Origin of the sequence: Nocardia sp. CA-129566 (assembly GCF_050956075.1) — a bacterium.
Lineage (GTDB): Bacteria > Actinomycetota > Actinomycetes > Mycobacteriales > Mycobacteriaceae > Nocardia.
The window spans coordinates 4,819,373-4,876,151 of the sequence record NZ_CP192085.1 but is presented as its reverse complement, the minus strand read 5'-3'; the positions used below and the strand labels follow the sequence as shown (position 1 = coordinate 4,876,151).

Below are 56,779 nucleotides of genomic sequence, written 5' to 3'. Positions count from 1 at the left end.
CGCGATCGGGCGACGAGATCCGAGCCGACCGCCGAGCCGTCACCGATCGCGACCCAGATCTCGTGGTGCGGGATGACGATTTCTGCGATCCAGTGCACGCTCGTTATCCCCAGGCGTCTGACCTGGGGACTTTTTGCGCCTTGTTCTTGAGTGATCGTTCAAGTATGGTAGCGGCATGCCCCGCCCTCGTGAGTTCGAACCCGATGTCGTCATCGACGCGGCGATGCGGCGATTCTGGGAACGGGGATATCGCGCCACCTCGGTGGAGGAGCTGGTCAAGGCGACCGGGATCAAGCCGGGCAGCCTGTACGGAGCCTTCCCGGGCGGTAAGCACGCGCTGTTCCTGGCGTCGTTGCGGCGCTATTCGGAGCTGATCGTGCCGCAGAAGCTCGGCGCACTGGACGGTCCGGCCGCATCGCTGGCCGAGGTGCGTGGGTACTTCGACGGTCTGGTGGCGGATCTGTTGTCTCCCGAGGGACGGCAGGGATGTTTGCTGGTCAACACCGCGATCGAGAACTCGGCGACCGACGACGCGGCCGCCGCCGTGGTGCGCGGGCATCTGACCCGGCTGGAGGAGCGCTTCCGGGCCGGCCTGACCACGGCCGCGCGTCGGGGCGAACTGCGCGCCGGCGTGGATCCGGCCATGGTCGCCAAGGGGTTGGTCGCGACCTCGCAGGGGCTCATGGTGGTCGGTAAGGCCGATCCCGACGAGCAAGTGCTGCGAGCCATAGTCGACACCGCCTTCGCCGGCCTCACTTCGTGAGTCGGTGCCGGTAGGTGCCTGGCCGCCGCTGTCGGCGGCCTTCTTTCATGCCCAATATTTGAGCAAACATTCAAGAATGGAGTTCGTCATGCAGGCCATCACCATCTCGACCTACGGCGCGCCGGAAGTGCTGACGCACACCGAACTGCCCGATCCGGTACCCGCGGCGGGTGAAATCCTCATCGCCGTCGAGGCATTCGGCCTCAATCACGCCGAAACCTATATGCGAGCAGGCACCTGGGGCGATGTCGCCGCCGTACCCGGCATCGAGGCGGCCGGCACCGTCTTGTCCGATCCCGACGGCCGGATTCCAGTGGGCGCCAAGGTCATCGCGATCATGGGCGGTATGGGCCGCACCCGCAACGGTAGCTACGCCGAACTGGTCACCGTGCCGGCCGAGAATGTCGTTGCGGTGACCACCACCCTGGACTGGACCGAACTCGCCGCGGTCCCCGAGGTGTACGCAACCGCGTGGACGGCCCTCACCGGGAACCTCGGGCTGCGCTCCGGTGACGTCGTGCTGGTGCGCGGCGCCACCTCGGCGCTGGGGCAGGCGGCGGTGAACTTGGCCGCCGACCTGGGCGCGACGGTCGTCGCCACCACACGTAACCCGGCCCGCACCGCGCTGCTCACCGAGATCGGCGCCGATCATGTGCTGATCGATGACGGCGATCTGACCGCTGCGGTGGACACAGCCGGGCTGCGCGTGGACCGACTGCTCGACGTCGTCGGCAACAGTGTGCTGCGGGACTCGCTCACCGCCGTCCGTGCGGGTGGCCGAGTGTGCCAGATCGGATTCCTGGGCGGACTGGACCCGGTCGACGCTTTCGCGCCGATCGCCGACCTGCCCAGCGCTGTGCAGTTGTCCTTCTTCGGCAGCTTCATGCTCGGCACCCCGGAATTCCCGCTATCGGCGATCCCGTTCGACGACATCCTCGCGAAGGTGGCGGCCGGAACCTATCGGGCCCGCCCGGCGCGCACGTTCGGTTTCGGCGATATCGTCACGGCGCATCAGGTGATGGAGGCGGGCAGCGCCGGCGGCAAGATGAGCGTGCGCGTCGCTCAGAAATCCTGACCGACGGAACCCGGACTGCCCCGCCACATCGGCATCCAGATCTTCGAGGACGAGGCTTCGGCACGTGGGCCGTTCGGATATGGGATCGGCGTCTTGGCGTCGTGCTGATCTTTCGCGATTAGCCGACGCCCGGCGGCCAGCACTGAGACGATTGGAACGCTCGAGCAACGATGGTTCGCTTCTCACAGGAGGCCGCCATGGCTGACAATTCGACTTGCCCGCCCTACGTCCCAGGGACGAACTACAAGGGGGGCGAATTAGTGACACATAACGGACTCATCTATGAGGTCAAGCCCTTCCCGGTATCCGGATTTGCGGGTATCAGTCCTGTGCACTACGAACCCGGCAAGGGCATTCGCTGGAGAGATGCATGGATCCAGCGCTAGACCGTTGTCGGATCGGGTGCTCGTGAATGAGCGCCATGAACGCGGACGAGCCGCACTGGAAGCGAAGGACGGTTTACCAAGATCCTGACGACGGTTCAGCAGATGGTGGACCAGGCGCGCTCTCACAGCGCTGATCGGGGCAAGCCCTTCAGCGCCGTTGTCGCAGCAAGCACGATGTCGTCTCGAGGACCTCAGTGAAGCTGCGCACAACCACCGCCTCGAATTCTCTACCCTCGCACCACCCCTGTCTCGCGACACCAGGGACGAGGCCCGCTCATCCAACACTAATGGGACTCTGACCAGGATCTGCCCGGTCTGCGGCAGCAAGAACGTCGCTGGTCATGTGGCTGGTTCACTGCGGTGTACCGGGTTTGGTGCAGGTGAATTGCATGACGTCGATGCCGCCACGGCGGGCGTAGTCGGCGCATCGGGTCAAGTACCGGATGTAGGCGTTGTAGGTATCGGGTCCGGCGAGCTCGATGGCGCGGTCGTGGTGCTCGTGCAATGCATCGGCCCAATGGTCGAGGGCGGTGGCGTAGTGCGGTCCCATCGATTGCATGCCGGTTACGGTGAATCCGGCGTCTTCGGCGTATGCGGTGACACCTTTGGGGTCGCGTCCGGTTGGGGGCAGCAGCGGGCCGCCGCCGAAGATGGTTTCGGTGAGGAACCGCATGAACGCGTCATCGATGCTGGTGTGCTGAATTCCGTGGGCAGGCAGTCCGTCGCGGTTGTCGCCGACGATGGCCTGCAGCAGCAGCACTCCATCGGCGGGCAGTGTGTGGTACGCGAATTCGAAGAACTCGCCGTAGCGGTCTCGTTCGAAGGGTTCGAATGCGCCGATACAGACGATCCGGTCTGCGCGGCGGTCGAATTCCTCCCAGCCCTGCAGTCGCACCCCGCCATAGGGGCGCCCTCGGATCACTCGGTCGACCAGCAGATTCCGCACATGCCGGTACTGGTTACGGCTGGGAGTGAGCCCGATCACATTCACCCCGTAGGTGTCCATGGCGCGCAACATGGTCGAACCCCAGCCACAACCGATATCCAACAAGGTCATCCCCGGCCGCAGATCGCACTGGGCCAGAGCGAGGTCGATCTTCGCCAACTGGGCTCGTTGCAAGGTGTCGTCCGGCTGGGGCCAGAACGCGCAGCTGTTGATAAAGGTCGGGTCGAGGAACGGTGCGAAGAACTCATCCGGCAGCTCGGCGCGGGATCGGACCTCTGGAAAGGTCGGCTCCCCCGATAGGTCGGTGATTTTTCGATGGGCTTTGCTGAGGCTCTGGGGGCTCAAACGTCTTCCTTCTGGTTTTTGCTGAACGAAGCACATCTCCTTGTGCCCATGACACAGCGGAAGCGATAGAATGACGGTCTCAATCTGAGACGCGTCATCCATTGAGAAGGCCGCCACCATGGGTTGAGCAACAAGCACCGAGGTATGAGCAGATGCCGGATCCTCGAGCCGACGTCGCCGTGAGCCTAGAGAAGGCGCGCGAACAATTCCTCACCGTGGGTTCGCTCGATTTCCCGCCGGTGCGCGGCACTGTGCTCGATTCGTGGTGCCGATCGCGCGCGCTGCAGATCCATCCCGACCGTGTGGAGCTGCCTTATGTGCGGGATCCGAATCTCGACTCCCCGCTGGTGAGCGCCGCTACGCCGGTGCTGCGGCGGCTCGCGAGCGACCTGGCCGACCAAGCTGTCAGCGTCATCCTGACCTCGTCGGATGGGCTCTTGCTCGAGCGCTGCGCCGGCGATGCCACGATCATGCGCACACTCGACGGTGTGCAACTCGCTCCCGGCTACAGCTATGCCGAGGACTTCGTCGGCACCAACGGAATCGGCACCACCCTGGAAACAGCCACCCCGACGTTCATTCGCGGCGGCGAACACTATCTCGGCACCCTCGGCGGGCTCGCATGTGCAGGCTCGCCCATCCGCCATCCGCTGACGCGCTCGGTGCTGGGCGTCATCGATCTCACCTGCTGGGCCAGCCGATCCGATCCGCTGCTGCTCGCCCTCGCCAACAGTGCGAGCAGCCAGATCCAGGACCGGCTCCGCGCGCTCGCAAGCGAAAGCGAGACCGCGCTACTGGATACGTATCTGCGCCAATGCCGCCAGTATCCGCTCGGCGTGCTCGCGATCGGTGGCGACGTGGTGCTGATGAACCACTACCTGCGCCAGGCTCTCGACCCGCACGACCAAGGGGCGTTGCTGCAATATTCGACCGACCTGCTTCGTCCTGGGACCGTCGACACCCTCCTGGCCCCGCTGCCGAGCGGTCAGACCGCGAGAGTGACAGCAGTCGAACGTATTTCGATACGTGGCAGCAGCTTCAACATGGTCCTGCACGTTCAGCTGGTCATTGACCGCGCCGTGGACCACCCGATCGCACACGGCACGCTCGCATTGCCCGGCATCGCCGGTAGGAGCAGCTCGTGGCGGCGCAGCTGTCAGCAGGTCGAACGCTGCTGCCGGGATCGCGAATGGGTGGTCATCGATGGCGAAAACGGTTCCGGACGAACAAAACTCGCGAAATCTGTCGTCGCGCACGTCAGCCCCGGCAAGATGGCCCGGGTGCTGCGGACGGCCGACTTCGCCGACATCGAGGGCCTGCTGGCCGCGCTGCGCACCGAAACCAGCGACAGTAATTTCAACGTTGTCATCAAAGATATGGACCGCCTGCCGACCGAGGCGGTCGAGCCGATCGCCGACATACTCCAGACCTGCGCCGGTCGCGGATGGATCGCGGCAACAATGCATTCGGCCACGTCCTCTACGGCTGTCGATTCGCTGCTGCCACTGTTCAGCCAGACCGTCGGCGTGCCCGCACTCCGGCACCGCATCGAAGACCTCGAAGAGCTGGTTCCCTTCCTGCTGGGCGAGCTGACCAAGGGCGCCGAAGTCCGGCTTGCCCCGGACGCCATGCGCCAGCTCAACAAGCTGTCGTGGCCGGGCAACGTCGCCCAACTACGCCGGGTATTAGCCGAAACCGTTTCACAGCAGCGATCCAGTCTGATCCACATCGACGACCTGCCACCACAATGCCGATCGCTGACCCGGCGCAGACTGAGCCGGATCGAGGCACTGGAACGCGACGCGATCGTGCGCAGCCTGCAGGAGAACGGCGGCAACAAGGCCGAAGCCGCCGCGGCACTAGGGATGTCGCGGGCAACCATCTACCGCAGGATCAAGGACTTCGGCATCGAGTAGGCATAGTTGCCCCGGATCGCGCCGGCACCCGACAGCTATCAATCAGTTGAACAAGTACCCGCACTGGCCGCGCCGCAGTTCTATCGCCGTCGCAGGACGACTTCGGACGTTGTCTTCCGCCACGCTCCGGATAGTCGGGGCTCGCTCGATCATCCCCTTCGCTTCCGGATCAGCAGGTCTGCAGACGATTAACTTCGCGCCCAACGTTTCCCGAAACCCCCGGCATTGCGCGTTCAAGTCGCTGCGTCCGCACGCCAGTGGCCGATCGCTCCTTCGCAGTCCCAACCAAAACCCTTGGCACCGAACCCAATCGCGATGAACATGTGACCACCAGCTAGCGCGGAAGTGCTCTTCACCAGCCGATTCGGGGTTGGGACGGCACTTGTCGGTGCCCTCACATATCTTGTGCGCATCGTGATCGACCGGGAGGGAGAACGATGGCCTCGAATCCGAGTGCCACGCCGGATGAACCGGCATGGGAAAGCGCTTCTGTCGTGCGGGTTTTGCCCGCCGTCGCACCGCGCAAACTGAACAAGGTGCCGTTCGTGGAGCTGGCCGACGGACGCCTCCAGGGCGTGGTGTCGAGTGGTTCCGATATTTCACGCGTGTACGTGGCGTCGGTGACCGCGGGGACGCATGGGCTGAGCTGTAGCACCAATAACAACCGGCCGTGCGGCGGGTTGAATCAGGGGTGGGTCTGCAAGCATCTGGACGCACTCGTCGAAGAAGCGGTGCTCCAGTACGGGCAGGACCGGGTGGCACGGTTCCTGCGTGTCGAGGGCCCCGAGGGCACCCGACTCGCGAACTGCCTCAATGGAACTCGCGACCCGGCTCCGGCCGCCGCGGTGTTCAGCCGGTTCCTGCGGCATCTGACCTACCTGGAACTGCCGGGTACCGCGACGCCGATCCCGGAGCTGCACTGGTTCCCGGCGGGGGTGGGTCGCTGATGCAGGCTGTACAACTGGCCGCGCTGGCGGTTACGCCCGACGGCGTCGCGGCGGCCCTGGACGCGGTGGGCGGCTTCGATACCGGGCTGGTCAACGGCTTCGCCCGGGTTTCCGAACCGCAGAGCGCGGCACTGGCGGCACTGGCCGCCGCCGTGGCGGGTTCGCCACTGGCCGAGGCGGTTACGGCGGCGGTGTCGAAGGTGACCACGGGGACGATCGGCACAGACGAGCTGTCAGCGCTGGCCGCCGCCCGTGCCGCCCTGTTGGGCGCGGTGCACGACGCACTGGTCGACCAAGCCGATACGGCCATGGGCCGCAATCGCTCCGAGTGGTCGACTGAACTGGATCGAGCCACTCCGAGCCCACTCGCGACGGGTTCCCGCGCCTGGCTGGGCGAACTGGCCATCGCCGGATGGCGCGGCGTGGACCACGACCTGGTGGCGGCCGCGGATCAAACCGTAGAGTCGCTGCTGGCCGAACCTGCGCTGCGACGGCTGGCGATGCTGCTGGACGGCTTCACCGCCGAACTGGGCGCTTGCGCGCCGATCGCCACCATGGACCGGGTGCCCGCGCGACGCTGGGCCGATCTCTGGACGCGCGCCCTGCTGCTGTCCTGGCGCGGTGCGGAATCCGCAACGAGCGAGCCGGTTTCGGGTCGCCTGCTGCCGCTGGGCGTGGACGTGCACGAACACGGGACCGCGGTGCAGGCACAGGTGCACGGCGTGCTGGAGGTGGCGGGCACACCGGCCCGCCGGGTGTTGGTGTCGGTGGCGGCGGCCAAGGTGGACACCATTGTGGGACCCGCGGTTTGGCAGTTGCTGGGCGCGCATCGGCAATTGCTCACCGCGCTGGCCGAGCGGCGCGCGCTGGAGCTCACCGAGATGCCGCTGACGGCGACCGGTGACCTGCTGTGGGATGACGATCAGGCCAAGGCCGGGGATGCCGCCGACCCGTTCGTCACCGCCACCGTGCAACTGGCGCAGGCGCAGGCCCCGGCTGTCGCGCCGCTGAATCGCGATCCGGTGCACATCGCCGAACCGGTTCTGCTCGAGGGGTATCGGTTCCGCGACGGTGCGCTGGAGTTGGGTGAGCAGCGGATTCGGGTGGAACTGGACGCGCTGCCGTCCGCTGGTCCGCTCACTCCGGCCGGGGTGACCAGCTCCAGCACCATGATCGGATTGCTGCGCTGGGATGCCAGTGGCTGGTCGGTGCGACCACTGGCCGTGCGGCGCAAGGTCAAGAGCGCACTCACCGCCTTCCACAACGGTGATTGGGCGCTCGGCCCGACCGATCCGAAAGTCGCCAAGGCACAGGCCAAGTCGGGCGATGCCGTGGCGGTGTTGCGTGAACGCGCGGGACGGTTGCTGCGCAATTGACTACAGCATCGCGAAGCGATTCCATGGGGGGTGGCGGTCGGGTGACGGGTGGGCCGAATCATGAGACGCGACGCCAGATCCTGTACTGGCGTCTGCTGGCCGGCGTCTTCAATGCCGATCAGCAACCGACGTTGGAACAGGCGAGCGCGGGCATCGTCGACGATCTGGGGTTGCCGCTGGCCGTGCTCGATCCGGGCATTTCCATCGACAATGTGGTGCAACGCTATCCGGAGATGAAGGCGGAGTTCGAAAGCCTCGACTTCTCCGAGACAGCTGACTCCACAGCCGAGACCGTGGACTCCGCAGCCGAGGACGCCGGGAACGAGGCCGAAGCTGCTTCGCCCCGGCCCGTCGGCGCGGCCGATATCCGCACCGCCGCACTGGTTTCCAAGCTGCTGCTGAACGTCTTCGCCACCGGCTCAGGTCAGGTCAGCGCCACCCAGCTGGCGGGCTGGCAGTCCGATGCCACTTGGCTGCGCCGCTGCCTGGGTGAGGAGCAGGCCGGCGCCGTACAAGGCGTGCTCACCGGTCTGGAAGGCGAACTGGTGTCCCGCATGCGGCTGCGCGAAGTGCTGGCCGATCCGCACCTGGCCGCCCAGCTCACCCCGAGCATGTCGCTCATCGAACAACTGTTGCGCGACAAGCACAATCTGTCCGGCGTGGCCCTGTCCAATGCCAAACGCCTCATCCGCCGCTATATCGACGAGGTCGCCGAAGTGCTGCGCACCCAGGTGCAGCAGACCAGCGTCGGCACCGTCGACCGCTCGGTCCCGCCCAAGCGCATCCTCCGCAACCTGGACGTGGACCGGACCATCTGGAAGAACCTGCCCAACTGGAACCCCCGGGACGAGCGCCTCTACGTCGACCGGCTCTACTACCGCCAGACCGCCAAGCGCACCGTCCCCGCCCGCATGATCGTGGTGGTGGACCAGTCCGGTTCCATGGTCGACTCCATGGTGAATTGCACCATTCTGGCGTCGATCTTCGCGGGCCTGCCCAAGGTGGATGTACACCTCATCGCCTACGACACTCGCGCCCTGGATCTCACCCCGTGGGTGCACGACCCGTTCGAGGTGCTGTTACGCACCAATCTCGGCGGCGGCAACGACGGCCCGGTCGCCATGGCCATGGCCCAGCCCAAGATAACCGATCCGAAAAACACTGTGCTGGTGTGGATTTCAGACTTCTATGAGTTCGACCGCTCCCAGCCGCTGTTCGAGGCCATGGAGTCGGTGCACCGCTCCGGGGTGAAGCTCATCCCGGTCGGCTCGGTGAACAGCTCCGGCCACCAGAGCGTCAACCCGTGGTTCCGGGAGCGGTTCAAAAACCTTGGCACCCCGGTGATCTCCGGACGCATCCAGAAGCTCGTGCACGAACTCAAGAACTTTCTCGACTAGGAGACCAGCCATCATGAACGACGTTTTGCGCGCCCCCGCCGAGGTCAAGTACGCCGAGGAACTGGATTGGCTGGAGTCCATCGACGACGGCCCCAAGCCGTTCGCGTGGCGGCTGAGCCCGAAGATGGTGCGGCTGTTCATCCTCGGCTCCGAACGCGCCGACGGACTGGACCGCGAGGTGGAGCAGAAGTGGTTCGGTGACCGCAGCTTCGTCGAGCGCAGCATTGTCACCCTGGCCTCGGACCGGGGTCTGCTGCTCATCGGTGATCCGGGTACCGGCAAGAGCTGGCTCGCCGAACTGCTGGCCGCCGCCATCAGCCGCAATTCCACACTGGTGGTACAGGGCACCGCGGGCACCACCGAGGACCACATCAAGTACTCGTGGAACATCTCCATGGTCATCGCCAAGGGACAGTCGAGGGAGTCGATGATCCCGTCCCCGATCATGACCGCCATGGAGCAGGGCGTGATCGGCCGCTTCGAGGAGCTCACCCGCTCCACCAGCGACGTGCAGGACGCGCTGATCTCCATCCTGTCGGAGAAGTACGTCTCCATCCCCGAGCTCGACGACGACAATGTGGTGTTCGCGCAGCCGGGCTTTTCCATCATCGCCACCGCCAACAGCCGCGACCGCGGTGTGAACGACCTGTCCTCGGCGCTCAAGCGGCGCTTCAACTTCGTGCGCATTCCGGTGGTGTCCAACAAGAAGAGCGAAGCGGAGATCGTGCGTTTTCGCACCGCGGAACTGCTGCGCCGCCATTCCCTCGAACTGGAACTGCCACCCACGCTGCTGGACATCCTGCTGGAGAGCTTCGCCGATCTGCGCGCCGCCGCGGCCGCCGCCACCAGCGACGACGACAAGCTGGAGTCGGCGCTGTCCACCGCCGAGCAGATCGGTGTGCTCGAGGACGCCATCCTGCACAGCCAGTTCTTCGGTGCGAAGCAATTGCGCGCCGAGACCCTCGCCGGTTCGCTGGTCGGGTCCCTGGCCCGGCGCACGCCCGAGGACCTGGCCATTCTCAACAAGTACCTGCACGGCGTGGTCGAGCCGCGCACCAAGGACAAGAAGGGCAATGCCGCCTGGGGGGAATTCCTGGAGGGCGGCCGGGCGGCGATCGCGAGGCTGTCGTGATCGTCTCCGATACCCGGCCCACGCCGAATACCTTTGCCGCCCTGCGGGATCAGTTGGCGGATGCGGCCGTCGCGTTCGCCGGGATGCCGGGGGCGGCGGGCGACATCCTGACGGGCATGGTCGACGATGTCGACCGGGCGCTGTCGGAGCGGCTGGAGATCTTCCCGGTCTGTCACCACTCACCCGCCTCCGGTCTGGCCATGGTCCGGCGGCTGCGCGAAAAGCAGCCGAGGGTCATCTACCTGGAACTGTGCGAAGACATGCGGCCGCTGCTGGACGAACTGCGCAACTGCCGATTGCCGGTCGCCCTGCAGGCCTTCGCCACCGATATCGAGGGATTCCCGGCGGAATGGGCACCGCTGTCGGTGGTCGCGCCGATCACCGAATCATCGGCCGAGTACCAGGCCATCGCCTACGCGCTCGATACCCCGGGCGTCGAACTGGTGCTGGTGGATCGGTCCACCGATCACGTCTTCCAGTGGGCTCCCGAAGAGGCGTCGGAAACATCCGCTGACGGCGAGCAGCCCGAGGACGACGGCCTGCACGGCGCCGCGGTCGGCATCGAAATCGGTGATCTGCGACCGCGTTTCGCCGAACTGGAAGAGCACCTGCTGCACCACGGCAAGGTCCGGCACTGGTCGGAATGGTGGGACCAGTACGTGGAGCAGCCCCTCGTGGACGCCGATTACGACACCTACCGCCAGGTCATGGTGATGATCGGCAGCCTGTTCCGGCGGCTGCGGCGCGGCAGCACCGTCGAGGACGAGGACCGCGAGCGGTACATGTGGACCCGCATGCGGGAACACTTGGCCGCCAACGATATCGATCCGGCACAGGTGTTGTATGTGTGCGGCGCGGCCCATGCTGCCAGTCCGGTCGAACAGTTCGGGCTCGAGTCGGACGCGGCGTTCGAGATCTCGCCGCGCTCGGCCACCACATGGCATTACGGGCTGATCCCGTCCAGCCATTCCGCCATCGAGGCGCAGTTCGGGCTGGCCGGCGGTGCGGTGTCGATCGCGGCGGCCACCTGGGCGAAGGGGTTGCGGCGCGGCAGATTGCAGTCGTTCCGGCTGGAGGGCCAGCAAGGAGCGAAGAAGCGCGCCAAGAAACCGCCGCCGCTGCCAGCGGAATCGGAAGCCGAAGTGGCGGACCAGCTTTCGGGTTTTCTGTCCCGGCCGCCGGTGCTGGACCCACTCGACGAGGCCGAACTGCTGGAATGGTCGGTGGATATCGTCCGGCTGGCCCGGCGCAACGGCTACCTGGCCAGCACCGCCGACGCCATCGCCATCTTCGAGACCTCGATCCTGCTGGCGGGCTTGCGCAATCGCACCCGTCCGACGCCATACGACTTCCAGGACGCGGCCGTCACCTGCCTCGAGAAGGACCGGGTGCCGGGGCGGCGCGATGTGCGGCGGCTGTGCGAAATCCTGCTCGGCGGCGACCGCATCGGCCAGGTCGGATACGCGGCGCTGCCACCGCTGGCCCGCGATGCGCTCGACCGGCTGGAACCTCTGGGACTGGATCTGTCCAAGCGCACACTGCAACGCGCGCTGCTGGACCTGAAGGCGAATCCGGACCTGCGGCCGTGCTCGGATCTGCTGTGGCTGCTGCGCAGGTTGCTGCCACAGGACGCGCTGCGGCCCATCATGGGATCACGCGGACTGGGTGCGACCTCGATCCAGGAGAGCTGGGATATCGGGCTCGGCAAATACCAGCGCTCGCTGGTGGAGCTCGGCTACGAGGGCGTGTCGGTGGAGCAGGTGCTGGAGCAGCGCCTGCGGCGTGCGGTCGCCGCACCGGACACGACAGCGGCGGTGGCGCTGGGCGCGGTCGAGGACGCGCTGGTGTATCTGGGATCGGTCCGGCTCGCCGACGAGTTGGGCAATCGCGCCGTCGAACTCCTCGCCGCCGAGCGAACGGTCGACGAGGCGCCCGTCGTGCTTCGGCGTATCCGGGTGCTGCTCAACTACTTCCGCTCCACCGAAGCCGGCCTGCCGACGTGGTGCGAACGGTTCGTGACGGCCGGGTACGCGCACTACTGCACCCTGCTGCCCACCGCCTTCGCCGCCGAGGAGACCGGACCGGCGCAGGTGGCGGCCATGCTGGGCTTCCTGTTCGGGATGGAGAACCTGGCGCTGTCGCTGGGCTGCGATCACACCCAGCTGGAGTTGGCGGTGCTGCAATCGCACCCGGAGGCGCCAGCCAAGGTGGCCCTGCTGTGGGCGGCGCGGTTCCAGCTCGGCCTGCTGACCATGGCCGAGCTGCGCGAGCGGTGCGACGGGATGCTGGCCAATCCCCTGGTACTGCCGACGGTTCCGCAGTACGTGAGCGGTTTCGTGCAGGCCATCGACCCGGCTCCGGCGCTGAAACCCTTTGTGGTGGAGCTGTTGTCGAAGGCCTTCGGCACGCTGCCGGACACGGTGCTGCTGCCGTGGCTGCCGAAGCTCATCACCACCCTGAAGGATCAGGCGGGCGACCTGATCCCGGGACTGGTCCGGGAAGCTGGCCGCACCTTCCCCGGCGCACTGCCCGCCGTGGACACCTTCGTGCCGCCCTGGTCGGTCGAATTCACCACGGCCGCAACGTCGGTGGCGGCAGCACCGCGCGGGCCGGTCACCGAACTACTGGCCGCCCACCCCACCGCCTGCGACGCGCTCGCCGGACTGCTCGGCGTCGAGGGCGGCTGGCAGGAGGCCGGACCGGCCGGAAACCGCGAGGTAACCGGTTTGCTCGACCGGTTCCCCGCGACCGCCGCCGCACTGGCGGTGCAGCTCGGAGTGTCAGCCGCGCGAAGCTGACGCGGGCCCGGCCGGTTCGTCCCCGAAATGGGCGGCCGGGTGGCAGCCGAACTGGCCCGGCCAAAACACATGCCCCAGCCCCGTTTCAGCGAAAACGAGGGGTAAATGTGGGGTCGGGGTCGAACAGAACAGGTCAGCGCCGGTGATCCACCGGGCCTGACCTGTATATCCAAGTGGGCCTAACTCGGCACACGCGACGACATCGTCGACGGACGGATCGGCAGGCGGCTCCGGGACGCTCCGGTACAACCAGCTGCCGATATGGCAAGAAGAAGGATCCAGCATCCATCCCCGGACACGGTCCCACGCATGTTCCGCGACCACGCCAGCGAGGCAGATCGAACCGTGGTCGGCTCACCGTGGCCAGATCCGGCAGCGGTCGCGTGCGAGGTGTGGTGACGCTGTGGCGGGAGTTCCCCAAGATCAGCACGACCTACCGACGGAGGCAGAGGGGTTGGCCACTCACCCTGGATAGCCTGGAATCGGCCTGCTGCGGCATCAGGTTGCCGACGAAGGCCCGGCGTCCGGAACGCCATCCTCGGCCTGGTCATCCGGCTATCCAGACTGTTGAGCACATCCCGACCGACGATGTCAGGCCGATTCCGGTTGCGGGACGAAGGCAGGGAGCGCGTCGAGGCTGTGGCGCACGGCCTCGGCGCCGTACTCGAACATCTGCCGCTCGTAGTCGCCGACCGCGCCGAGGAGGTTCTGGCGGCCCGTGGCGGCCTCGATCAGGTAGCGGCGCAGCAGGTCGGCATCGCGTAGGGCGGTGTTCGCGCCGTTGCCGCCGGTCGGGGAGGTGGCGTGGATGGCGTCGCCGAGCAGCGTGACCGGACCGGGCGCCCAGCGCTCGCGGGGCTCGACCACCCGGATGGACAGCAGGGTGCTGTTATCCGGGTCGGACTGCTCGATGAGCGCCCGCAGGTCCGGATGCCAGCCCGCCATCCTGGACAGCACGGCCTCCTGCGGGGTCGCAGCGCCGAGCGAGCCGTTCGGAGGCAGGATCATGGCCCAGCGCACGTAGTCACGGACATCGGGAAGGGCCACCTCAGGCGCCAGCTCTTCGGCCGCCTCCTTCGGCGGAGTGCGGAAACGCATCGCTCCGAGTAGCAGGCTCACGCCGTCCCCGGCGATCTTCGAGCCGAAGGCCCGCGCCAGTCCGGCAAAGCGCTCGGTCAGCGGCGTGCGGCCGATGACGAACCGGACGCCGGTGTCGGTCGGGGTGGTCTGCGGCGACAGCACCGCACGGACATTGGAGCCGACCCCGTCCGCCCCGACGAGCAGGTCGGCGGTGGCCGGTCCGCCGTGCGCGAACCGGGCTTCGACCTTACCGTCGTCCAGCACGTCGTAGCCGGTCAGCGCGGCTCCAGTGCGCACGGTGAGTCCGGTCAGCAGCAGGTGCCGGAGCACGTGCCGGTCGACCACGATCCCGGGCCTACCGGGGCCGAGTTCGCCGATCCGGTTCAGCCGAGGGTCCAGGATCAGCCGCTCGCCGTAGGCGTCACCGACGATCGCGTCCAGCAGTGGGTGCCAGCGGGGCGGCAGACAGCCGCGCAGCGCCTCGAACCCCACCGGGTTCAGCACGAGCCGGTAGCCCTGGAACCGCGCAGTGATCGCCGGGTCCCGCTCGTACACCTCGGCCTCGATCCCGGCGCCATGCAGGCCCTGCGCCAGGCACAGACCTCCCAGACCAGCTCCGACAACGGAAACTCGCATCACACACCTCCTGAACAGACCCTTTCGTGCGCCGCCCAGGTACCTGAGCAGCGCACCGCGAACCAAGTGGATACGAACTTAGTTCGACGATAACGATCTAAGTTCTACCGATAGAACTTAGTTCGCGTCAAGCTATAGTGGACAGCATGCCGTCCGACCCCCGACAACGCCGAGCAGCTGGTCACGCCCAGCCTGCTGGGAACTCCGCTGCGTCGTCACCACCCAAGAGGCCCATCACGGTCGACCGGATCACCGACGCCGCCCTGCAGGTCGTGGCCACCGAGGGCTATGACGCGTTGACCATCCGTCGAGTCGCCGCGGTGCTCGACACCGGGCCGTCGTCGCTGTACGCGCACATCGTCAACAAAGATGACATCGACGACCTGCTCGTCGGCCGGCTCTACTCCGAGGTCGTGCTCCCCGAACCAGACCCGGCCACGTGGCGGCAGCAGATCCTCGACGCGTACGGACAGATCCGCGACCAGTACCTGAAATACCCCGGAGTCTCCCGCGCCGCGTTGGGCACGGTCCCCACCAACCTCCACACGCTGCGGGTGCGCGAAGGTCTCTTCACGATCCTGCTCGTCGGCGGAATCGAACCGCAGACCGCCGCCTGGGCCCTCGATGCCCTGTCCCTGTACGTCAGCGCCTACACCCTGGAGCAGTCGCTGGTCCAGCAGCGGCGGAAACACCAGGACCACGAATGGATCCTCAGCCGCGAGGAGCTGCTGAGTCGGTTCACCGCGCTGCCGGCCGACACATTTCCGCAGACTCGGCGCTATGCCGCCGAGCTGACCTCCGGCACCGGACACGACCGGTTCGAGTTCACCCTCGGCCTGATCATGGACAACCTCAGCCGGCCCCAGCCGGCAGCTTGATCCCCGCCGAATGAATGCCGCACCCAGGTGCAGATAGTCAGCTTCGAGCCGACTGCCCGTCCGGAGGTCCTGTTGTCCATCGGGCCGGCGGACCCCCTCCGCCGGCTGGGTCCAAGCGACCGTCGATCGTCGCCTGACAACGCGCAGTCCGAAAGGCGAGCCGGTCGCCCGCGGTAGCCGCGATGCTCTGCTCCTAAGTCGTGGTTCGTCTTTCGGCTTCAGGCGGCTGCGTGCGGAACGCGTGTCTGCACTGTTTGGATCACATGGACGCACAGCTCGCCGGATTCGTCGGTGATTTGCACACCCACCACCACCGCATTGCGGCTGATACGCATCGGCTCGGCGACCGCATGCGCCGCTGCGCGGACCGGACGCAGGAAATGCGTCGTCGAATCGGCCGTGGCGGGCAGCGCCCCCGGGCCGGAATTGAGGACCGCGCAGACTGCGGCAGCCGCATCGGCCAACCCCATCAGGGCACCGCCGTGCAGGCCACCCCCTGTTGTCGACAGCTCGACGGTGTGGGTCAGGCGGGCCGTGACCGCGGCGGGTGTGAGTTCGGTGAACTCCACTCCGAGGGTGCGGACGAATGGAGCAAGTCGGTAGACGTCTTCGGTGGTGATGGTCATGGTCGGCCTCTCATCGTTGTAGAGACTTCACTCTACAACGATGTCTGGAGAGTAATCTCTACAGCGTGGTGAGATTCGTACACGACACCGCGGCGATCCTCGACGCTGCTGCGCGGCTGCTGGCTACGCAGGGCCCCGCCGGCGTCACGATGTCCGGTGTGATCCGGGAATCCGGTGCACCCAGCGGGTCGGTCTACCATCGCTTCGCCGACCGGCCCGCATTGCTGGCTGCCCTGTGGAACAGGGCCGTCGGGCACCTGCATCGCGACGCCTACGTCCTGTTCGACGTGGATGATCCGGTCGAGGCCGCCGCCGCGATCACAGGTCACATCGTGCGGTGGTGCCGCAGCAGCCCGCTCGATGCGCAAGTCCTGCTCGCAGGTGTCCACCAGTTCGCTCCCCAGAGCTGGCCCGCCACCGCGCGTGCGGAGCGCGCCGCCGAAGCAGCCCGGTGGGATGCCGCCATCCGCCAACTCGTCCACTCGTTACGCACCGAAACCGGATTGTCCACGGCAACAATCGTTCTCACCGTCGTCGACCTGCCCTACGCCGCGGTGCGGCGATACCTCACAGCCGACCGGCCGATACCCACCGAACTCGACGTCCAGGTACCGACCATGGTGCGCACCCTGCTGAACAGCATGCCGACCGAAGCGGACAGCGCCGCCGTTTGATCGAGCACCGAGACAACCGCGACCAACGGTCGCGGCGGCGAACCGATGCTCGACTGAGCGACACCCCGAACACGAGCGCGGCCCCCTGGCGAACCGGCGTACTTTCCGCTCATTTCTTGATCTTGTAGCGCAGAATCACCACCCCATTTTCGAACAAGGTGGCCTCGACCGGCGTCGGGTCTTGCCGATCCTCGAAAATGCGTGTTCACGTTGCCGCGTGACGCCGGGCAGACGAACAGGGTGATCTCGTCGACGACGTCGGCGTCCAGCAGGGAGTGCATGAGTTGCAGGCTTCCCCACAGCCAGATGTCCTTGCCGTTGTGGATCGCCGCCGCTGCGATCGATCTCTGCGGCGCTTGGGCCCAAGGGGACCGATCAACGGATATCGCGCAGTTGCCGGCGGGAGGTGATGCCGAGTTTGCGGAAGATGTTGCGGAGGTGGGCTTCTACGGTGCGTGGGCTGAGGAACAGCGTGGCCGCAATCTCCTTGGACGTGGCGCCGTCGGCGGCCAGGCGCGCGATGTGCACTTCCTGCATGGTAAGCACGTCGGATGCCTGCGCGGTGCGGCGGCGGGCGTGTTCGCCGGTGGCGCGCAGCTCACCCGCGGCTCGGGTGGCGAAGGCCTCCGCGCCGAAGTCGGAGAGCAACTCGTGGGCGTGGCGCAATTCGGTCCGGGCGTCGCGGCGGCGTCCCTTACGGCGCAACCACTCGCCGTACACGAGGTGGGCGCGACCGGACCAGATCCGCATCGGGCATGTATCCAGCAGCGCGACGGCCTCCCGGTGGGCGTCCTCGTCCTCGTCCACCATGGCTCGCGCCCAGGCTTCGACGCCTCGTCCCCACGACTGCTCGCCAGCGCGTTCGGTCAGTGCCGCGAGCGCGGACCGGGCCACCGCCGCCTCGCCACAGCGCACCGCCGCCTCTACCAGTTCGGGCAGCGCCTGGCCGGCCAGGCCGAGATCGCCTGTCGCGACGGCCTGTTCGGCGGCCCGCAGCGCCGTGGGATAGTCGGCGAGGCCGTTGTGCAGGACGGCGGTGGCGTACTGCACGCTGAGGGTCAGATGCGGTCCCACCGCGGCGAAGAGCACCTCGGCCTCGGCGCGGCGGCCGCGCAGCGCGGCCAAGTGGATGCGCGCGTAGACCAGTGGGGCGGCGGAGGTGGCCTCCGCTATCGCCTCCTCCTCGGAGATCAGCTCCTGGGCCGCGCCGAAATCGCCGGCGTGCACGGCGACGGTGGCGAGCATGGCCAGCCCGATCCGCAGCATGTGCAGTGAACCCGAACTGCGGCCGGACACGGCGATCCGCGAGGCGATAGCGCGTATCGCGTCGGGATCCCACAGTTCGAGGGCGAGCAGATAACCGAGTGTGGGCCAACGACTCCAGACCTCGTCGCGGTGGTTCGAGACGAGCGGGCGCAGCAGCTTCGCGGCGGCCGCGTGCCCCTCGGTGGTCAAGGCAGCCATGCCGTCGAGGACGACATCGACACTGCCGGGCCGGGCCGGGGCGCGCGGCGTGGCCGCCGCGGCCGCGATCACGCTGTCGAGGCCGCCGGTCAGCACGGCCGTCTCGATCGCGTCCACATAGCAGGCGCGGGCACGATCCGGTTCGTGCACAGCCAATTTCGCTGCGGCGCGGAGCAGGTGGACGGTGGGACGGTCCTCACCCCGATAGCGAGCGAAGGAGATTCGGCCGCGTAGCAGGTCGATGCGGGGATCGTCGGAAGGGACAGTCGACAGCAGCTCGTCGGCGGCCTCGAACTCCCCCGCGGACAGTTTGGCTTCGACCGCCGCCAGCACCCGTTCGGCCCGCAATGCCGGATCGAATGTCAGTGCGGCCGAACGTTCCAGAAAGGCCGCCGCGGCCGCCACCCCGCCGCGCGCCTGCGCGCGTGCCGCCGAACGAGCGAGGGCGGCGGCCACCTCTTCGTCGGGGCCAACGCTGGCCTGGGCGCGATGCCAGGCCACGCGGTCCGGATCGGCGACCGGATCGCTCACCCGCGCGAGTGCACCGTGCGCACGCCGCCGCTCGCGATCGGTCGCGGCCCGGTAGACCGCGGAGCGAGCCAGGGGATGTACGAAGCGGATCCGGGTGCCGAATTCGACCAGTGGCACCTCGTCATCGGCGGTCGTCTCGATGCCGAGCAGCGCCGCCGCCTGCCATAGCAGGCACGGATCGCCGACGGGTTCGGCGGCGGCCACGGTCAGCAGCAACCGGACCCGCTCGGGCAGCACCGCCAGACGGGCGCGATAGCTGCGTTCCGCGGCCGCGGGGGCGGGCAGATCGAAATCTCCAGTGAGACCGGCCAATTCGGTGGTTCCCGGCAGTTCCAACAGGGCCAGCGGGTTGCCACGCGCCTCGGCCAGAATGCGGTCGCGCACCCGATCGTCCAGCGGACCGGGCAGCGCGCGAGCCAGCAGGGTACGGGCGGCGGTATCGCCGAGCCGGGGTATCGCCAACTGCGGCAACAGATTCAGATCACCCGAATCGTCGCGCGCGGCGAAGACCATCGCCACCCGTTCGGCATCCACGCGCCGGGCCACGAAGGCCAGTGCATGGGCAGAGGCGCGGTCCAGCCACTGCGCGTCGTCGACGAGACACAGCACCGGCCGGTCGTATTCGAGCAGCAGCCCGAGCGTCGCCGCACCGAGCAGAAATGGGTCGGGAGTTCCGACGTCCATACCGAACGCGATGCGCAATGCCCTGCCCTGCGCGGGCGGCAGCCTGTCCAGATGCGCCAGGGCCGCCGCGCACAGCTGATGCAGCGCTGAATACGGCAGTTCCGTCTCGAATTCGGCGCCGCAGGCCCGCATGATCACGAAATCGGCGGCCGCATCCGCGAGGTCGACCAGCAGGGCGCTCTTGCCGATGCCCGGCTCGCCGTGTATCAGCAGGGCACCGCCCCGCGACTGCCTTGCCTGTTCCAGAAATGCACGCAGCCGCGCCGTCTCATCCCGGCGCCCGATCAACGAATCCATACACCGTGCATCATGCCGGACGAATCGGCCTGCGGCACGACAGAGTAGGTAGGACAGAGTAGGTAGAAATCACCGACGCGAGCGAGCCGCGACGCCCGCCAAGCTGACGGCATGAGAACACGATGGCTGCCGCTCGCGGTGCTGGCTACCGCGCAGTTCCTCGTGGTACTCAGCACCTCCATCGTGAACGTCTCCCTGCCGCAGATCCGCAGCGGTCTGGGCACATCGGCGACCGGCCTGTCGTGGGTGGTCAACGCCTATGTGCTGGCGTTCGGAGCGCTGTTGCTGCCGGGCGGGCGTTTCGGCGACGCCTACGGTCTGCGCCGTGTATTCCTCGTCGGTGCGAGCATTTTCGCGGCTTCCGCAGCGGCCGCGGCGATCGCGCCCGACATCGCCATCCTGATCGCGGCCCGATCGGTGCAGGGGCTCGGCGCGGCGCTCATGGCGCCGACGGCGCTGGCCCTGGTACTCACGCTGTACCGCGATTCCCGGGATAGTGGCGTGGCGTTGGGGGTTTGGGGTGCGGTATCCGGTGCGGGCGGCGCCGCGGGGGTATTGCTGGGCGGACTGCTCACCGAGCGCTTCGGCTGGCGGTCGGTCTTCTTCGTGGTCGTACCCGTCGCACTGGCCGTTCTGCTGACGACGTGGCGGTTGGTCGAGCCGAGCCCCGCGATCGGTGGGCGACCGGACGTTGCGAGCGCGGTCACCGCCACCGGCGGGCTCGTCGCCCTCACCTACGGGCTGTCGGGCCACTGGGCGGCGCTGGCCGCGGGACTGATCCTGCTGGTGGCCTTCGCCTTTCGGCAGCGGCGCGTGGCCGACCCGCTGCTGCCGCCGCGGCTGGCGCCGGTCGCGTGGCCCAACGTCGCGATGGCGCTGCTCGGCGCCGTCTGGCTGGGATTGTTCTACTACCTGCCGCTGTATCAGCAGCACGCCCTCGGCTACACAGCGTTACGCGCCGGGCTGACCCAACTTCCGATGGCGCTGATGATCACCGTCGCCTCCTGGGTGGCGGGCCGGCTTCCGGGCCGCGCCACGCTGCCGGTCGGCCTGCTCATGCTCGCAACCGGTCTGGCCTGGCTGGCCCGGACGCCGTCCGCCGCAAGCTTTCTCATCGATCTGCTCGGTCCGACCCTGCTCATCGGGGCCGGAATGGGCGTGGCCTTCGTCCGGATCACCGCGTCGGCCTCCGCCGGAGTACCGGCCACCGACAGCGGGCTGGCGGGGGGCCTGGTGAATGCGAGCCGCCAGCTCGGCGGCGCCGTCGGCCTGTCCTTCCTGACCGTCCTGCCCACCTTCGGCGCGGTCTTCTTGACCTGTGCCGCCATCACCGTGCTCACCCTCATCACCGTCACCGGAAAGGCGATATCGATATGGCACAACCACCGAGGCCCTATGTCACCGGGCATTACGCACCGACCCCCGACGAACTCACCGCATTCGAGCTGACCGTCCACGGAACACTGCCCGACGACCTGGACGGCCGTTACTTCCGCAACGGTCACAATCCCAAACCGGGTGTGACACCGACCCATTGGTTCCGCGGAGCGGGGATGCTGCACGGCATCCGGCTGTCCGGCGGGCGCGCGCAGTGGTACCGCAACCGCTGGGTGAAGACGCCGTATCTGGACGGAGTTCCGTTCACGGGCACCGAACTCGAGGTCAGCGCGGCCGCGACCAACATCATCTTCCACGGCGGACGTTATCTGGCCCTGCAGGAGGCCAATCTGCCCTGGGAAGTCACCGGCGAACTGGACACGGTCGGTGTCTACGACTTCGGCGGGAAGCTGACCAGTTCGATGACCGCGCATCCCAAGGTGGATCCGGTCACAGGCGAGCTGCACTTCTTCTCCTACAGCCCGTTCCCGCCCTATCTGATCTACTACATCGCGGACGCGTCCGGCGAGATCATCCGGGCGACCACAATCGACGGCGCGGGCCCCTCGCTCATGCACGATTTCGCGATCACCCGTGAGCATGCCGTATTCCTGCATTCCCCGGTCGTGTTCGATCCCGCCGAGCACTCCGGAATCCCCTACCGCTGGCACGACGACGCGCCGTTCCGGATCGGCGTGCTGCCAAGGCACGGCTCGGGAGAGATCAGCTGGTTCGACATCGACAGCCGGGCGGCCATCCTGCACGTCGCCAACTCTTATGTCGACGACCGAGGGCGCGTCGTGCTCGAATGCCCGCGCTTCGACCGCGCGGCCTGGGAAACCTCCTGGAAATGGTGGATCGGCGCCCCGGGCTACCCCGACACCCCCGGCGTCGGCACCACGTTTCACCGCTGGATTCTCGACCCCGCCACCGGCACCGCGACCGACGAGGCGCTCGACGATCTGATCGTCGAATTCCCCGCCATCAACGACGATCTGACCGGAGCACCGAATCGCTACAGCTACGCGGTCGCTTTCCCGGGAACCGGACTGACCGGCTATCACACGGTCAAATTCGACACCCGGACCGGCGAGCGACAGCTGTTCGCGCACGGACCGGCACGTATGCCCGGCGAGGCCGTCTTCGCGCCCGCCGCCGGTGCGACCCGCGAGGACGATGGCTATCTGCTCACCATCGTCAGCGATATCGAGGCCGACGCGTCCCAGCTGCTCATCCTCGACGCCTCGGATCTGTCCGAGCCGATCGCCACCGTCGATCTCCCACAGCGAGTGCCCGCCGGCATTCACGGGCACTGGATCCCGGCCCAGAACTGAAACCACCGCTCGACCAAGGATTTTCGTCATGGAATCAACGACCGACAGCACTGTCGGGCAGCTGTCGTCCAGATGGCTCACCAGCTGGAACGGCGACTACAGCCCCGCCGACGACGTCATCGCCCCCGACTTCACCGTGCACGCCGCTGCTCGACGGCAGTGCGGTGCGAGGCCCGCAGGGATTGGTCGCGTGGATCGCGCAGACTCGAGCCGCCGTCTCCGAGTTGGTGTTTCAGGTGGAGGTGGGTCCGATCGTGGACGGTGACCACTGCGCGGTCCTGAACTACTCCAGTCCGCTCCTTCGCCATCGCCTCATCGACTTGGCTTGGTGGCCCACAGGATGACATTGGTGCCGAAGAATTTCTTGCTCCAGCCGATATTCTGAAAGCCCAGTTCGCCAAGGACATCGGCCACGTGTTGAGGTGAGGTGAAGCCGAGGGTGCTGGATTCGAGATAGGTATACGACGATCGGTCGCGAGCGACCGTTTGTCCCAGCAGGGGAACGATCGTGCGCATTCCCCAGGTGAGTATCGGCTTCATCGGGCCACTGGGAGGGCAGGTTTCGAGAATGACGATCCGGCCGCCGGGCTCGAGGACTCGGTACTGTTCGCGAAGTACTCCTGCCGGGTCTTCGACGTTGCGGAGCAGATAGCCTTCGGTAATCGCGTCGAAGGACTCGTCGTCGAACGGCAGCCGGGTCGCATCGGCCTGCTGCCACCGAACCGTGCCGGCCCCGGATTTGATCCGGGCCCGAGCCAACATCGCCTCGGAAAAGTCGACACCCGTCACGGCGACAGTGGGATATATCTGTGCCGCCGCCAAGGCGATCGCACCTGTCCCGGTGGCTAGGTCCAATAGCTGTCCGCCTGCGGGTGGCGCCGCACGCGTGGCCACTTCGCGACACCAGCGCGTATGACGGCCGAGCGTCATGACGAGGTTCATCCGGTCGTAGTATCCGGCGATCTTTTCGAAGATCGTGTGTACTTCAAAGCCTTTGCCGTGCGACATCTCGGCGTTTGTCATCTCTGCGACCTTTCTGCGGTTCTCCCCGCTAGGGGAAGTCTCACGAACTGGCTCCGGTGTCGGGCTTGAAGGGGCGGTTGAGCACGATCGCTGATGCGCGGGCGCGGACCTCGTCGCGGGTACGGCCGTTGTGGTCGGCGGCGAGGAATTGGTTTCCGATCGCCAGACAGAACGCGAGTAGGCTGCGGGCCTCGACTTCGTCGGGGTCGGAGCAGAAGGTGCCGATCATCTCGCGCGCCAGATTCATGCGCTGGTTGTCGACCCGCCGCAGCCGCTCGGCGACCGCCTCGTCGTGGCGGGCCCAGCTGCGGATCGCGAGGTCGACCCCCAGCAGACGATCGCTGGACAGGGTCAATCGGCCGGCCAGGGCGATCTTGTCGCGTGCGTCGTCCTCGCGTCGCACGGCCTCGAGCACCTCGTCGATGCTCTCACGCTCCCACGTGTCCACCAGCGCGGCCAGCAGCGCGTTGCGATCGGCGAAGTAGCCGTAGAACCCGCCTTTGGTCACGCCGAGCGCCTTGGCAAGCACCTCGATACGGACCGCCTCCTCGCCGCTGGCGGCCAGCGTCCGCAAGCCCTGCTCGATCCACGCCTCGCGCGGCGTGCGGGCCACACCCATAACATGACTCCTTTCACATCTTCTCAGCTCTATACGCCACCGTATAACGGGTCTAACCTCCATGTTATACGTTGCCGTATATCAGTCGGGGCGCGCATTCGCGAACCGACAACCGCTGGGAAGGACATATCGATGAGACTCCCCGTGACCGGCCGCCGCCACGGCGGATCCACGACATCGGTCCTGACTTCACCGTCGAGGACGTGTGGGCGTTCCGAACCCCGGAGTCGGGCCTGGTGATTTCCCCGTCATGCTCGCGAAATTGCAGGCCGCGGGCGGACCTTCGGGACAGCGCTGCCGAGCCGTTGATCTGTTGCGGCACACGCGGTTACAGCACCCGCTGAAAAAGGAATAGGAGTGTCAATCAAATGATCACATGGTCTGGACGCATCATCGCGTTCATCGGCGCCGGGCATCTCGCTACCGGATTATTGCTCAGCCATGCCTACTTCAAGGACTGGCTGTCGCTGCAGCTGTGGGGCCACTGGGCAGAGGACACCCTGCCGGCCCACGCCTTTTGGGGCAACCCGGCAGGGTTCGGCCTGCCGCTGCTGATCGTCGGCCTGGTCGTGGTGTGGATGGACCGGCGCGGCGTCGTCCCGCCGGCCTTCCTGGCGTGGATGGTGCTGGCTTGGGGCAGCGTGTGCGCACTCATCGTCGAGCCCACCCCAGCGCCATTGGTGGTGGCCGCCGCCGTCCTGCTCCTGCGCGGCATCCACCGCGCCGCCGAACAGACCGAGCCCGTACCCGCCGCGCACAGCGAGGCATGAACGTGAACCAGCCAGTGACCCGATCCGGTTTACCGATCCAGCAGCTTCACATTCGTATCGGCGCCGGAAATCGGCTGTTCGACTGCTACGTGACGGACTCGATGGATCTGGTCACCCGCTAAGACGACCCGGAACTGGCCGCGCTCGCCGACTCCCTCTCCGAAGCCGCCGACCACCAGCGGCAGGCGACCCGGCGGCTGTCGGAGCAATAAGGGCCGCCGCGTCAGCCGACCGGTTTCGGCGGGCGTGGCACCGGTACCCGTCGCGGGTGCGTTCGGGGTGCGCTCGATTCGGCTATCGCGCCGGGGATTTCGAAGAACATGCGGCCAAAGGCGGTGGCGGCTACCGCGCCGGTAAGACCTTCGGACGGCGGCTTGTGGAGCCGATCACCAAGACCCGTTCCAAGTGGTAGCTTGCCGTACCCCTTGGTAGGTTTCGGCTTGTTCGCGCAGCGTCGCGCCTCACCTTCAGTCTTTGACTCGCAGAACCTTCCTTCGATCCACAGTATGTGCGCCTCTTTCGTCATGGAAGCAGGCGGGAATCGTCATACCCACGCAGCCGACTTCGCGGCAATTCTCGACGGCGAAGTCGGCGGCGGCCCCTGCCCCGCCCTGCTCACCGCAGGCGTGGCTGCCCTGTCCCATCAAAGCCTTGGAGAACCGGTGGTAAGCGCACTATCTCACCAGCCCGCGGAACTCGACGCGGTCATCTTCGACTACAACGGCGTCATCGGCCTGCAGCCCACCGTTCCCATGTGGAGCAGGCTGGCCGAACTCGCCGGATGGCACGCAGACCAGCTCGGACTCTTCGAGAATGCTTTCTGGAGCGCCCGCGAACCCTACGATTCCGGCGAGTTCGACGACGCGGACTTCTGGACCGCCGTGCTCGGCCATCGCCCGGAGCCGGAACTGCTCACCCGATTGCGTGCCGTCGACACCGCGCTGTGGACCCGGACCGACGACCGCGTCGTCGCACTCCTCCGCCATGCCAGGCGGGCAGAACTCCCGATGGTGTTGCTCTCCAACGCACCTCATCCGGTCAGCGATGCCCTCGACGCCTCAGACTGGCGCACGCTGATGACCGACGCCCTCTACTCGGCCCGGCTCGGCATGAACAAACCCCACCCCGACACCTACCGAAATGCACTCGCCGCGACCGGAGTTCGCGATCCCGGCCGCGTCCTGTTCGTCGACGATCGTGCCGACAACTGCGAAGCCGCCGCTCGCCTCGGCCTGCGCGTTCTCCACTACACCGGCTCACCCGCCGATATCGAGGATCATCTCCGCCTCACGTCGGTCGCCGCATAGGTCCCTGCGAGTCGTCACAGGATTTCCGGGGTCGGCGCAACACCGCTGCCGGTCGGTGATGGACACGAACCTTGCCAGACGCTCGGCTGGGGTATCCCAGCCGAGCGTTTCGCGTGGGCCGCAGCCCGCCGGGCGATGCGTAGGGCTGCACCCCCACAAACACCCGGAACGACTCGGCCGAACCGGCTGCTCCGTAGCAGACCGCGTTCTTGTTCCGAGCAACATGGCTGCACCATAGGCCTAACCGGGTCGCTTCTGTTTGGACGATCTTGCGTTCTCCGTCGTGCTCCTTGGGCGATAGCTGCGGCCGCTCAGGTTCTGCGCGAGATGACCATGATGTATTCGCAGGGAGCGTTCGTTCGGTTGGCGAAGCCGTGGTCCGCGTCGGCCTGGAAGAACAGGGAGTCGCCTGGGTGCAGGGTCTCGTTGATCCCGCCGATCGCGACGGTGAGGGTGCCTTCGAGCACCACGAGTTGTTTCTCGGTACCCGTCGGATACGCGGGTAGCAGCCCGGTAGAGACCTGAGCGGGGAGGTAGTGGACGACCATCTCGGCTCCTCCCGCGCCCGGGGCCGCTGACACCATGTGCCGCTCGAAGCCGGTTTCCGGGTCGCGGAAAACGGGGCGATCGTTCTTGCGCATGACAACGGCCACACCAGACGCGGCAGCAGCTGCCCCACCGATCAGGTCCGAGAGCGACGCGTCGAGCGCGTGGGCGATCCTGGACGCGACGCCGATCGTCGGGCTCTTCTCACCGCGTTCGACCTTGGACAGCATCGCCCGGCTGACCGACGACTGTGTAGACAGCTGCTCCAGCGTCAGGCCCGCCTCCTCGCGGCGTCGCCGCACGTTACCGCCGAACGCGCCGGCCAGGTCGTCACCGTGCTGTGGTTCGGTCGCGTTTTCGTCTTGCTCGGCCACCGTGCTCCTCGATCGATGGGTATCTCGTGCCCATAGTGTATGGTTCTCCTATAGAAGATAGAGTCTTCTATAGGAGACACGCGATATGCGCCCAACACGACGGAGGTTCCATGCGTTTGATCTCGAGTGGCCAGCACCATGCCACGTTCGAATTCGGCGATCTGCAGGTGATCTCGTTGCGAGATGGGTACATCGACATGCCGCCGACACGGCTCCGCGACGAGGATGGGCGCACGCTCGATGACCTGCCAGCCGCCGTGCCGCTGGCCGGCGACAACTTGCGGCTGTCGGTCAACGCCTTCTTCGTCACCGACGGCACGCGGTCGGTTCTCATCGACACCGGCGCATCCAACGCCTGGCACGACCCCACCATGGGATTGATCTACGACGCGCTCGACGAAGCGGGAATCGACCGCGCGCATGTCACCGATGTGGCCATCACCCACAAGCACGAAGACCACGTGAGCGGACTGATCGCGCCGGACGGTTCAGAGGCGTTCCCCAAACTCGAGCGCGTGTGGATCGGCGTGGGCGACACCTCGGTGTTCACTGGGCGGCTCGAGCCGATCCGCGACCGCGTCGTACCCGTGTCGGAGAAGGTCGCGATCAATGACTGGATCACCGCGATCCCGACACCGGGCCACACACCCGGTCACACCGTCTACGACGTCAGGAGCGACACCGGCCACCTTCTCGCCTGGGGCGACACCGTTCACGTTCCCACGCTCCAATTCGATCAGCCGAACGTGTCCTGGGAGCTCGACGGCAACCAGTCCCAGGCCCGCGCCGCGCGAGCGGCCCTCCTCGAACAACTGACCCAACCACACCACTTCGTAGCCGGCGCCCACCTCGACTCGCCCGGCATCGCCCGCGTAACCCGCTCCGGCGACGGTTATGCGCTGGAATACCTCGCACCACCGATCGGCTGATCGAGCCTGTCGGCCCCGGGCCGCGCTCGCGATGGCGGCCAAGGGGGCAAGCTCGTCCGGAATGTGGTCGCGCCGATCAGGCGCTTCCCGGGCGCGTAGAAGTTGATCAAGGTTTGGGGTTGGTGCTGCAGCGGCACTCGGCTGAGTCCGTGCTGGTAGATCTGACTTGTGGTGTCGGATCGCATTGCGGCCGAGTTGGATTCGTTGATTGCCCGGGTCGGTGGCCGGTTCACCCGGTCCGAACCGCGCGGCAGCTTCCGATTCGGGTACAGGCGGAAGTTGTGCAGCAGGAACCGCGACCAGGAGCGAACGACTGGGCTGGATTGACGAGATCACCGTTGGTCAAGCGCTGCGCTCGTACTTCGACACCGCGCACGCCGATCCAGACGTGCATACCGTGCTGCTGGACTTCCCAGTTCAGCTGGTGGTGGCGCGTGAGGTGCTTGCGGCAACCAGCTCAGCTGTCTCGATCTTGATCGACCGGAGGCGATTGCGGCCGTCACCGCGTTACAGGATCGTCAGTTCGATGTGGGCCCAGGCGTTATTGCTGTATCCGCGGGGGTTCCAGATGGATGCTGGGGATTCGGGTTGAGTGGCTCCGGTGTCGTCCCAGGCGCGCGCGGTGATATTCAGTGGCCCGGGTCGCATGTCGACGGTCAGTGACCATGGCCGCCATGCCCACCGGCTGGGTGCGGGGTGCAGGTCGGCCTGCCGCCAGCTGCGGCCGTCGTCGACGGAGACCTCGACCTGTTCGATGCCGTGGCCGTCGCCGGCGATTGCCCATCCACGGACGGTACGAGAGCCACGCGGAATCTGATCGCCCTCGGTGGGCACGAGGATGTCGCAGTTTAGCGGCAGCGACGAGAGTGAGATGCCCTCGCCGGGTGCGACCGCCTCTGGGTCGGCCTCGGGCGGAAGAATACGGTAGTCGAGGGCCTGAAAATAGTTCTGTGATGGGACGGGTTGCACGGTGACGGCAGTGACCCATTTGACGCTGCGAGCCCCGATGTAGCCGGGCACCAGCACACGCACCGGGCCACCGTGCACGCGCGGAAGTGGCTGAGAATTCATCTGCCAGGCCAACAACACCTCCTCCCCCAGCGCCTTGGACAGCGGGATGGAGCTGCCGTAGGACTGGACCGGCCGGGCCTCTTGGGCCACGTCGGGCGCAGCGAATGCGACGTGCAGGCGGTCATCGTGGTGCACCCCGGCCGCCTGCAGTACATCGGCCAGCCTGGGCCCGGCCCACTCGGCGGTCGAGATCGCACCGTGCTCCCATGGCTCCTTGCCGGGGATCGGGCGCACCGCCACCAGTTCAGCGCGCCGGTTGCCGGCACACGCCAGCGTCGCTACCACGCTGTGTTGCTCAAAACCGGTGGTCAGCTGGTCGTAGGTCACGGTGAGTGGATTGTCGACCTGTCCATCGACGCTCAACCGCCACTGCTCGGCGGGGATGTCGGGGAACGGACCGTGATTGCGCGCATAGAACGCGTCCACCGCGGTAATCTCGCTGCTCGCCAGCACCGATGGCGGCGGCTCGGCGTTGAACGGCAGCCGTCCCCGCACAATCATGTCCTCGCGCTTACCCCACATCGCTTTCGCCCCGGCAAGGAGTCGTCGCGGACTGCGACTTCAATCCTATCGCCGGTTGAAGTGGATCCAGCAGAGCCTGCCAGGCTGGTTTCCATGGGAAGAGCGGGATCTGGCTCGCGTCGTTCCCTGGCTCGTGGGGCTGCATGGTCACCATGGTCACGCCCCATCCGGACAGCTTCCCGATCGCGTCCTGGATTGCGGGGAAACCGAGGTGAGCCTGATTGGAGAACGGCACAGCAACGACGGGCAGCCCCTTGCCGACAGCCTCTACCAGCAGGCCGAGTGCGAGGGTGTCGGAGATTCCAGCCGCCCATTTGGCCAACGAATTGGCGGTGATCGGTGCTGCGATCATGGCATCAGCGGGTGGGAGCACGTCGGGCGTGCCGGGTTCTTTGTATTGGCTGCGCACGGGGTGTCCCGTCTTCGCGGCCAAGGCGTCGGCGTCGATGAATCGAAGGCCGAATGGGGATGCGATGACGCATACATCCCACCCGTCGGCTTGGGCCAGGTCGACCAGTTTGCCTACGTCGTTAGCGGCCGGCGATCCGGTGACGATGGCGTACAGGACGGGATTTCCCTCGTCGTTCATCGCTCCATCGTGTCAGCCTGCTCGCAATGGCGGCTGTATGCGGGGCGGCTACGCTGGAACGGCGCCGACCCGTCGAGCAAGGCGGGCCAAGTCGCCGGTTGTCAGGTCGCGGCGGGACCTACGTATCAGGTGCCCGACCAGCTCGCGGACGATGTTCATGCTTCGAACATGCTGCGGTGCAACATGTTCTGTGCGCAGCAATGCGTTCAGGGATTGTCGATGGTCACGTTGCAGTGCGTGCGCCGTGGGATATGAGGCTGGGGCGATGGTTACAGACGCCAAGTCGACGAAGCACCGGCGGCGCCCGAGCCGGTCGACCGTTCGTGCGGGCCACAGTAGCGGTCGCGGCCATGGCGGCGAGTGCACTCCCGCGGTAGGCGGGATCCGGATTGTTCTCGACGAGCGCTACGAATGTTGTTGCGGAAGGCTTGATTCGGTAGAGCCCAGGGCTTGGGTGTGGTAGTCGTACAGCGTGGATGGCACTCCATTCGGGCGGTACCGGCTCCTCGAGTTACTCGGTGCGGGTGGGATGGGTCAGGTCTATCGGGCCTACGACACCGGGACCGATCGCGTGGTAGCGCTCAAAGTGCTGTCGCAACATCTGGCGCACGACCCGAAATATCGCGAGCGATTCCGGCGCGAGGCGCACGCCGCGGCAAGGTTGAGCGAACCGCACGTCATCCCGATCCACGACTACGGTGAGATCGACGGGCGCCTGTATTTGGATATGAGGTTGGTCGAGGGGCACGATATCGCCGCCCTGCTCGCTGCCGGGCCGATAGCGAACGACACTGCGGTGACATACATCCGGCAGGTCGGTTCAGCCCTGGACGCGGCGCATCGGGCCGGGCTCGTGCACCGCGATGTGAAGCCTTCGAATATCCTGATCACCGCGGGTGATTTCGCGTATCTCATCGATTTCGGTATTGCCGTCGTCAGCGGCGAATCCAGCTTGACCACCACGGGTGCGGCGATCGGCAGTTTCGCCTACACGGCACCGGAACGACTCCAGCACGGCACCTGTGATGCCCGCTCGGATGTGTACTCTCTGGCTTGTGTTCTGTACCAATGCTTGACAGGCTCCCAGCCGTTCCCGGGTGAGAGTGTCGAGCAGCAGATCACCGCACATCTGCATGCGCCGCCGCCACGACCGTCCGCATCGGCAACGGTTCCTTCCGCATTCGATGCGGTCATCGCGCGCGGGATGGCGAAATATCCGGACGATCGTTATCGCACAGCTGGGGATTTGGCCGCGGCGGCACGAGCCGCGCTCGACGCGGCACCCACATCCACAGCCACTCCGGACCCATCCAGGCTGGCCACCACACGGATCAATCCGACCTCACAACCACAAACCCGCAAGCTCGGATTGACGTGGATCGTCGTCATCATGGTCATGGCGGCCATTGCCTGGTGGGTGATCAGTGCTCGTATACATCAGGAATCACCACCTGCAAACCCGATTTCGGTCACCTGCGTGACGACGAGTCCGACACCGGCGAACAACCCGGGAGTCCCAACAGCACCCCCGTTGGGCTCGCCCTCCGATTCCTGTCCGCGCTGATGATCGAGCGCGTCCAATCGACACTCGAGCTCGCCGATCCGGCGGCAGATGATGGCCTCGGCGAACCCTGGATCAGCACAATCGATTTCGACCATGTCGAGTCTCCGGCCGACACCTGACCACGCCCTGCTTCGTGGTCATCGCCTACCGCCCAACAACCACGGATGCACCGACATTGGTCACCCTGATCGGCATGGGCTGGAAGCGCTGGCCTGGGTGCAGACCAGAGCGTTTCAGGCTCGCATGGCATCGCTGAACTCCACCAACGTGGTCTATGACTTTCCCGAATTCGGAATTCACAACTGGAAGACTTGGCAGGAAGAGGTACTCCCGGTCCTCTCCGACTCCATCGGATGAGCGCTCGCAATCGCACAGCAAACATGCGATGGCACTGGCAGACCCTATTGACCGGGCGTCCGTGGACGGCTCCACTGCTGCCGGATCGAAGTCACGGTGGTCGACTCGAAACCGATGTCGGTAAAGGCCCAGAGGTTGATGCATGGAGACTTCCGCTGTCGCGGTGCGCTGGAATGACCGATCTCGCCACGGTCGGTACGTTGGCGAGTATGCGGACCAATGGAGATTCCTGGGACATCAATACCGGTGTGGGATCTACGGCGTTGTTCGTTGCGGCGGCTCGTGCGCTGGGTGGCCGCACGGCCGATGCGCCGGCGGAGGACCCGTTTGCCGAGCTCTTCGTGCGGGCCGCGGGTGGCGAGTGGGCCGATCTGCTCGACGGTCGAGTGCCCGACCATCCATTGCTGACCCCCGAATTCGGCATTCAGTTCCAGCAGCATCAGCTCACCCGCACCCGGTACTTCGACGATTACCTCCACGCGGCCGCGGCGGCCGGCATCCGGCAGGTAGTTATCCTCGCGGCCGGTCTGGACGCCCGCGCGTACCGGCTGCCGTGGCCCGATGGCACCGTCGTCTACGAGCTGGACCGGCCGCAGGTGCTGGAGTTCAAGCACACAACTCTCGCGCAGGCCGGGCGTCAGCCGATCGCCGAGCGCCATGAGGTACCGGTGGACCTGCGTGCGGACTGGCCGAAAGCGTTGTGCGACAGCGGCTTCGATCCGTGCGTGCCGACCGCGTGGCTGGTGGAGGGCTTGCTGATCTACCTGTCGCCGGTCGCACAGGACCAGCTGTTCGACGCCATCGTCTCGCTGAGCGCATCCGGGAGTCGGGTCGCGATCGAGCAGATGGATCCGCTGCCCGCGGAGGCCGCCGCCGCGATGGCCGAACAGGACGACGCGGGCTCGGATTGGGTGCGGTTGATCTACAACGAACCCCGCGGTGAGGTCACCGAGTGGTTCACCAACCGCGGTTGGACGGGTGAGCGCGTTTACCTCAACGACTACATCCGCGACCTCGGCCACACTCCGGCCGCCGAGCAGTCATTGATCAGCCTGGTCACCGTCGTGCGGCCCTGAGCCGGTGTTCAGCTGGCACTTCGCGCCAGCGGACTGGTGGCCGTCCGGGTACCGCAACCATCCATGACCGTCCAGCCCGAGCAGCCGGATCGATCGCGGAACGGTGTCGGTTGTGCGACGGATCGGTGGCGATTCTGCTCGTTGCCGTCTCAGCAAGCGCGTAGCTATCACATGCTGGCGGGCAGAGGTCGACCCTGCTGCACCCAGCGAAGGGAGATACGTAGTGGCATTGGGACGTCGTCGGCTGCTGATCGGCTTCGCCAGTGCGGGTGGCCTAGCCCTGGCCGGATGCGGGCGAGAACCCGCGCCCCCCAAACCCGCCACACTCCGATTCGATCCTCCATCCGGCACCCACGACGTCGATGCGCGCAGCCCCGGCACGGTCACGGTCACCGACGGGACGCTGCGGTCGGTCGAATGGATCGACGAAACCGGCCGATCACTGCCGGGCGCACCGGCACCCGATCATCGAACCTGGACCAGCGCCGAACCACTCGGCTACGGACACACCTACACCGCGAAAGCCGTGGCGCAAGGCGAAGCCGGCGACGTCGTCGCGACGGCGACCTGCGCAACGGTGACACCGCAACAGCTCGTCGACGTCTCCCTGCGCTCCGCCAATCTCGTCGAGCTGGCCGAAAACGACACCTACGGAGTGGGTTTCGTGCTCGTCGCCCATTTCGACGGACCCGTCGACCGGGCGGTCGCGGAACGCCACATGACGGTCACCACCCAGCCCGCTGTCACCGGCGCCTGGTACTGGCTCGACGATCAGAACGCACACTGGCGGCCGGAGCACTATCACGCGCCGGGAACCAGGATCACGATCGAGGCCGAACTGTTCGGACTCGCGCTCGGCGAGGGCCGCTACGGCCTGCGCAACCAACGGGTGTCGGTGATCATCGGCCCCGCCCACGTCGCGATCGCCGACGACGACACCAAACAGATCGAGGTCTTCGACAACGGAAACCTGGTGCGCACCATGCCCACATCGATGGGCAAGGGCGGCACCGCGGTCGTCGGCGGCAGATATCTGTCGTTCTGGACCCGCCCCGGCATCTACACCGTGCTGGACCGAAACGACCCGGTGATCATGGACTCCGCCAGCTACGGCCTGCCGGCCAGCTCCGGAGGCTACCGCACGAGCATCAACCACGCGGTCCGCATCAGCCACGACGGAATCTTCGTGCACGAACTGGCCGCAACTGTGTGGGCCCAGGGCAACACCAACGTTTCACACGGCTGTCTGAACATCTCCCCCAACGATGCCGCGTGGTTCTACGACTTCGTCGTTCCCGGCGACGTCGTCGAGGTCCGCAACACCGGCGGCGACCCGCTCGACATCTGGCAGAACGGCGATTGGAGCGTCCCCTGGGCCGACTGGCTTCGCGGCGGCACCCACACATGACACGAACGGCTATGCGCAGTTCGCCCGAGCGCTATTACGAGGTCATGGGCGTTGCGCGGTTCCGGTGCCGCGGTTGCGGGCCTCGACGGCCTTGACGCTGTTTTCCAGCGCCTGCCTCAGCACACGCTTGCCAACCGTGCCGACCACCACCCCGAGCACCCGGCCCCTGAGGTTCTTGCCCTCACGCACCACCACAACATCCATATCGGTCTTCCCGTCGGGCCGACGAGCGAAGGTGTACGTGTGGCCCGAGTGCCCGCCCCACACATTGGAGTCGGTGGTCGTCATGACGACGTGATCGGGATCCGACCAGTCGTAGTGCAGCCGTTCCCAGATACCGCGCGAGCCCTCGGTGACATCGGCCTCGCTGCGGCCCTGGGCGTGCACCTCGAGATATTCATCGGTGCTGTTGCCGAACACCTGCGAGCGCCCCGGCCCGAAATCGGTCAGCGCCGAGACGAACTGCTCGGGCGTCGCGGTCGTCGTCTCCGTGAAATGGATGGTGGACATATCAGCTCCTTTGCTACGGCGAGGATCCCCTTCGAGCATGAACCGCCGTCACCGCGGTGACAGGCGAAAGCGAGATGCCGGGCTCTCGATCGATTGCCTACCCCGCCAGGACGGCACCACACCTTTCGCCTATCAGCTATCCGGATGCAGTGACCGGCGATGCCCGCTCGCAACACCGTCGGCTGGGCTGACCAGCTCGCACGCCGGATGTTCGCCGTCCCGGACCCGATCGATTCGGCCGGTGCCCAGCTGCGGTGGGGCGGCGCCGATGTCGATGCTCAGCAGGTGCGTGGCCAACGCGCCGCCCACCCCGGCGCCGCCGAGTGCGGCGGCGCCGGCACCGAGCGCCGTCCGGCGGTTCATTCGGCCCTGGTGATCCTCGCCCGCAACGTCTTCCGGCATGTCGGTTCCGCTCTTCTCGGGGGCGTCGGATCAGCAACGCTACCGCTGACCAGCACCGATGGCGGTTCGGCACGCCGAGGTCGGGAACCTGGCCGTCCGATGCCACATCCGCGGCGATATCGGGCAAGAGGGACGATGAATCAGGCTCGGTCTGCACCGGCCCAGCTGCACGGGCCTTCGATCAGATAATGGCCGCCGTTCGATCGGCCGAGGACGACAACGAGGAGTGTGCGATGACTGGAATGACAGTTGGTTTCATCGGGCTCGGCGCGATGGGGCAGGGCATGGCCGCCAGCCTGCTCCGGGCAGGCCATCGGCTCCTGGTCTGGAACCGCTCCCCCGAGCCGGTCGCCGCGCTGGTCGCACAGGGCGCCGACGCGGCCGGACGGCTCGCTGACGTGTTCGCCGCCGAGGCGGTCGTCTCGATGCTGGCGGACGACCGGGCCGTCGAGCAGTTGCTGCTCGACCCGACGCTGTTGGCCGGTGCGAAGGCAGCGGTGCACCTCAATATGGCGACGGTCTCGATCGCACTTGCCGAGCGGGCCGAGACCATGCACACCGAGCACAGCATGGGGTACGTCGCCGCGCCCGTCCTCGGCCGGCCCCAGGTAGCCGCCGCCGGCGAACTGAACATTCTCGCCGCCGGTGCCGAGACGGCGCTGGCGAAGGCAGCGCCGCTGCTGTCCGCGATGGGCCGGCGCACCTGGCATTTCGGCACCCGCGCCAGCCACGCCAACGCCGCCAAGATCAGCGTCAACTTTCTGATCGCCTGCGCCATCGAGTCCATGGCCGAGGCGTGCAGTTTGGCGGAGTCGCACGGTGTCCGGCCCACCGACCTGGTCGAAATGCTCAGCGGCACACTGTTTCCCGGGCCGATCTATTCCGGCTACGGCGCGATGGTCGCCGAACGCCGCTACGAACCAGCCGGCTTCCGGCTGCCACTGGGTCTCAAGGACGTCGATCTCGCCCTCACCGCCGGCGCGGCAGCGAACGTCCCGCTGCCATTCGGCAGCGTGCTGCGCGACGCCTTCCTCGACGCCCTCGCCCACGGCGACGGCGATAAGGACTGGGTCGCCGTCGCCGCCGTGGCCCGGCGCCGGGCCGGACTGCCGGCGTAGCGTGTGCACGACGAGGCGCAAACGCGTCCGGGACGCTTACGCGCGATCTCCAATTCCACGAACCGCATCGATTCCGCGGCCGAGGTTGTCGAGGCGCGCGTGCAGGGTGTCGCCCGCGGGGTAGAGGCGAACGGTGTCGACGCCGGTGTCGCGCCAGGTGCGCAGGCGGTCGCGGACCATGTCCTCGGTGCCGATCAGCGTTGTTGCCATGACCATTTCGTCGGTGATGAGGGCCGTGGCACCGTCGCGGTCGCCGTTCTGCCAGCACTCGCGCACGCGAGCGGCGACGTCGGCCCAACCTTGGCGGCTGTAGGCGTTGTTGTAGTAGTTGGTGGATCCGGAACCCATCCCGCCGAGGGAGAAGGCGAGCTCCTTCTTGCGACTGCCGACGACGGCCGCGAGTTGGGCTTCATCGGCGACGATATTGATCTCCGCGCCCTGGCAGATATCGAGATCGGTGCGGGTGCGTCCGGATCGGGCCAGCCCGGCGTCGAGGTGAGTGAAGTAGGCGTGCGCGCCCTCGGGGATGAAGCTGGTGCCCAACCATCCGTCGGCGATCTCGCCGGTGAGTTCCAGCATCTTCGGCGACAGTGTGGCGAGATAGATCGGCACTGCGATGGGTTGCATGCTCAGCCGCATCGGACGGCCCTCGCCGCCGGGCAGCGGAATGGTGAAATGATCACCCTGGTAGGTGATTTTGTCGCCGGTGAAGACGTCTCGGATGATCTGCACGGTTTCGCGCATGCGGGTCAGCGGGCGCGCGAACGGAACACCGTGCAGACCCTCGATGACCTGGGGACCTGACGCGCCGAGACCGAGCAGGAAACGCCCCTCGGAAAGCTGGGCCAGGGTCATGGCCGTCTGGGCGATGAGCACCGGGGATCGGGTGCCGAGCTGAATGACGCCGGAGCCCAGCAGGATTCGCTCGGTGCGCGCCGCCAGGAAGCCCAGCGGCGTGGCCGCGTCGGTGCCCCAGGCCTCGGCCACCCAGCAGATATCCAGACCGAGCTTCTCGGCTTCGACGACGAATTCGGTGAGCTCATGCCAGCCGATCCCGGAGCCTTCGATCGTTGTGGCCGTACGCATTACGCCGCACCCTCCACCAGATCCTTGATGGCGGCCAGATTGGCTTTCATACCGGTCTCGAATTCGCGCAGCCGGACGAAGACGATCTTCTGCTCCTTATCGGGGCTGGCGTCGATGGCGTAGCTGAGCCCGGAGCGGGCCGGGCCCATCTGCGTCCATTGTTCGAGGACCGTGCCCGGACCTTCGGGCTGCAGCGTGAAACGCCAAATGCTGGAGGGGTATTCGGGGTCGCCGACCGCCCAGGCGAAGCTGCGCTCCGGATCGAATTCGACGATGGTGCTGATCGTCTCCCAGGATCCCAGCGCCTCGTGCGCGTTCTGCCCGCTGAACCGCGCGCCCACCGCAGGGGCGGTCGCGCCGTCGAGCCACTCGACGGCGCGCAGTTCGGCGCTCAGGCGCGGCATGAGGTGGATATCGCTCACCCACCGCCACACCCGATCCGGCGGCGCATCGATGTAGGTCTGCACCGCCACGGTCGGGGTGTCCGCGTACTTCTGCCCGGTCCACTCCACAAGAATCTCCCTCCATCCGTTGACGTCCATAGTTGCGTAGATAGACTTACCAGCGCAATACCTGACCGATACATTGAACAGCTGAGTCTCAATGAAAGACCCATTAGGATGACCGCATGAAACGGACCTCGTTGGCGAACTGGCCCTGCTCCTTGGCCCGCACGATGGATCTGCTCGGCGACTGGTGGACGCCACTGGTCCTGCGCGAGGCCTTCTACGGCATCCGCCGCTTCGACGAGTTCCAGCAAGAACTCGGCATCGCGCGCAACACCCTTTCGGAGCGGCTGCGTCGGCTGGTCGAGGCCGGACTCATGGACAGGCGCGTATACGAGACCATGCCCGTGCGCCACGAGTACCTGCTCACCGAATCCGGCCGCGACTTCTATGGCGTCATCGCGACCATGACCGCATGGGGTGACCGCTGGCTTGCCGGAGCGGCCGGCCCGCCCATCGTCGCACGACACGACACCTGCGGCCACGACGCCGACGCGGAGGTCGTGTGCTCACACTGCAAGCAACCGCTGGCGTCGAACGATGTCACCCCACGGCCCGGCCCCGGGTACCCGCCGAAGTTGCTGGAGCGCCCTGATATTCGACGGCGCTTCCACCTCGATGATCCGGACCATCAGCCCGCTGACCTCGCCTGAGACCGTGTCGCATGAGCCGGTGGCAGCCACTCATCCGCCACATCGTTCGCGCGATGACCCACCGGTGGCGGCCCGGCCGCTGCGACGATTCGGCGCCGTTGTGGACGATCCGGACAGCGACGCCGGGGTCGCGGCCCCATCGCCGCAGTGCGCCCGCTGAGCCACCGGAGCGGTGCCGCCGCGCTGCGGACGCAGGCGGAATTCGGGCAGCAAAGGCTCGACAAACTCCCACAACTCGTCCGGCATCAATCGCAATGGGGGCGCATCGCCCGGACTGAACATCGTGCAGCACAACTATTTCCACATGTCGGGAATGAATAGCCGCCGTGAGACACGGTGTCCGGACATCGAAGCGCCGTTGCTGCGGGGAGTTTCGGCTGTCGCGCTGCCTGCTGCCCGCCGCAGGTCACGGCGTCAGGACGAGGCGACCGGGAAGGTGGCCCGCGGCAAGGCGGGTGTGGGCTTCGGCGGCGGCGCGGAGCGCGAGGGTGTCGGCGACGCGCGTGGTGAGCTTCTGTTCCGCGAAACGGGCGAGGGCTCGGCCGTCGGCGTGGATCCATTCGTGGCGGACGGTGATGCCGCGCAACGGGATCGGGGCCGCACCGCCGACGACGGTGACGAAACAGCCGCGGTTGCGGACGGCGGCGAGGGCGCGGATGCCGATGCCGGCGGTGTCGAGTGCGGCGTGTACGCCGCCCGGGACGAGGCGGCGTGCCTCCGCGGCGAGGTCGGCGTCGCGTGGAAGTGTCCAGTGCGCGCCGATGGAGTGGAGGAAGTCCGAATCGGCACCCTGGGCGATTACCCGAATGCCCTGCTGTGCCGCGAGTTCCACGGCGAAGCCGCCAACGGCGCCGGTCGCGCCTGCTACCAGGAGCGTGTCGCCTTCGGACAGGCCGAGCAGGTCGAGCGACTGGACGGCGGTGAGACCGTTGAGCGGCAAGGTGGCCGCCTCGACAGCGGACAGCCCAGCCGGGGCGGGAGCCGCGGCGGTGGCGTCGAGCACCACATAGTCGGCGTATGCGCCGAGCGAGACGTCGAGCAGGTCGCGCAGGCCGATCGCCGTCTGCCCGACAGCGAACCCGTCGACGCCCGGGCCCAGCTGGTCGATCGTGCCGGCGACATCCCAGCCGATCCCGGTGATGTCGCGCGGGGCCATCAGTCCGGCCTCGACCAGCGCGCCCGAGCGGGTGACCAGGTCGACGGGGTTGACGGTGGCGGCCTCCACCTTGATCCGGACCTGGCCGGGGCCCGGCTCTGGAATCGCCACGTCGATGATTTGCAACACCTCGGGTCCGCCGTACCCGCGGGCCACTACGGCTCGCATCGTCTCTGCTCTGCTCATGTACACCACTGTCGGAGAGTTACTCTTCGATAGGAAGTACGCACTTCGAAGTGCCCACCGCACCCGGAGGTTATAGATGCCCACCCGCACCGCGGCGCAGCTGCGCGCCGAGCGCGGCGCCGCCTACGATGCCTACCTGGCCGAATGTCCCGCCCGCAAACTGCTGGACCGGATCTCCGACAAGTGGGTGAGCCTGGCGGTCAACGCGCTGGCCGACGGGCCGCAGCGCTACAGCGACCTGCAGCGGCGGCTGGCCAGCGTCAGCCAGAAGATGCTCACCCAGACGCTGCGCAACCTGGAACGCGACGGCCTGATCACCCGCACAGTGCAGCCGACCGTGCCGATGCGGGTCGACTACGAACTCACCCCGCTAGGGCGCTCGCTGCTGCCGGTCATGCAGGCCATCAAGACCTGGGCCGAACACCACATGGACGAGGTCGAGACGGCCCGCGCGAGGTATCAGGAATGACAGTGCCGGGGCACTCACCCATATCGAGCGCAAGGCCAAATCGGCCGCGTAAGACATGGTCTGAGAGGCGACCCTCTGACGCCGACCAATGCGATCCACCGAGTTCGTTACTCGAAGAAATCGCCCGGACCGCTCCCCCGCTCCCAGCCCGTGCGCAGTTCTGACTACCCGAACTCCTTGCGCCACAAAAGGAGTAATTGCGGTGATCGCGAAGCGGGTCGATCACCGGTCCTAGGAGCTGAAAGCCGCTGCGATTCTTTCCGGGCCGCCTCCCTTGCCGACGGACGACTCTTTGCTGCATTACCAGGAAGATAGAACGTCCACCTGCATGGAACGTCCGCGCAAACCGGCGGCTGCGGCGGTGAAATGTGACCGCATCGCCGACTGGCCTCGCCTCGACCGCGGACATATGAACTGCCCGAACAACCTTTTGGCGCAGAGGTTTTCACCGCGTATCGAACGCGCACCTCCGATATCGGGGCAGATTGCAGAGCTCAATTTGGGGAGTCTCGCGAAACATGGGTTATCTGTCGGGCGCTTGTTTCGGCGTAACCTCCGCAGCGGTGATGATCTTGATGACCGTGGCAACGAGCTCCCCGTCGGGATCGCTGAGACGCGGCAATGATTTCCGATTCACCAGCAGAGATCCCAGAGTGAGATCTACCAGTTCGGCACCGACCTGCGCGGCGGATCTGCGCCCTTCCGGCTCGAACCATGTCCACGCCCATTGCGCGGATCCGAAGATGAGCAGGCTCCGGATACTGGTGTCGACGGCCCGGAACTCACCCGCCGCGGTGCCCGCGTCGAGCAAGCTGTGCAGGATTCCGATGTACTGCCTTCGTAGCTTGCGCCCCTCGGAATTCTCATCCTGCTGCGCGAACCGCGCGACCTCGCGCTGGAATGCGACAGTGCGATTTCGATCGTGCACCTGATAGAGGATGGCCGCGTGCAACAGCCCGGCCAGCTGCTCGGTCGGTGTAGGAAACTCCGACACAATGCGCTCTGCCTCAGCGATCCGACGCCGCATATAGGCAAGATGCAGCGCATCCAGCAACCGCGCCTTCGTGCCGTAATGATGCACGATCAAGCCCTGAGAGATGCCCAACTCACTTGCGACATCACTGAAGCTGGTCCCGTCGTAACCCTTCTCGGCAACATGGCGCGTGAAAATGTCGAGAATCGCATCCGACTTGCCCGGTCCCGCCGCACGCCGACTCACCGATCCCGCCCCTCCTCGCCCAAAATTTCCGGACACTCTAGCACCCACTGACTGATCGACCAGTCGTTGACTGAGTGCGCAGTCAGTACTAGCATTATGCGCCGAGTCACAGCGGCGTACCGCGCCGCAACAACCATTAATCTCGAAATAGTCGAGCAATCAACTATGAATAAGCACGCCCATACCGCCGAGGCGGTCATCGAACAACGAGCATCCGAACTCCACATTCGAACCTGCGCCCGCGGCCTCTGGAATCCGCGGGCTATTGGTAGCGGCCGTCGTGTTGGCGCCGCCAACCAGCGGTGCGTGCCGCCGACCGTAATCACCGCTCGCTCGACCGCGCCATCCGATCCCCGCTGCGCATGACCGGCCTTTCCGACGACGCCACCACCATCTCGACGCGCACCGCCCGAGGTGGTGATTGCTATGTCAGCATCGGCCGCAGCGGGTGGTCCATCAGCCCTCGCTGCCAGCCGGTCACCATACACCGCATCACGGCAACCGAGTCCGAGCGGACAACCCCGGCGAAGTCCACCACATGGCCGTCGCTGACCACGAACTTCGCGGCCACACAACATGATTCGCTGGCAACTCGGCTCCGTGACTCGGCGACGAAGGACCTGGCGCGCCTGAGGCGTCGGCCCGCGCTGAGGGACGTGTGAGCACCATGGACGCGGGTATGGCGGCGGCGCGGGATGATCCGGCGAATGAGCGGGACGATCCGGCCGATGATGCGACATTTCTGCTGGCGCCGGATCAACTATTGGCCGCGATCGCCGGACGTCTCACCGAGCCGTTGCCGCTGATCGCGTGGGCGCGAGAACTGGGTGATCTACACGCCGCCCTTATTTCGGCGGTCCTGAATCCGCTGCGGCGTCCACCCGACGTCACCGAGGCAGCCCTGCATGCGGATATCGCAAAGGTTATCGACAAGATCAACTCTTGGGCGGCGTTCTACGTCCGCCACAGCCGGTGCGCCCGGCGCCACACTCACTCCTTCGGTGAGGTGATCAGTCATGTCGCGAAGACCTACGCCGAGGCGTGGTGGACGGTGCTGCACTCCGACTGCGAGGACCTTCGGCACTCGGCATGGGTCCATCTCGGCGAGGTCCGTGAAGGCTATGCGCAACTCATCGGCGAAATCCGGGCCGGCCGCGTCCAACTCCCACTGGGATGGCGAGGCATCCGACATGCCCGACAAAATGACAGCACGTCGACAAACCAGGAAACCGACGGGGATGAGGAGCGCCCGGGCGAGCTCACCGGGAGCTGACGGGTCACACGGCGAGCTCACCGAGTTGGTGCAGCAGATGATCGGCGCTGCGCGCGTTGCGGTGTGCGATGTATGCGGTCCATCCCCAAGCGACGATCGACACCGCATACCAGTACAGTCGCCAGTCCGTCGACTGCAGACCGCTTGCGACACCGCCGGCTAGCAGCACCATGAACAGCGCGACGAGCCCGGTGTAGAGCACGCGCTGGCGCGAGGCTGCTTGCTGCGCCTGTTCGAGGCGCGGGATCCATGATTCGGCGGTCGCGTCCGGGGCTAGCTCGCGGGCCTTCAATGCGCGGCCGATTTCACGATTCGCGCCTTTATCGGCAGATTCGAACGCTCGGACCGGACGCATGTATCGCCACACGACCACATATCCGACAGCAATCGGTACCAGCATGAGCACGATGGCGGCCACGACCATGATTCACCTACCTGCACCGTGCGCGAGATGGTCGAGGATTCCGTCCGCGAACCGCCATTGGAGGTGGACCGTCGTGAGGTTGACGGCCGAAGCGGTGAGCGCGAAGAAATAGATATAGAGCAGCGCATTGCTCGCGTTCGGATTCGTTGCGATCTCGGTGGTCAGCAGTGCCGACCAGAGCGCGGTGAGTGCGATGAACGGGCCGCGCAGCCGTATCGGACGCACTCGTGCGCCATCGAGATCGGGCAGCCAATCCTGCGGCCCTTTCGGGCGATGGGCCAGGCTGCGGCGCCGCCCCGGAATCACCAACCACCGCACCAGGAACCCGGCGGTGACCACGGTTAGTACAACGACGGCGATGAGATGCAAAGGATACCTATCTTTCCTCATGTGAGATTTCGTCGGCCTACATGAATAGATTCGGTCCCGTGCGCAGTTGGCGATAGCAACCCATGGGTGGGTATCGGCGCCACCTCTTGCGAGGTTTTGGCGGGGGTGCTGACCGCACCCTTGGGTGCCTTGATGGGGTGTCAACGGTCGCGGAGGCTGTTCATAGCCGGGTTCCCCGGACCGTATCACGAGGAGGCAATGGCAATTTCCGAACAACCGATCAGGGCCGAACGACATTGTGGTGGAACGCTTTACACCGAGTCGGTGCTAGTGATCGATCAAAAGCCCAAGCTGATCGAGATGTCCACCGAGTATGCGGTGCTGGACCAGAACGGACAGCGGCTCGGGTCCGTGGTGCAGGTCGGTCAGAGTCAACTGAAGAAGGCCACGCGCTTTTTCGGTGACTTGAACAATTTCTTCACCCACCGGCTCGAGATGCGAGATGCCTCGGACAATATGGTGCTGACGGTGACACGGCCACGCAAAGTGTTCAAGTCGACGGTCATCGTCGACGGGCCCGCGGGACAGCCGATCGGACGGATTGTTCAGGAAACTGGATGGGTAAAAAGCGTTTCGCGCTGCTCGCCGACGGCACCCGGATCGGGACGATCCACGCAGATCAACTGCTCCAACCGCGAATATTCACGATCGTCGATCACGCCGACGCGCAAATCGCCCGGATCATCCGAGCCGCGGAGAGCCTGGAACAGGCTATCGTGTCGGCCGAAACCTACACGCTGGTGATCGACAAGCCCTTGTGCGAACCAATGGCAAGCCTCGTCCTGGCTTCTGCGGTGGCGATCGACACCGCGATCATGCAGGTGAAATTCACCACCGTGCTGGACCTGATCCCTTAGTCCAATCGGGACCTCCAGCCGTCATCGTCCGATTCGCCAGCCGGTGATTCCCGGCCCGCCAGTGGCTCGGGGAGAGGACGAAGGGCCTCGACATAGGGGTCTTCCTCATCGGTTGCCTTCGGCCGGGACCGAGCATGCTCAGTGGTATGGATACCGCCCTTCGGGCCGACGCAGGCTGCCCGGCCCAGGGATGCGATGTTCGCTGGTCGGCGGAATCGAGACGGACCGTGGAGGTCTGAGGAAGCAGAAGCGAAGCGGTACGACGTACCACGGCGAAGACGAAGGCAGCAGGCGATGGGCCCCCGCGAATCCCACATGTCGCAATCGGACCTGTTCTCATGGAGCATGGAGCGGGATCCGGTCCTGCGTTCGACCATCGTCTCGGTTCTGATCCTCGATACCGATCCGGACTGGGATCGCCTGGTGGAGACGATCGATCGCGGCACCCGCCTCGTGCCGAGGTTGCGGCATCGGCTGGTCGCCGCGCCGTTCGGTCTCGCCCCGCCCAGGTGGACGCTCGATCAGGGTTTCGACCTGTCCTGGCACCTGCGACGGGTTGCGCTGCCGGAACCGGGGACCATGTCCGCGGTACTCGAATTCGCGCGCACCGAGGCGATGACCGCCTTCGATCCGGCCCGTGCCCTGTGGCGCTCGACGTTGCTCAGTGGTTTGTCGGGTGGGAGATGCGCGTTGCTGATGACAGTGCACCACAGCCTCACCGATGGTATCGGCGGCATTCAGATCGCCGCAGCGCTGCTCGATTTCGATCGTGCGGGCACTGATCGCGGCCATCCGCCCGAGCCCCGGCATGATCATGACGGTGCGCTGCGCGATATCGTGGCATGGAACTGGGCGGTCGGCTCGGATCTCCTTCGCGGCGGTATCCGGGCGACGCCGGACACCGCGTGGCGAGTTCTCGTTCATCCCGCGCGGGCGGTACGCGACAGCGCCGCGCTTGCGACCTCGGTGGTCCGCCTTGCCAAGCCCATCACCGCGACGCTGTCGCCGGTGATGATCGAACGCAGTCTCGGTCGCCGACTGGCGGTGTTGGATGCACCCGTCGATCAAATGCGCAGCGCCGCGCGTGCTGTGGGCTGCACGATGAACGATGCCTTCCTTACCGCGGTCGTCATCGGACTGCGCAGATATCACGAGCGGCACGGGGCGAAGGTCGACCAGTTGCGGCTGACCATGCCGATCAGCCTGCGAACGGCTGATGATCGGCTCGGTGGCAACCGGATCACGCTCGCTCGTTTCGCATTGCCGGTCGACATCGCCGAGACCGAAGACTTGATGCGGGCCGTGGACGCCGCAGTCGGCGGTTGGCGCCGCGAGCCGGCCATACCGCTGTCCGGTGCTGTCGCGGCGGCGTTCAACCGGTTGCCGGTCGGAGCGGTCACCAAAATGCTCAAGCATGTCGACTTTGTCGCCTCCAACGTCCCGGGTTCTCCGGTGCCCCTCTATGTCGCCGGGGCGCGCATCGACCGTATGTACGCTTTCGGCCCCACCATCGGCACGGCCGTCAACGTGACACTGATATCGCACGCCGGAACCTGCTACGTCGCGATCAACGCGGACACCGCTGCGATTCCCGACCTGGCGACCCTGACCGAATGCCTCGCCGCAGGCTTCGCCACCGTGCTTCGCCTCGGCGGCGAGCGCGCACCGCAAGCCGCCGCCGAGGCCACAGGCGAAGCATCGCGATCGACACCGTGATCGTCGGCGGCGGCGGCGGACTGGCGCCGCTGCGGCCCGGTCGTACTCACGGCGCTCGCGGCGCGTGACCATTACCGGCGGGACGGCCGCCGCTACCTCACCGGACCGCTGGCCCGGTACACGCTACTTCCCTCGGTTGTCGCCGATGGCCCGTCAGGTCGCCACAGAGATCGGACTGGGCAGTGAATGCCGCAATCCGTTCCGTAGCATTCTGGTTCGCGCCGTCGAGGAGATACACGCCTACACGCCGACTCGAATATCGCGACCCAAAGGGGCAGCGGAATGAGACATGATGCGGATCGACACCAACTGGCATCGGCTGCGGTGGTGGTGGGGACCGATGGGTCCGCGCCCGCCGATGCCGCCGTCCGCTGGGCAGCCGAAACGGCGGCTCGGAAGTGACGGTGCTTGCTGATCGTGCACGGCCTCGACCTCGCGGTCACGCGCGGGGTCCTCGGGAGCCACCTGACCGTGGTGTCCTCGGTCATCGAGGCGATGCACGGCCATGGTGATCAGATCCTCGCCCAGGCCAGTGCCCTTGCGTGTGACATCGCTCGTCACACCCCCGCGATGTCGCGGCGGTCGAAGACCGGTAGGGCGGCCACCAGTGCCACCGCACCGGCCAGCGCCAGCCAGCCGTATGCCGCGGGCAGCCCGGCGCCGAGTGGGCCGCCCTCGATCGCCTGATGGAATGGCGACGCCGGTCCCCATGGCCGCACGGCCTCGACCAGTTTGCTCGCGACGTAGAGCACATATGCGCCGACCGCGAACACCGACGTAATCGCGAGTGCGGCAGTCCGTTTGCCGGTAGCCGCGCCGACAGCCAGTGCGAGCCAGCCGAATTCGATGCCTAGCAGCACCATCGACAATGCTCCGGTCAGCGCGGCGCCGATTGCGATGTCCAGACCGAAGATCGCCGAACACACCACGATCGCGCTGAACAGCACCGCACCCAGCGTGAGCACGGTGGTCGCGAGTACGGCCGCCTGTTCGAGCGCCAAGCGCACCGGCGAGACCCTGGTCACCAAGAGCACCTCGAGTGTGCCGAGTTCCTCTTCGCCCGCGATCGCCCGCGCGCCGCGGCTGATCGCGAAGACCAGGAACAGGATCGGCAGCAACATGCTGAACAATTCCGCGTTCAGGAAGCCGGTGCCGGTGCCGAAGGCGTCCAGATCGAACAGCTTGCGCAGCGGCTCGGGATAGTTCGCCAGAAACTCGTGCAGGCCGGCCATATCCGAGATCGACGGCCACAATGCGCTTTCCATCAGCACGAGCGCGACGATCCCGATGCTCCAGCCGATCAGTCCGCGCCGCTGATCGCGCAGACTCTTCAGATAGACGTTGCGCAGCATGGTCTTTCAGTCCTTTCCGTAGTAGGCGAGGAAGACCTCTTCGAGATCCGGTTCATGGCTGACGATGTCGACCACGTCGTAGGGCGCGATGGCCTTGATCAGTTCGGCGGTCGAACCGTCCACGTCGATGTGCACGGCGACGGTGTTCGGCTCGACCCGCCGCACGCCATCGATTCGGCGCAGCGCGCCCAGGTCCGGTGGCTTGCCAGCGAAGGTGACGTCGATACGGTGGCGTGCCCGGGTGGTCAGCTCGGCCACCGAGTGTTCGGCGATCACTCGTCCCTCCCGCAGGATGGCGACGGTGTCGGCGACGGCCTGCACCTCCGAAAGCACAGATCCTGGTAGGCGACGAATTGTCCGGGCAGATAGCCGATGCAGCGCTGGGCCGCCTCGCGTTGACGGACCGTGTCCGCACCCTGTACCGACGCCGAACCGCGCGTGGGGCGCATGAGTCCGACCAGGATTCGAATCGTGGTCGTCTTGCCTGCGCCGTTGGGCCCCAGGTAGCCGAATACGACCCGGGGCGGGATCTGCAGGCTCACATCGATCAGCGCGGGTTTGCGACCGTAGTATTTCGTCAGCCCATCCATCCGAATCATCAGGGGCACCTTCCGTTCTCACAGGCGACGAGACGCCGGTTGTCTCGACTATCCGCCGACGCACGTCCTCGTCCCAGAGCCCGAGGACCCGCTCACCGAGGACGTTCGTCCCCGCTGCCTGGGTGGCGTACCGCCACGGCCGTCCCCTCGGCCGCCGGGCAACGGGTCGGTTTCGGCGGTCTGCGCCGAGGTCGGTTCGTTGACCGGGTGGCAGGCGGAGCCGGTATCGGGCTGACCGCGTCAGCGGCGGTCACACCTTGTCGACCGTGTCCTCGTTGTTCTGCTCATCGAACGGTCCCGTGTTGACACCGAACAGCACGTTGCGCAGATCAGCCGGGAATAGCGCGGCTACCCGGTCCAGCTGGCCCGGCGAGCACAGGTCGCGCAGTGCGTCGGTCACCAGCCAGGCCAGACCGACGGCCTCGTCCTCGGTAACACCCGCTTCGGCCGCGAACTGCTCGAGGAACTCCGAAACACGATGCGAAACCGGGACTTTGGCGGGTTTCCAGCCCTCGAAGAAGATGCCGCGCAGCAATTCGGGCAGTTGTGCGCTCAGATGCACGGCGTCACCGATCTCGAGCCGGTCGCGCACGGTGTGCAGCCAGGCGCGGGTGACCCGGTGGGCGAAGGCGCGGTCTTCGGTTGCCAGGTCGTCGGTGATGCGCCGCAGCCACACATGCGCGGTGTGCACGGCGTGGGCGAAGGGATCGTCGGAGTTCGACATTGTCACCGCCTAATCGGGAGGTACGACCATGACCGGGCACAGCTGTCGGACATGGAATTTCGTGGCGAACACCATCGGAATCTCCTTGCCGGACCACTCCAGACTCGCGAACCCGGCACGCCCACCGAAAGGTCCCGACGTCGCCCACACGAGGGTCGTTGGTCCATTCGGCCGACCCCCATACTCGCGGCCGGTACGCCGCCATCCGTACCTGCCCCACCGCGACGGACGGCGGCCTGTACGCGGTAACTCACTGAGGCCCAGAGGTTTTCGACCATCGGGGGACCTCGGTCATCTGGTCATGGGACCTTTGGCTCTTTCGGGTCGGCGGAGCGCGGGTGAATCTGGGGATGCCTGCCGAATGCTGTCATCATCAGAGAAGTAAGGGGGGCATATCGCCGTGCCGACGCCGCGACCGAGTGAGTATCGGGCGTTTCCCGATGTTGTTGTCTCTACTCGGGGTCGCATCGCGGATCTCGAGATCGAACGGATAGGTGGTGCGGTCGGCCGGCTGTTGGCGCGGCATGGAGTCACCGGTGGGGCGCGGGTCCGGGTGACCGGTGCGAACCGCGATGACGGCCCGATGCTCGTGCAGGTGAATCTGCGCGTACTCGGCACGCCGACCCGCATCCAGACGATGGTCCCCGGCAAGGGTGTGGTGCTGCCCGCGGTCGACCGGCTGGACAAACAGATCTCCCGACTATCGGGACCGTGGCAGCCGTGGACTCGGTCCGATCCGACCCGATCCGCGCTGGCCGTACCCGGGGCAGGGACGGTCGCGCGCCGCAAGCCGTACGCACTGGCAAGAGCAGATGTCGGTGTGGCGGTTGCATCAATGGACGCAATGGATTACGACGTGCACCTGTTCACCGACGCCGAGACCGGCGAGGATGCGATCGTTTATCGGGCCGCTGCCTTGGGGTTGCGGCTGACTCGACAGCGGCATCAGCATCTGCCGCGATTGCCGAACCCTCCGGCGGCGCTGTCACTGACGGTGTCCTCGCGTCCGCCGCCGGTCCTCTCGGAGGACCCGGCGGTGGAATGGTTGTGCGAGCACGGCCTGCCGTTCCTGTTCTTCACCGACCTGGCCGACGGTCGCGGCCATCTACTGTATCGCCGCTACGACGGCGATCTCGGCCTGATCTCCCCCAACCCGGCAGATCGGGCGACATAGCGAACGCGGCGGCGTCCAACAGCACTCGGCGTTCCGCGGCGGCCACGGTGCGGCGGACCGTGTCGATCGCGTCCGGGTTGACCGAGATCGAGGTGATGCCCATGCGGACAAGGTGTTCGGCGAAATCGGGGCGGGTGGAGGGCGCTTGGCCGCACAACGAAGAGGTGATGCCGTGGGCGTGGGCGGTCCGCACGATCTGTTCGATCGCGGCCAGCACGGCCGGATCGGTCTCGTCGAAAACCTCCGCGCACAGCTGCGAGTCGCGGTCCACGCCGAGGACGAGTTGGGTGAGGTCGTTGCTGCCGATGGAGACGCCGTCGATGCCGAGGCCGATGTATTCGGGTAGCCAGTGCACGACCGAGGGCACCTCGGCCATTACCCAGCGATGCAGACCACGGGCCCGTCCGAGCGGGCTGGCGTCGACGAGCTCGAGGCATGCCTCCAGTTCCCAGCGGGTGCGCACGAACGGAATCATCAAGTGTACGTTCGGGTATTGCTCGCGCACCCGAGCCAGCGCGGCCAACTCGAGCGCGAACATTTCCGGCTCGCGGATGTAGCGGAAGCAGCCCCGATATCCGATCATCGGGTTGTCCTCCACCGGCTCGTACTGCTCGCCGCCGGTCAGTCCGCGGAATTCGTTGCTGCGCAGGTCGGTTGCGCGATAGATCACCGGACGGGGCGCGAAGACCGAAGCTATCCCGCCGAGCGAGTCGGCCATCCGGGTAACGAAGGCTTCCTGCTCGCCGCGGGCGATCAGGTCGTGCGGGTGTCGCCCGCCGAGCGCGCTGGTCAGCAGGAACTCGGCGCGCAGCAGTCCGAGGCCGTCGACGTCCTGTGCCGCAACGGCTTCCGCGATATCGGGCATGGCGAGGTTGGCGTAGATCTTGGTGGCGGTGGTGACGGTCGCCCGTGGCGCAGCGGCCGCCTCGACGGCACGGACCGGCCGGGTGACCGCGCCCGCGACGACCCGGCCCCGTCCGCCGTCGACGGTAACGATCTGCCCGTCCGCGAGATCCTTTGTCGCTGTGCGGGTACCGACTACGCAGGGCACACCCAGTTCCCTGGCGACGATGGCGGCGTGACAGGTGACGCCGCCGCTGTCGGTGACCAGTGCGGCGGCCTTGCGGATGGTCGGCACCCAGTCCGGCGTCGTCATCTCGGCGACCAGGATCTCTCCGTCGTGCAGCAGATATCCCTCGGACGGTTCGGCGAGTACCCGAACGGCGCCACTGGCCGCACCCGGCGCGGCGGCCAACCCGGTCACCAGCGCCTTACCGCCACTGTCGGCGCGCGGCGCTTGCGCCGTACCGAGGGCGGTGATCGGGCGGGCCTGGACCAGCCACATCCGGTCGCCCTCGATCGCCCACTCCACGTCTTGCGGTGTGCCGTAGTGCCTTTCGGCCGCGATAGCAAGTCGGGCGATCCCGCGTACTTGGTCATCGTCGAGTGCCCGCCCCTGGTCGTCCGCGTCGATCTCGATGGTCCGGTCGCCGGTTCCGTCCACGCTGCGAACGATCGCGAAGCCCTGTTTTCCGATATGCGACTCCAGAATTCGCAGATCCTGCTTGGCGAGAACATAATGGTCGGGCTCGACGGCTCCGGAGACGACGACCTCGCCCTGCCCGCGTGCCGCCTCGATCACGATGCGGCTCTCGTCGCCGGTCCCCGGATCGGCGGTGAATGCCACCCCACTGTGTTCGGCGGCGACCATCACCTGCACCACAACGGCCATGGCCGATTCACCGGTGAACTTGCGTTCGGCGCGGTAGGTCTCGGCACGCGGGCTGAACAGCGACGCCCAGCAGGAGCGCACCGCCTCGACGACATCCGCAGCGCCGCGCACGTTTGTCGCTGTCACATTCATCCCGGCGAACGACGCGGAGGCGCTGTCCTCCCCGGTGGCCGAGGAACGAACCGCGACCAGCGCGGGCCCGTCCGCGCCGCCGAGTCCGTCATAGGCGTGCGCGATCTGCTGTTCGAGGTCCTCGGGCATGCCCGCCTTGGCCACCAGCGCCCGCAGCCGATCGCAGTGCTGGGCGAGTTCGGCCTGGTCACCGACGGCGGCCAGCGCGGCGCGATGCTCCGCGGCCAGATCGTCGGCCACCCCGCTGCGGCGCATGGCCTCCAGATAGCCCGAGCGCAGCACGACGAACGCCGCGGGCACGGGCAGCCGCGCAGCGGTCAGCTCCCCCAGATTGGCGCCCTTTCCACCCGCCTCGACCTCGTCGGCCAGTCCGATAGCGGCGATGTCACGTACAAAGTCCATGTCTCGACTGTGCGCGGCGGCCGGGTCCAGCAACGAGAGGACAAGGCCGACCGACCGGCGGTCGAAAGTCCTTTGTTTCGGTGGGTCCGTCACACAGTCCCGCTCGCCAGGGCCACCGCGAAGTCACAAGGGGCGCACCACGTCGTCCAGGGCGCGGCGCGGGGTCAGCGGAACCGGTGCCGCGCTGGTGGCCGCCCAGCCGATTCGAATGATGACCTGTGGGAATCCACTGTCGGAGAGCACATCCGCACGCACGAGATCACGGGTGCCCGGCAGTTCCAGCGGTTCGGTGAGCGGACAGCTCGCCAATCCGATCCCGGTGGCGGCCAGCAGCACCGCGCTGGTGGCTTCCCCGGCGCGCAATCGGGACAGCGAGTCATCGGAGGCGGTGTGCACCACCAGCAGGGCGCCGCCGTCGTCGAGATCCTGGATCACCGCCTCGGTCAGCCCTGGGCTGCGGAACTCGCGGGTCAGCGGATCCGCGGCGACCACGGCATTGCGTGCGGGCACCCCTTCCTCGGCCGCGTGACGTCCGCTCCACTCGGCCAGCTCGGCTTGATAGCCGCTGTCGATGTGATGCTGACGCGACGCATCCTGGAAGGCCCGCACGAGCCCGATGCGGGTCGAGCCGCCGGGTACCTCACTGACCAGCACCCCCTCGGCGACACCCGCCGCGATGATCACGGCGATGTGGGCGGCCGGTATCTCCCACGATGTGACCCGCCGCCGGTCGGTACGGCGTTGGCTGATCGCCCGGGCCGCCGCGACCATATCGGCGTCCGGTGTCACCGGGGCGAACTCGATGGCCGCGAGATGGTCGGGCTGGGCCGGATTCGGGAATCGATGCACGACGGTGTCCCACCCGAACGAGCGCGCGGCCACCCGGAAGTGATGCAGCGCTGCCCCGCAACTGATCATCAGATCGCGTCGATCCGGATCGGTCTGCGGCAGCCGACGGCTGTCATCGGCGTACAAATGCACCGTGGTGTCGCCGACGCGCCACTGCCACGGCTGAGTGTTGTGCACCGACGGCGCACGCAAGGCCAGCGCCAACGCGGCCCGCACGCTGTCGGCATCAGGATGCCTACCAGCCATTGCTGTTTCCTTGTCCTCGACGCCAACATCTATGCCGCTACGCTCGCATTCGCCGACGACGGCGCCAAAGAGGCCAAAGGCCACAACTCGATGGCCCGGTGACCTTTTCACCGATGACAACGCGCCGAGCGGACGCGCCACCTACCTGGACATTGGATGCTCGCCGATACCGCGGCACTGTGCGCGTGGCACAACACTGTTCACGCCGAATAGGCAAGGGGCTTCGGTCACCGATCAGGCGTCGAACTCCGGCCCGCGATCGCGAGCCGCACCCTACGCTGAGTGAATGTTGCACGGAGACACCGCGGAATGACCAGAGTTTTCCTGGTCGACGACCACCACATCGTGCGTCGCGGTGTGGCCGACCTGATCAGCGCCGAGCCCGACCTCGAAGTCATCGGTGAGGCGGGCACCGTATCCCACGCGATGGCGCGCATCCCGGCCCTGCGCCCCGACGTCGTGGTCCTCGACGTGCGCCTACCCGATGGCAACGGCATCGAACTATGCCGCGAACTGCTGAACCACCATCCCGAGCTACGCTGCCTGATCCTCACCTCGTTCACCGACGAACAGGCCATGCTCGATGCCATCCTGGCCGGGGCCAGCGGCTACGTGGTCAAAGACATCGACACCCTCGAGCTGATCGACGCCATCCGCGAAGTCGGCGCGGGCAGATCCCTGCTCGACAACCGAGCCGCCGCCGCGCTCATGGCGAAACTGCGCGAGGAAGCCACGGCCAAGACCGGCCCGCTGGCCATGCTCACCGACCAGGAACGAACGCTGCTCGAACTGCTCGGTGAGGGGCTGACCAACCGGCAGATCGCAGGCCGCATGTTCCTGGCCGAGAAGACCGTGAAGAACTATGTCTCCCGGTTGTTGACCAAGCTCGGCATCGAACGACGCACCCAGGCCGCGGTGCTGGCCACGAAGCTCAACCCAGCACCCGGGCAGGGATGAGCAGGCGCACTCGCTCGAAAATCGAGTACACGCGCTCGGCGAAGCGGTAGCTGTGCCACCCGACGGGTCCGCAGCACTTCCGGAACGCGAATCAGATTATCCGCGAACGACTTTTAGCCTGCTCGACGAGCAGCAGATCCTCGCGTTCTCGCACGACACGAGTCCGGAATCGGCGACTGATGTGCTCGATTGTGGTGCACAGCCATTGCGCGTCGACCCGCGCGGCCTGCTCGAGACGCATACGCCGCACCCGAAATGGCAGTAGTCGCAATGCCGCCGGTCCACCACCGGGATGAATCGACGCGACATAGAGCAGCCTCAGCTCGGTTCGGTAGGACTCGTAGCCCCCGATGCCTTCATAGTCGTTGACGATGTCACCGCAGCCGTAGAGGATCAGTCGGTCACGATAGATCTCGATCGGGCGGGGATGGTGCGAGGAATGCCCGTGGACGACATCGATACCGGCGTCGATCAACCGATGCGCGAACTGTATTTCACTCAGCCCCACCCGATAGCCCCAATTCGGGCCCCAGTGCACCGAAACGACCGTGATATCGCCGGTGTGCTTGTGCGCCAACACCTGTGCCGCGACATTGTCCGCGGCGCGGTGGGCGGATGAATCGTCGATCAGCCACACACCCGGCCGGTCGTTGTGGGCCGCCCAATATCCGGGAACACCGCTCGATCGCGCCGCGATGGCCGCGACAACGGCACGATGTTCGTTGTGGACGGTCAATACCGTCGGCCGGAGCGCGGTTTCGGCATCGGCTCCGGCCCCGACGCCGCGAATACCCGCGGTCGCCAGGGCGTCGAGCGTGTCCTTCATTCCGCGGCAACCGAAATCGAGGATGTGATTGTTGGCCAGCGCGCACACATCGGGCCGGATCGCGGTCAGCGCCGGAAGGTTGTCCGGGTGCATCCGATAGTGAACGCCCTTGTGGTCGGCGAATTCACCGTCCGCGGTGATCGTGGTTTCCAGGTTGATCAGCCGGATCTCGGGTGCGAGAGTCTCCAGAATCGGCAACGCGTCACCCCACGGCCAGCCGAAGTCCACAGGTTGCGGGATCGGCCCGTTCGCCCGCTCGGCCAGCTCGACGTAAGTCCGGGCGTCATCGACATAAGGTTCACGCAGTGTCGCGTCTCCGGGATGCGGCAGGATCTGATCGACGCCACGTCCCAGCATGACGTCACCGCCGAGCAATACGGTCACCCGATCGGAATCATCGACCACACCGAACCACCCACCGCCGTTCCGTCGTCGATCGATCAGCACCTGGGGCTCACCGACACCTCCCCAGCACCACCATCGCTCCGACCCGATCGAGCTCTTAGGGTCCGAGGTCCTCTGTTCGGATGACCGAAGCCACCCCGGTGCGGGCGCGCTCCAGCAGTTCGGTGATTGTGTGCTCGATGCCCTCGGCGATCAGGTCGATATCGGGGGTGGTGTCGTAGTCGCCGGTGATGCCGAAGGTCAACCGGTCGGTATAGCTGAGGATCGCGATGGTCGTGCGTAATCGCATGGCGATCGGGATGCACGGCAGGATCTCCATGACTTCGCGACCCAGTAGCGATAGTTTGTGCGTCGGGCCGGGGACGTTCGTGGCCAGGGCGCTGACTCCGTGCTGGGGGTAGTGCATCGCCAGCCGCAGCGTCCACGCGACGAGCGCGAACGGCAGCCGATCCGCCATCGACAGCACCGACTTCTCGGCCTCGGCCTCACCGCGCGATCGGTGTCGCGAGATGCGCCGGTGGACGGCGGCGAGCCGCTCGACGGGATCGGACATCTCGATCGGCAGGTACGGCAGCATGGCCGAAACCCGATTGTCGAGA

General features: G+C 66.5%; 53 protein-coding genes and 2 pseudogenes (1 of these 55 only partly in view). 27 read left to right on the top strand and 28 right to left on the bottom strand.

What is annotated here, in order from left to right:
- Positions 1–175 precede the first annotated feature (175 nt).
- Both ACQP0C_RS21120 and ACQP0C_RS21115 read left to right on the top strand, forming a co-directional pair.
- Complete coding sequence (locus tag ACQP0C_RS21120; protein WP_433722306.1) at positions 176–763, top strand: TetR/AcrR family transcriptional regulator; 588 nt, start codon at positions 176–178, stop codon at positions 761–763.
- Between the two features lie 76 nt (positions 764–839).
- A complete protein-coding gene (locus tag ACQP0C_RS21115) occupies positions 840–1,838 on the top strand; it encodes a zinc-binding dehydrogenase (RefSeq protein ID WP_433722304.1) in 999 nt (332 codons plus the stop codon).
- A gap of 738 nt (positions 1,839–2,576) precedes the next feature.
- Here ACQP0C_RS21115 and ACQP0C_RS21110 read toward each other — a convergent pair.
- The gene (locus ACQP0C_RS21110) at positions 2,577–3,515 is read right to left on the bottom strand and encodes a class I SAM-dependent methyltransferase (protein ID WP_433722302.1); all 939 of its coding nucleotides are present in this window, start codon (positions 3,513–3,515) and stop codon (positions 2,577–2,579) included.
- A 152-nt stretch (positions 3,516–3,667) separates the two neighbouring features.
- Here ACQP0C_RS21110 and ACQP0C_RS21105 point away from each other — a divergent pair, with 152 nt between their 5' ends.
- Positions 3,668–5,431 (top strand): sigma-54-dependent Fis family transcriptional regulator, encoded by a 1,764-nt coding sequence (locus ACQP0C_RS21105; protein WP_433722300.1) that lies wholly within the window; start codon positions 3,668–3,670, stop codon positions 5,429–5,431.
- Positions 5,432–5,569: 138 nt separating this feature from the next.
- On the opposite strand, the pseudogene ACQP0C_RS21100 reads toward ACQP0C_RS21105, so the two are convergent.
- A pseudogene (locus ACQP0C_RS21100) lies at positions 5,570–5,770 on the bottom strand (IS21 family transposase); the annotation flags it as partial.
- 98 nt (positions 5,771–5,868) lie between these two features.
- On the opposite strand from ACQP0C_RS21100, the gene ACQP0C_RS21095 reads away from it, so the two are divergent.
- The 5 genes from ACQP0C_RS21095 to ACQP0C_RS21075 are packed head-to-tail and all read left to right on the top strand — an operon-like array spanning position 5,869 to position 13,081.
- On the top strand, positions 5,869–6,378 hold the full coding sequence (locus tag ACQP0C_RS21095; RefSeq protein WP_433722298.1) for a hypothetical protein: 510 nt from the start codon (positions 5,869–5,871) through the stop codon (positions 6,376–6,378).
- Complete coding sequence (locus tag ACQP0C_RS21090; protein ID WP_433722296.1) at positions 6,378–7,754, top strand: hypothetical protein; 1,377 nt, start codon at positions 6,378–6,380, stop codon at positions 7,752–7,754. Before ACQP0C_RS21095 ends, ACQP0C_RS21090 begins: the two co-directional genes overlap by 1 nt.
- A gap of 41 nt (positions 7,755–7,795) precedes the next feature.
- Positions 7,796–9,151 (top strand): vWA domain-containing protein, encoded by a 1,356-nt coding sequence (locus tag ACQP0C_RS21085; protein ID WP_433722294.1) that lies wholly within the window; start codon positions 7,796–7,798, stop codon positions 9,149–9,151.
- Between the two features lie 13 nt (positions 9,152–9,164).
- A complete protein-coding gene (locus ACQP0C_RS21080) occupies positions 9,165–10,283 on the top strand; it encodes an ATP-binding protein (protein WP_433722292.1) in 1,119 nt (372 codons plus the stop codon).
- Complete coding sequence (locus ACQP0C_RS21075; RefSeq protein WP_433722290.1) at positions 10,280–13,081, top strand: DUF5682 family protein; 2,802 nt, start codon at positions 10,280–10,282, stop codon at positions 13,079–13,081. Before ACQP0C_RS21080 ends, ACQP0C_RS21075 begins: the two co-directional genes overlap by 4 nt.
- A gap of 591 nt (positions 13,082–13,672) precedes the next feature.
- Here ACQP0C_RS21075 and ACQP0C_RS21070 read toward each other — a convergent pair.
- The gene (locus tag ACQP0C_RS21070; RefSeq protein ID WP_433722288.1) at positions 13,673–14,797 is read right to left on the bottom strand and encodes an FAD-dependent oxidoreductase; all 1,125 of its coding nucleotides are present in this window, start codon (positions 14,795–14,797) and stop codon (positions 13,673–13,675) included.
- Positions 14,798–14,943: 146 nt separating this feature from the next.
- Here ACQP0C_RS21070 and ACQP0C_RS21065 point away from each other — a divergent pair, with 146 nt between their 5' ends.
- Positions 14,944–15,675 (top strand): TetR/AcrR family transcriptional regulator, encoded by a 732-nt coding sequence (locus tag ACQP0C_RS21065; RefSeq protein ID WP_433722286.1) that lies wholly within the window; start codon positions 14,944–14,946, stop codon positions 15,673–15,675.
- A gap of 218 nt (positions 15,676–15,893) precedes the next feature.
- Here ACQP0C_RS21065 and ACQP0C_RS21060 read toward each other — a convergent pair whose 3' ends face one another.
- Positions 15,894–16,301 carry a PaaI family thioesterase gene (locus ACQP0C_RS21060; RefSeq protein WP_433722284.1) on the bottom strand — a complete coding sequence of 136 codons (408 nt, stop codon included), beginning with the start codon at positions 16,299–16,301 and terminating at the stop codon, positions 15,894–15,896.
- 65 nt (positions 16,302–16,366) lie between these two features.
- Here ACQP0C_RS21060 and ACQP0C_RS21055 point away from each other — a divergent pair, with 65 nt between their 5' ends.
- On the top strand, positions 16,367–16,975 hold the full coding sequence (locus ACQP0C_RS21055; RefSeq protein WP_433722282.1) for a TetR/AcrR family transcriptional regulator: 609 nt from the start codon (positions 16,367–16,369) through the stop codon (positions 16,973–16,975).
- A gap of 375 nt (positions 16,976–17,350) precedes the next feature.
- Here ACQP0C_RS21055 and ACQP0C_RS21050 read toward each other — a convergent pair whose 3' ends face one another.
- A complete protein-coding gene (locus tag ACQP0C_RS21050) occupies positions 17,351–19,951 on the bottom strand; it encodes an ATP-binding protein (protein ID WP_433722280.1) in 2,601 nt (866 codons plus the stop codon).
- Between the two features lie 111 nt (positions 19,952–20,062).
- Here ACQP0C_RS21050 and ACQP0C_RS21045 point away from each other — a divergent pair, with 111 nt between their 5' ends.
- On the top strand, positions 20,063–21,400 hold the full coding sequence (locus ACQP0C_RS21045; RefSeq protein ID WP_433722278.1) for an MFS transporter: 1,338 nt from the start codon (positions 20,063–20,065) through the stop codon (positions 21,398–21,400).
- The gene (locus ACQP0C_RS21040) at positions 21,325–22,662 is read left to right on the top strand and encodes a carotenoid oxygenase family protein (RefSeq protein ID WP_433722276.1); all 1,338 of its coding nucleotides are present in this window, start codon (positions 21,325–21,327) and stop codon (positions 22,660–22,662) included. Before ACQP0C_RS21045 ends, ACQP0C_RS21040 begins: the two co-directional genes overlap by 76 nt.
- A gap of 312 nt (positions 22,663–22,974) precedes the next feature.
- Here ACQP0C_RS21040 and ACQP0C_RS21035 read toward each other — a convergent pair whose 3' ends face one another.
- Together ACQP0C_RS21035 and ACQP0C_RS21030 are read right to left on the bottom strand one after the other, a co-directional pair.
- The gene (locus tag ACQP0C_RS21035) at positions 22,975–23,685 is read right to left on the bottom strand and encodes a ubiquinone/menaquinone biosynthesis methyltransferase (RefSeq protein WP_433722274.1); all 711 of its coding nucleotides are present in this window, start codon (positions 23,683–23,685) and stop codon (positions 22,975–22,977) included.
- 40 nt (positions 23,686–23,725) lie between these two features.
- Complete coding sequence (locus ACQP0C_RS21030; RefSeq protein WP_433722272.1) at positions 23,726–24,304, bottom strand: TetR/AcrR family transcriptional regulator; 579 nt, start codon at positions 24,302–24,304, stop codon at positions 23,726–23,728.
- Between the two features lie 368 nt (positions 24,305–24,672).
- On the opposite strand from ACQP0C_RS21030, the gene ACQP0C_RS21025 reads away from it, so the two are divergent.
- The gene (locus ACQP0C_RS21025) at positions 24,673–25,074 is read left to right on the top strand and encodes a DUF6463 family protein (RefSeq protein WP_433722270.1); all 402 of its coding nucleotides are present in this window, start codon (positions 24,673–24,675) and stop codon (positions 25,072–25,074) included.
- A gap of 440 nt (positions 25,075–25,514) precedes the next feature.
- Complete coding sequence (locus tag ACQP0C_RS21020) at positions 25,515–26,381, top strand: HAD family hydrolase (protein WP_433722268.1); 867 nt, start codon at positions 25,515–25,517, stop codon at positions 26,379–26,381.
- Between the two features lie 311 nt (positions 26,382–26,692).
- Here the strand turns inward: ACQP0C_RS21020 and ACQP0C_RS21015 are convergent, their stop codons facing one another.
- Positions 26,693–27,301: a helix-turn-helix domain-containing protein gene (locus tag ACQP0C_RS21015; protein WP_433722266.1), complete on the bottom strand. Its 609-nt coding sequence runs from the start codon at positions 27,299–27,301 to the stop codon at positions 26,693–26,695.
- 257 nt (positions 27,302–27,558) lie between these two features.
- Here ACQP0C_RS21015 and ACQP0C_RS21010 point away from each other — a divergent pair, with 257 nt between their 5' ends.
- Positions 27,559–28,230, top strand: a complete 672-nt coding sequence (locus ACQP0C_RS21010; RefSeq protein ID WP_433722264.1) for an MBL fold metallo-hydrolase — start codon at positions 27,559–27,561, stop codon at positions 28,228–28,230.
- Positions 28,231–28,737: 507 nt separating this feature from the next.
- Here ACQP0C_RS21010 and ACQP0C_RS21005 read toward each other — a convergent pair.
- Positions 28,738–29,823, bottom strand: coding sequence for a sulfite oxidase (locus ACQP0C_RS21005; RefSeq protein ID WP_433722262.1), 1,086 nt, complete (start codon positions 29,821–29,823; stop codon positions 28,738–28,740).
- Entirely contained in the window at positions 29,813–30,412 is a 600-nt protein-coding gene (locus ACQP0C_RS21000; protein WP_433722260.1) for a flavoprotein, read from the bottom strand. The genes ACQP0C_RS21005 and ACQP0C_RS21000 overlap by 11 nt, the downstream gene beginning before the upstream one ends.
- A gap of 472 nt (positions 30,413–30,884) precedes the next feature.
- Between ACQP0C_RS21000 and ACQP0C_RS20995 the strand changes: the two genes are divergently transcribed.
- From ACQP0C_RS20995 to ACQP0C_RS20985, 3 genes are all read left to right on the top strand, one after another.
- Positions 30,885–31,976 (top strand): serine/threonine-protein kinase, encoded by a 1,092-nt coding sequence (locus ACQP0C_RS20995; protein ID WP_433722258.1) that lies wholly within the window; start codon positions 30,885–30,887, stop codon positions 31,974–31,976.
- 566 nt (positions 31,977–32,542) lie between these two features.
- A complete protein-coding gene (locus ACQP0C_RS20990; protein WP_433734607.1) occupies positions 32,543–33,409 on the top strand; it encodes a class I SAM-dependent methyltransferase in 867 nt (288 codons plus the stop codon).
- 223 nt (positions 33,410–33,632) lie between these two features.
- Complete coding sequence (locus ACQP0C_RS20985; protein ID WP_433722256.1) at positions 33,633–34,817, top strand: Ig-like domain-containing protein; 1,185 nt, start codon at positions 33,633–33,635, stop codon at positions 34,815–34,817.
- A gap of 42 nt (positions 34,818–34,859) precedes the next feature.
- Here ACQP0C_RS20985 and ACQP0C_RS20980 read toward each other — a convergent pair whose 3' ends face one another.
- Complete coding sequence (locus tag ACQP0C_RS20980; RefSeq protein WP_433722254.1) at positions 34,860–35,327, bottom strand: hypothetical protein; 468 nt, start codon at positions 35,325–35,327, stop codon at positions 34,860–34,862.
- A 132-nt stretch (positions 35,328–35,459) separates the two neighbouring features.
- Positions 35,460–35,729, bottom strand: a complete 270-nt coding sequence (locus tag ACQP0C_RS20975) for a hypothetical protein (RefSeq protein ID WP_433722252.1) — start codon at positions 35,727–35,729, stop codon at positions 35,460–35,462.
- 188 nt (positions 35,730–35,917) lie between these two features.
- Here ACQP0C_RS20975 and ACQP0C_RS20970 point away from each other — a divergent pair, with 188 nt between their 5' ends.
- Entirely contained in the window at positions 35,918–36,847 is a 930-nt protein-coding gene (locus tag ACQP0C_RS20970; RefSeq protein ID WP_433722250.1) for an NAD(P)-dependent oxidoreductase, read from the top strand.
- 36 nt (positions 36,848–36,883) lie between these two features.
- Here the strand turns inward: ACQP0C_RS20970 and ACQP0C_RS20965 are convergent, their stop codons facing one another.
- Together ACQP0C_RS20965 and ACQP0C_RS20960 are read right to left on the bottom strand one after the other, a co-directional pair.
- The gene (locus ACQP0C_RS20965; protein ID WP_433722248.1) at positions 36,884–37,933 is read right to left on the bottom strand and encodes an LLM class flavin-dependent oxidoreductase; all 1,050 of its coding nucleotides are present in this window, start codon (positions 37,931–37,933) and stop codon (positions 36,884–36,886) included.
- Positions 37,933–38,445 carry an SRPBCC family protein gene (locus tag ACQP0C_RS20960; RefSeq protein ID WP_433722246.1) on the bottom strand — a complete coding sequence of 171 codons (513 nt, stop codon included), beginning with the start codon at positions 38,443–38,445 and terminating at the stop codon, positions 37,933–37,935. Before ACQP0C_RS20960 ends, ACQP0C_RS20965 begins: the two co-directional genes overlap by 1 nt.
- 116 nt (positions 38,446–38,561) lie before the next feature.
- Between ACQP0C_RS20960 and ACQP0C_RS20955 the strand changes: the two genes are divergently transcribed.
- A complete protein-coding gene (locus tag ACQP0C_RS20955) occupies positions 38,562–39,092 on the top strand; it encodes a winged helix-turn-helix transcriptional regulator (RefSeq protein ID WP_433722244.1) in 531 nt (176 codons plus the stop codon).
- Between the two features lie 406 nt (positions 39,093–39,498).
- Here ACQP0C_RS20955 and ACQP0C_RS20950 read toward each other — a convergent pair whose 3' ends face one another.
- Positions 39,499–40,434: an NADP-dependent oxidoreductase gene (locus tag ACQP0C_RS20950; RefSeq protein ID WP_433722242.1), complete on the bottom strand. Its 936-nt coding sequence runs from the start codon at positions 40,432–40,434 to the stop codon at positions 39,499–39,501.
- A gap of 76 nt (positions 40,435–40,510) precedes the next feature.
- Here ACQP0C_RS20950 and ACQP0C_RS20945 point away from each other — a divergent pair, with 76 nt between their 5' ends.
- Positions 40,511–40,903 (top strand): winged helix-turn-helix transcriptional regulator, encoded by a 393-nt coding sequence (locus ACQP0C_RS20945; RefSeq protein WP_433722240.1) that lies wholly within the window; start codon positions 40,511–40,513, stop codon positions 40,901–40,903.
- Positions 40,904–41,426: 523 nt separating this feature from the next.
- On the opposite strand, the gene ACQP0C_RS20940 is transcribed toward ACQP0C_RS20945, so the two are convergent.
- A complete protein-coding gene (locus ACQP0C_RS20940) occupies positions 41,427–42,281 on the bottom strand; it encodes a TetR/AcrR family transcriptional regulator (protein WP_433722239.1) in 855 nt (284 codons plus the stop codon).
- 499 nt (positions 42,282–42,780) lie between these two features.
- On the opposite strand from ACQP0C_RS20940, the gene ACQP0C_RS20935 reads away from it, so the two are divergent.
- On the top strand, positions 42,781–43,395 hold the full coding sequence (locus ACQP0C_RS20935; RefSeq protein WP_433722238.1) for a hypothetical protein: 615 nt from the start codon (positions 42,781–42,783) through the stop codon (positions 43,393–43,395).
- Positions 43,396–43,399: 4 nt separating this feature from the next.
- On the opposite strand, the gene ACQP0C_RS20930 is transcribed toward ACQP0C_RS20935, so the two are convergent.
- The 3 genes from ACQP0C_RS20930 to ACQP0C_RS20920 form a co-directional block, all read right to left on the bottom strand.
- Entirely contained in the window at positions 43,400–43,819 is a 420-nt protein-coding gene (locus ACQP0C_RS20930) for a hypothetical protein (protein WP_433722236.1), read from the bottom strand.
- 3 nt (positions 43,820–43,822) lie between these two features.
- A complete protein-coding gene (locus ACQP0C_RS20925; RefSeq protein ID WP_433722234.1) occupies positions 43,823–44,209 on the bottom strand; it encodes a hypothetical protein in 387 nt (128 codons plus the stop codon).
- A gap of 267 nt (positions 44,210–44,476) precedes the next feature.
- Complete coding sequence (locus tag ACQP0C_RS20920; protein ID WP_433722232.1) at positions 44,477–44,635, bottom strand: hypothetical protein; 159 nt, start codon at positions 44,633–44,635, stop codon at positions 44,477–44,479.
- Between the two features lie 131 nt (positions 44,636–44,766).
- Here ACQP0C_RS20920 and ACQP0C_RS20915 point away from each other — a divergent pair, with 131 nt between their 5' ends.
- The 3 genes and pseudogenes from ACQP0C_RS20915 to ACQP0C_RS20905 form a co-directional block, all read left to right on the top strand.
- Complete coding sequence (locus ACQP0C_RS20915; protein WP_433722230.1) at positions 44,767–45,066, top strand: hypothetical protein; 300 nt, start codon at positions 44,767–44,769, stop codon at positions 45,064–45,066.
- A gap of 315 nt (positions 45,067–45,381) precedes the next feature.
- Complete coding sequence (locus ACQP0C_RS20910) at positions 45,382–46,782, top strand: wax ester/triacylglycerol synthase domain-containing protein (RefSeq protein ID WP_433722228.1); 1,401 nt, start codon at positions 45,382–45,384, stop codon at positions 46,780–46,782.
- 69 nt (positions 46,783–46,851) lie between these two features.
- Positions 46,852–47,023: pseudogene (locus ACQP0C_RS20905) on the top strand (Ni/Fe hydrogenase subunit alpha); the annotation flags it as partial.
- Here ACQP0C_RS20905 and ACQP0C_RS20900 read toward each other — a convergent pair.
- From ACQP0C_RS20900 to ACQP0C_RS20880, 5 genes are all read right to left on the bottom strand, one after another.
- A complete protein-coding gene (locus ACQP0C_RS20900; protein WP_433722224.1) occupies positions 47,023–47,343 on the bottom strand; it encodes a hypothetical protein in 321 nt (106 codons plus the stop codon). The pseudogene ACQP0C_RS20905 and the gene ACQP0C_RS20900 overlap by 1 nt on opposite strands.
- The gene (locus tag ACQP0C_RS20895) at positions 47,340–48,134 is read right to left on the bottom strand and encodes an ABC transporter permease (RefSeq protein ID WP_433722222.1); all 795 of its coding nucleotides are present in this window, start codon (positions 48,132–48,134) and stop codon (positions 47,340–47,342) included. The genes ACQP0C_RS20900 and ACQP0C_RS20895 overlap by 4 nt, the downstream gene beginning before the upstream one ends.
- Before the next feature lie 6 nt (positions 48,135–48,140).
- Complete coding sequence (locus ACQP0C_RS20890) at positions 48,141–48,410, bottom strand: hypothetical protein (protein WP_433722220.1); 270 nt, start codon at positions 48,408–48,410, stop codon at positions 48,141–48,143.
- The gene (locus tag ACQP0C_RS20885; protein ID WP_433722218.1) at positions 48,407–48,733 is read right to left on the bottom strand and encodes an ATP-binding cassette domain-containing protein; all 327 of its coding nucleotides are present in this window, start codon (positions 48,731–48,733) and stop codon (positions 48,407–48,409) included. Before ACQP0C_RS20885 ends, ACQP0C_RS20890 begins: the two co-directional genes overlap by 4 nt.
- A gap of 250 nt (positions 48,734–48,983) precedes the next feature.
- The gene (locus ACQP0C_RS20880) at positions 48,984–49,457 is read right to left on the bottom strand and encodes a DUF2267 domain-containing protein (RefSeq protein ID WP_433722216.1); all 474 of its coding nucleotides are present in this window, start codon (positions 49,455–49,457) and stop codon (positions 48,984–48,986) included.
- A gap of 400 nt (positions 49,458–49,857) precedes the next feature.
- Between ACQP0C_RS20880 and ACQP0C_RS20875 the strand changes: the two genes are divergently transcribed.
- Positions 49,858–50,631, top strand: a complete 774-nt coding sequence (locus ACQP0C_RS20875) for a sigma 54 modulation/S30EA ribosomal C-terminal domain-containing protein (RefSeq protein WP_433722214.1) — start codon at positions 49,858–49,860, stop codon at positions 50,629–50,631.
- On the opposite strand, the gene ppsA is transcribed toward ACQP0C_RS20875, so the two are convergent.
- Positions 50,534–52,897: a phosphoenolpyruvate synthase gene (gene ppsA / locus ACQP0C_RS20870; protein WP_433722212.1), complete on the bottom strand. Its 2,364-nt coding sequence runs from the start codon at positions 52,895–52,897 to the stop codon at positions 50,534–50,536. The genes ACQP0C_RS20875 and ppsA overlap by 98 nt on opposite strands.
- A 123-nt stretch (positions 52,898–53,020) precedes the next feature.
- Positions 53,021–53,992 carry an Acg family FMN-binding oxidoreductase gene (locus ACQP0C_RS20865; protein WP_433722211.1) on the bottom strand — a complete coding sequence of 324 codons (972 nt, stop codon included), beginning with the start codon at positions 53,990–53,992 and terminating at the stop codon, positions 53,021–53,023.
- 309 nt (positions 53,993–54,301) lie between these two features.
- Between ACQP0C_RS20865 and ACQP0C_RS20860 the strand changes: the two genes are divergently transcribed.
- Positions 54,302–54,949, top strand: coding sequence for a response regulator transcription factor (locus ACQP0C_RS20860; protein WP_433722209.1), 648 nt, complete (start codon positions 54,302–54,304; stop codon positions 54,947–54,949).
- A gap of 91 nt (positions 54,950–55,040) precedes the next feature.
- On the opposite strand, the gene ACQP0C_RS20855 is transcribed toward ACQP0C_RS20860, so the two are convergent.
- Entirely contained in the window at positions 55,041–56,180 is a 1,140-nt protein-coding gene (locus ACQP0C_RS20855; protein WP_433722207.1) for a CapA family protein, read from the bottom strand.
- 97 nt (positions 56,181–56,277) lie between these two features.
- A protein-coding gene (locus tag ACQP0C_RS20850) for a wax ester/triacylglycerol synthase family O-acyltransferase (RefSeq protein WP_433722205.1) crosses the window boundary here: on the bottom strand, positions 56,278–56,779 show its 3' end. It continues 869 nt past the right edge of the window; only the last 502 of its 1,371 coding nucleotides appear in the window; its start codon lies off the right edge, out of view; the stop codon is at positions 56,278–56,280.

Bases quoted from the DNA above. Each gene is read 5' to 3' on its own strand.
- ACQP0C_RS21120 (WP_433722306.1), top strand. From the start codon at position 176: ATGCCCCGCCCTCGTGAGTTCGAACCCGATGTCGTCATCGACGCGGCG.
- ACQP0C_RS21115 (WP_433722304.1), top strand. From the start codon at position 840: ATGGAGTTCGTCATGCAGGCCATCACCATCTCGACCTACGGCGCGCCG.
- ACQP0C_RS21105 (WP_433722300.1), top strand. From the start codon at position 3,668: ATGCCGGATCCTCGAGCCGACGTCGCCGTGAGCCTAGAGAAGGCGCGC.
- ACQP0C_RS21095 (WP_433722298.1), top strand. From the start codon at position 5,869: ATGGCCTCGAATCCGAGTGCCACGCCGGATGAACCGGCATGGGAAAGC.
- ACQP0C_RS21090 (WP_433722296.1), top strand. From the start codon at position 6,378: ATGCAGGCTGTACAACTGGCCGCGCTGGCGGTTACGCCCGACGGCGTC.
- ACQP0C_RS21080 (WP_433722292.1), top strand. From the start codon at position 9,165: ATGAACGACGTTTTGCGCGCCCCCGCCGAGGTCAAGTACGCCGAGGAA.
- ACQP0C_RS21070 (WP_433722288.1), bottom strand. From the start codon at position 14,797: ATGCGAGTTTCCGTTGTCGGAGCTGGTCTGGGAGGTCTGTGCCTGGCG.
- ACQP0C_RS21065 (WP_433722286.1), top strand. From the start codon at position 14,944: ATGCCGTCCGACCCCCGACAACGCCGAGCAGCTGGTCACGCCCAGCCT.
- ACQP0C_RS21060 (WP_433722284.1), bottom strand. From the start codon at position 16,301: ATGACCATCACCACCGAAGACGTCTACCGACTTGCTCCATTCGTCCGC.
- ACQP0C_RS21050 (WP_433722280.1), bottom strand. From the start codon at position 19,951: ATGGATTCGTTGATCGGGCGCCGGGATGAGACGGCGCGGCTGCGTGCA.
- ACQP0C_RS21045 (WP_433722278.1), top strand. From the start codon at position 20,063: ATGAGAACACGATGGCTGCCGCTCGCGGTGCTGGCTACCGCGCAGTTC.
- ACQP0C_RS21040 (WP_433722276.1), top strand. From the start codon at position 21,325: ATGGCACAACCACCGAGGCCCTATGTCACCGGGCATTACGCACCGACC.
- ACQP0C_RS21035 (WP_433722274.1), bottom strand. From the start codon at position 23,685: ATGACAAACGCCGAGATGTCGCACGGCAAAGGCTTTGAAGTACACACG.
- ACQP0C_RS21030 (WP_433722272.1), bottom strand. From the start codon at position 24,304: ATGGGTGTGGCCCGCACGCCGCGCGAGGCGTGGATCGAGCAGGGCTTG.
- ACQP0C_RS21025 (WP_433722270.1), top strand. From the start codon at position 24,673: ATGATCACATGGTCTGGACGCATCATCGCGTTCATCGGCGCCGGGCAT.
- ACQP0C_RS21005 (WP_433722262.1), bottom strand. From the start codon at position 29,823: ATGTGGGGTAAGCGCGAGGACATGATTGTGCGGGGACGGCTGCCGTTC.
- ACQP0C_RS21000 (WP_433722260.1), bottom strand. From the start codon at position 30,412: ATGAACGACGAGGGAAATCCCGTCCTGTACGCCATCGTCACCGGATCG.
- ACQP0C_RS20990 (WP_433734607.1), top strand. From the start codon at position 32,543: ATGCGGACCAATGGAGATTCCTGGGACATCAATACCGGTGTGGGATCT.
- ACQP0C_RS20980 (WP_433722254.1), bottom strand. From the start codon at position 35,327: ATGTCCACCATCCATTTCACGGAGACGACGACCGCGACGCCCGAGCAG.
- ACQP0C_RS20975 (WP_433722252.1), bottom strand. From the start codon at position 35,729: ATGCCGGAAGACGTTGCGGGCGAGGATCACCAGGGCCGAATGAACCGC.
- ACQP0C_RS20970 (WP_433722250.1), top strand. From the start codon at position 35,918: ATGGCCGCCGTTCGATCGGCCGAGGACGACAACGAGGAGTGTGCGATG.
- ACQP0C_RS20965 (WP_433722248.1), bottom strand. From the start codon at position 37,933: ATGCGTACGGCCACAACGATCGAAGGCTCCGGGATCGGCTGGCATGAG.
- ACQP0C_RS20955 (WP_433722244.1), top strand. From the start codon at position 38,562: ATGAAACGGACCTCGTTGGCGAACTGGCCCTGCTCCTTGGCCCGCACG.
- ACQP0C_RS20950 (WP_433722242.1), bottom strand. From the start codon at position 40,434: ATGAGCAGAGCAGAGACGATGCGAGCCGTAGTGGCCCGCGGGTACGGC.
- ACQP0C_RS20945 (WP_433722240.1), top strand. From the start codon at position 40,511: ATGCCCACCCGCACCGCGGCGCAGCTGCGCGCCGAGCGCGGCGCCGCC.
- ACQP0C_RS20930 (WP_433722236.1), bottom strand. From the start codon at position 43,819: ATGGTCGTGGCCGCCATCGTGCTCATGCTGGTACCGATTGCTGTCGGA.
- ACQP0C_RS20925 (WP_433722234.1), bottom strand. From the start codon at position 44,209: ATGAGGAAAGATAGGTATCCTTTGCATCTCATCGCCGTCGTTGTACTA.
- ACQP0C_RS20915 (WP_433722230.1), top strand. From the start codon at position 44,767: ATGGGTAAAAAGCGTTTCGCGCTGCTCGCCGACGGCACCCGGATCGGG.
- ACQP0C_RS20910 (WP_433722228.1), top strand. From the start codon at position 45,382: ATGTCGCAATCGGACCTGTTCTCATGGAGCATGGAGCGGGATCCGGTC.
- ACQP0C_RS20895 (WP_433722222.1), bottom strand. From the start codon at position 48,134: ATGCTGCGCAACGTCTATCTGAAGAGTCTGCGCGATCAGCGGCGCGGA.
- ACQP0C_RS20885 (WP_433722218.1), bottom strand. From the start codon at position 48,733: ATGATTCGGATGGATGGGCTGACGAAATACTACGGTCGCAAACCCGCG.
- ACQP0C_RS20880 (WP_433722216.1), bottom strand. From the start codon at position 49,457: ATGTCGAACTCCGACGATCCCTTCGCCCACGCCGTGCACACCGCGCAT.
- ppsA (WP_433722212.1), bottom strand. From the start codon at position 52,897: ATGGACTTTGTACGTGACATCGCCGCTATCGGACTGGCCGACGAGGTC.
- ACQP0C_RS20865 (WP_433722211.1), bottom strand. From the start codon at position 53,992: ATGGCTGGTAGGCATCCTGATGCCGACAGCGTGCGGGCCGCGTTGGCG.
- ACQP0C_RS20860 (WP_433722209.1), top strand. From the start codon at position 54,302: ATGACCAGAGTTTTCCTGGTCGACGACCACCACATCGTGCGTCGCGGT.